This is a genomic window from Pseudomonas sp. PME37.24/025 (assembly GCF_055556615.1).
Genome location: NZ_JBVHNK010000022.1, coordinates 1 through 54701 on the forward strand (window position 1 = coordinate 1; position 54701 = coordinate 54701).

Below are 54701 nucleotides of genomic sequence, written 5' to 3' on the forward strand. Positions count from 1 at the left end.
GCTGCGCCTTTTTCCCGTGTTCATTACGTCCTCCTGAGAATGGGTCAGAAGGTGTAAACCTTATTCAGGACGGGACAGGGAACAAAAAAAGGGCGATCCACATGGATCGCCCTTTTTTGTATCAACCGAATCTACGTTAACGAACAGCCAGAATCGGACTGCCCAAACGCTCAAGCAAGGTGGCCTGGGCACTGCGCGGGTTCTGGTTGCCGGTCGGCGTGTTGCGGATGTAGCGACCGTCCGCTTGCAGGCTCCAGCTGTGGGTGTTGTCGGTGAGATAGAGCTCCAGCTCTTTCTTGACCCGCATGATCAGCTTCTTGCCTTCGACCGGGAAGCAAGTCTCGACGCGCTTGTCGAGGTTGCGCTCCATCCAGTCGGCGCTGGACAGGAACATCTGTTCTTCGCCGCCGTTGAGGAAGTAGAAGACCCGGGTGTGCTCCAGGAAGCGACCGATGATCGAGCGCACGTGAATGTTGTGGGAGACCCCGGCGATGCCCGGTCGCAAGCAGCACATGCCGCGCACCACCAGATCGATACGCACACCGGACTGACTGGCCTTGTACAACGCACGGATGACTTTCGGATCGGTCAGCGAGTTGAACTTGGCGATGATGTGCGCCGGCTTGCCGTCGATGGCGAACTGCGTCTCCCGGGCAATCATGTCGAGCATGCCCTTCTTCAACGTGAACGGCGCATGCAGCAGTTTCTTCATGCGCAGGGTTTTACCCATGCCGATCAACTGGCTGAACAGTTTGCCGACGTCTTCGCACAAGGCGTCGTCGGAGGTCAGCAGGCTGTAGTCGGTGTAAAGACGGGCGTTGGCCGCGTGGTAGTTGCCGGTACCCAAGTGGGCGTAACGGACAATCTCGCCAGCCTCGCGGCGCAAAATCAGCATCATCTTGGCGTGGGTCTTGAAGCCGACCACACCGTAAATCACCACAGCACCGGCCGCTTGCAGACGGCTGGCCAGTTGCAGGTTGGATTCTTCGTCGAACCGCGCGCGCAATTCGATCACCGCCGTCACTTCTTTGCCGTTACGCGCAGCATCTACCAGCGCATCGACGATCTCGGAGTTGGCGCCACTGCGATACAACGTCTGGCGAACCGCCAACACGTGCGGATCCTTGGCCGCCTGACGCAGCAAATCGACCACCGGGGTGAACGACTCGAACGGGTGCAGCAGCAGGATGTCCTGCTTGCTGATCACGCTGAAAATGTTCTCGCTGTTTTGCAGCAGTTTCGGGATCTGAGGGGTGAACGGGGTGTATTGCAGCTCCGGATGACTGTCCAGGCCGGTGATGCTGAACAACCGGGTCAGGTTGACCGGGCCGTTGACCTGATACAGCTCGGTCTCGTGCAGGTTGAACTGCTTGAGCAGGTAATCGGACAGGTGTTTCGGGCAGGTATCGGCCACTTCCAGCCGCACCGCGTCACCGTAGCGACGGGAGAACAACTCGCCGCGCAGGGCGCGCGCCAGGTCTTCCACGTCTTCGGTATCGACCGCGAGGTCGGCGTTTCGGGTCAGGCGGAACTGGTAGCAGCCCTTGACCTTCATGCCTTGGAACAGGTCATCGGCGTGGGCGTGGATCATCGACGACAGGAACACGTAATTGTCGCCCGGGCCACCGACTTCTTCCGGCACCTTGATGATTCGCGGCAACAGACGCGGCGCAGGGATGATCGCCAGACCGGAGTCGCGACCGAAGGCGTCGACGCCTTCGAGCTCGACGATGAAGTTCAGGCTCTTGTTCACCAGCAACGGAAACGGGTGCGTCGGGTCAAGGCCGATCGGGGTGATGATCGGCGCGATCTCGTCGCGGAAATAACGACGAACCCAGGTCTTGAGCTTGGTGGTCCAGTAGCGGCGGCGGATGAAGCGGACCTGATGTTTTTCCAGTTCCGGCAACAGAATGTCGTTGAGGATCGCGTATTGGCGATCGACGTGGCCGTGCACCAGCTCGCTGATGCGAGCCAGGGCCTGGTGCGGTTGCAAGCCATCGGCGCCAGCCTGTTCACGGGCGAAGGTGATCTGCTTCTTCAGGCCGGCAACACGAATCTCGAAGAACTCGTCCAGGTTGCTGGAGAAGATCAGCAAAAACTTCAGCCGCTCCAGCAATGGGTAGGACTCATCCAGCGCCTGCTCCAGCACGCGGATGTTGAACTGCAGTTGCGAGAGCTCACGATGGATGTACAGGCTGCTGTCATCCAGGCCGGGAATGGCAATCGCAGGCGCCGCCACAACGGGCTCGGCCACCACTGCGGGTGGAGCAGGCTCCAGTTCCGGCGGGGTTTCGGCGATTTGCTCCACCACAGGTTGAGCGTCTTTTACGGCAACTTCAGTGAGTCCTTCGGTATTCATCGAATGTTCCTGGGAGGGCTATTTTTGCTCTCGTAACAATTGAGCAGCGCGGACGGCAAAGTAAGTCAGGATGCCATCAGCGCCTGCACGTTTAAAAGCGGTCAGGGATTCGAGGATAACCCCTTCGCTCAACCAGCCATTCTGGATCGCTGCCATGTGCATGGCGTATTCGCCGCTGACCTGATACACAAAGGTCGGCACTTTGAACTCTTCCTTGACCCGATAGAGGATATCCAGATACGGCATGCCTGGCTTGACCATGACCATGTCCGCGCCTTCTGACAAGTCCGCCGCCACTTCGTGCAGGGCTTCGTTGCTGTTGGCCGGGTCCATTTGATAGGAGGCCTTGTTGGCCTTGCCCAGGTTCAGCGCCGAGCCCACCGCATCGCGGAACGGGCCGTAATAGGCGCTGGCATATTTTGCCGAGTAAGCCATGATCCGCACGTTGACGTGATCGGCCAGCTCCAGCGCCTCGCGGATCGCCTGGATGCGACCGTCCATCATGTCCGACGGGGCCACCACCTGAGCACCGGCTTCAGCGTGGGACAAAGCCTGTTTAACCAGTGCGTCGACGGTAATGTCGTTCTGCACGTAGCCTTCTTCGTCGAGGATGCCGTCCTGACCGTGGGTGGTGAACGGGTCCAGAGCGACGTCGGTGATCACACCCAACTCCGGGAACCGGTCACGCAGAGCTCGGGTAGCGCGCTGGGCGATGCCATCCGGGTTCCAGGCTTCGGCGGCGTCCAGGGATTTGAGCTCCGGTGGCGTCACCGGGAACAGTGCCAGCGCCGGAATCCCCAGCTCGACCCATTTGGCAGCTTCTTCCAGCAACAGGTCGATGGTCAGGCGTTCGACGCCCGGCATCGAGGCCACCGCTTCGCGACGGTTTTCACCGTCCAGCACGAACACCGGCAAGATCAGGTCGTCGACGGTCAACACGTTTTCACGGACCAGTCGACGCGAGAAATCATCACGACGGTTGCGACGCAGGCGGGTTGCAGGAAACAAACGGTTGGCGGGGGTAAAGCTCACGGCAGACTCCTGAGCCCGCGCTGGCGGGCGAGCGTGACAGTTATAAGCGGCCATTATGACGAACGTATTACAGTTGTGTGCACCCCTGTGACAGGTAGCCGCATTCCATTGTCCTTGTAGGAAATGTTCACGTCGAGACACATTTTGACACTTTCCTGAATGTGTCCGAGGGGTTAGGCTGCGCGTTCATTTCGCCAGCACCCAGACAATGCTCCAACAATTTCTTCAGGAATTCGGCTACTTCGCCCTCTTTCTCGGCACGTTCTTCGAAGGCGAAACCATCCTGGTGCTCGCAGGCTTCCTTGCGTTCCGCGGATACATGGACATCAAGGTGGTGATGCTCGTGGCATTCCTCGGCAGTTATGCCGGCGATCAGCTGTGGTACTTCCTGGGGCGCAAGCACGGGCGCAAATTGCTGGCGCGCAAACCGCGCTGGCAACTGATGGGTGATCGGGCGCTGGAACATATCCGCAAACACCCGGACATCTGGGTGCTGAGCTTCCGCTTTGTCTACGGCTTGCGCACCGTGATGCCGGTGGCGATCGGTCTGTCGGGCTATCCGCCTGGACGCTACCTGCTGCTCAACGGGATTGGCGCAGCGATCTGGGCCGCCGCGCTGGCAGCGGCCGCGTATCACTTCGGCGCGGTGCTCGAAGGCATGCTGGGCAGCGTCAAGAAGTATGAGCTGTGGGTGCTGGGCGCCCTGCTGGTACTGGGCTTTTGCCTGTGGCTGCGGCGGCGTTTCAAGAATGCCCGTCTGGCGAAGAAGATCTACGCCGACGAGCAAGCGTTGAAAGCCGAACAGGCCAAGTCCAGCGAACCTACGACGCCCATCGAGTGAAGCGGTTTCTACAACAGTAGAGGCCGATTCCGCTGAGCAGGCTGTAACTGAGCAGCCCCACCCAGCCCACCGCGCTGCCCGGCCATAGCCCGACCATTGGCGCCAGCCACACCAGCGGCAGGTTCGACGCCAGCCGCAACAGCTCCAGCTTCAGTGCCTGCGGGCGATTTTCCAGGGCCACGCCCAACACAAACAGCCCCCATGCCACGGCACCCCAGCCCAACACCAAGGCCGAAACCGGCAGGCTCTGTTCCAGATTCATCAAGTAACTGCCCAAGGCGATGTAGACGCAGAACTGTAGCGCCACATACCACTGCTGGCGCCCGTCCAGCGGCACCTCGAACTTGCGGAACTGGCTCAGGTCCGGTTTGTTCATCGGGTATTTGGCCGCCACATCCGCTGGCCGCCAACCGGTGCGCATGAACCAGATCCGCAGCTTGTCCCACCCGCTTTCGGCGCGCCGGGCGTCATCCCACAGCTGCGCATAGAACTGCACGTTTGCCCACAATGGATTCCAGCTCGCCAGCGGCGTGGTCACGCCGAAAATCACCGGTTCGTTGTCGTCCTCTTCCTGGAACGAGCCAAATAGACGGTCCCAAATAATGAACACCCCGCCGTAGTTGCGATCCATGTAGAGAGCGTTCTGTGCATGGTGAGCCCGATGATTGGACGGCGTGACGAAGAACCATTCGAACCAGCCAAGCTTGGGAATGTGCCGGGTATGCACCCAGAATTGGTACAGCAGATTCAGCGCCGCAACGCTGACGAACACCACCAGCGGCACGCCGAGCACGGCCATGGGCAGATAGAAAATCCAGCTCAACAGAAATCCGGTGCTGGTCTGGCGCAAGGCTGTGGAGAGGTTGTAATCCTCGCTCTGGTGATGCACCGAGTGGGCGGCCCAGAGGATGTTGCGCTCGTGGCCCATGCGGTGCAGCCAGTAGTAGCAGAAGTCGTAGAAGACGAAAGCAAACACCCAGACCCAGACGCTGTCGGCCGACAGTTCAATCACGGCCAGATGCTTCAGGGCAAAGGCATAAGTCACCAGGCCGACGCCTTTGGTCAACAGGCCCGTGGTGGTCGACAGCACGCCGGTGCTGAGGCTGTTGATTGCGTCTGCCACGCGGTAATTGTTCACCCCGCGCCAACGGTCGGCCAGCCACTCGACCGCAATCAGCACAAAGAAAAACGGCACCGCATACAGAATGAAGTCCATGACGCGCCCTGATCAGAATCGTTCAGCAGAGATTAGGTGTAGCCGCGTATTAACCCTATGGCAACGAGTGACAAATTAGTGGACATTTAACGCCATGAATCTGGAGAAAAGCCCATGAGCAAAAAAATTGCAGTGATCCTTTCCGGCTGCGGCGTGTACGACGGTGCCGAGATCCACGAAAGCGTGATCACCCTGCTGCGGCTGGACCAGCGCGGCGCCCAGGTGCAGTGTTTCGCACCCAATATCGCGCAGTTGCATGTAATCAACCACCTGACCGGCGAAGAAATGCCCGAGGCGCGCAACGTGCTGGTGGAATCGGCCCGGATCGCCCGGGGCAACATCAAGGATATCCGTGAAGCGGACGTCGAAGACTTCGATGCGCTGATCGTGCCCGGTGGTTTCGGGGCGGCCAAGAACCTGTCGAACTTTGCCGTCGAAGGTGCCGGATGCAGCGTTCAACCTGACGTCCTGGCGTTGACCGAAGCGTTCGCCGAGGCTGGCAAACCGGTGGGGCTGATCTGCATCTCGCCAGCCCTGGCGGCAAAGATCTACGGCCCAGGCGTGACCTGCACCATCGGCAACGATGCCGATACCGCCGCCGCGATGAACAAAATGGGCGCCACCCATGCCGAGTGCGCAGTGACCGACATCGTCGAAGACAAGGCGCGCAAGCTGGTGAGCACTCCGGCGTACATGCTGGCGCAATCGATCAGCGAGGCCGCTTCCGGCATCAACAAACTGGTCGACCGCGTACTGGAACTGACCCACGAAAACGATGCCTGACGCGGTTCGTATGAAGGCTTTCTGTGGCGAGGGAGCTTGCTCCCGTTGGACTGCGTAGCAGTCCCCTTTTTTGGGGCCGCTTCGCGACCCAGCGGGAGCAAGTTCCCTCGCCACAGGGTCGTGATTTGCTCAGGGGGTGCGGGTAAGCCGGGTAAGAATCCGGTCCAGCGCATTGGCAAACGCCTGCTTCTCGCGATCGCCAAACGGTGCCGGTCCGCCGCTTATCTGCCCCTGCTCGCGCAGATCGGTGAACAGGTTACGCACCGCCAGCCGATCGCCCATGTTCTGCGCATCGAACTCCTTGCCCCGTGGATCCAGCGCAGCAACGCCCTTCTTCACTAGCCGGTCCGCCAGCGGCACATCGCTGCAAATCACCAGTTCACCCGGCACCGCGTATTCCACCAGGTAATCATCGGCGGCATCCGGACCGCTGGGCACCACGATCAGCTTCACCAAGGCGAGGCCCGGTTTGATCTGCGGCTGGCCGGCCACCAGCACCACTTCGAACTGGCGCTTGAGGGCGAATTTCACCACCAGATCCTTGGCTGCCCGTGGACAGGCGTCGGCATCGATCCACACGCGCATTGTTTATACCTCTTCTAAAAAGCTTCGCGGGCAAGCCCGCTCCCACAAGGTTAGCGCTGAACCTGTGGGAGCGGGCTTGCCCGCGATTATGAGCGCAGCGAATGCGTCAGGAAACTTGTGCCCGCCGCTTCTCGGCCATCCGGCTACGGCTGTACAACACGATGATCGCAATGATCGCCACGGCCTGAGCACTCAGCGAATAGGCATCAGCGTGGATCCCCAGCCAGTCGAAGTCAAAGAACGGCACCGGCCGCGTGCCGAAGATCCCGGCTTCCTGCAACGCCTTCACGCCATGGCCGGCAAACACCACCGACAACGCGCAGAGCAAACCGGCATTGATGCCGAAGAACAACGCCAACGGCAGTTTCGCCGAGCCGCGCAGAATCACCCAGGCCAGACCGATCAGCAATACCAGCGCCGTCGCCCCGCCCGCCATTACGGCGTTGTGCCCTGCCGGCCCGGCCTGCAACCACAGGGTTTCGTAAAACAGGATCACTTCGAACAGCTCGCGATACACCGAGAAGAACGCCAGGATCGCAAACCCGAAACGCCCGCCACCGCTCACCAGGCTGCTCTTGATGTAATCCTGCCAGGCCGCTGCGTGGCGACGGTCGTGCATCCACACGCCGAGCCAGAGCACCATGACACTGGCAAACAACGCCGTCGCGCCTTCCAGCAGTTCACGCTGGGCACCGCTGACGTCAATCACATACGCCGCCACCGCCCAGGTCGCCAGCCCGGCCAGCAACGCCAGGCCCCAACCGATGTTGACGCTACGCACCGCCGATTGCTGGCCGGTATTGCGCAGAAACGCGAGGATCGCCGCGAGCACCAGAATCGCTTCCAGACCTTCTCGCAACAGAATCAACAGACCGGAAATGTAGCTCAGCGACCAGCTCAGACCATCACTGCCGAGCAGGCCGGCGGACTCTTTCAATTTGGCCTTGGCCGCCTCCAGACGCTGCTCGGCCTGGGCCACCGGCAAGCCGTCCTGCAACGATTGACGGTAAGCCATCAGGGACTTCTCGGTGTCTTTGCGCACGTTGGCGTCGACGTTGTCCAGGGAGCTTTCGACCAGCTCGAAGCCTTCCAGGTACGCGGCCACCGACAGGTCGTAAGCCTGGTCGTGTTCGCCGGCACGGTAGGCTGCGATGCTCTTGTCCAAGGTGGCCGCCGTGTAATCCAGCAACTGTCCCGGGCCACGCTTGACCTGCGGCGGTTGCGCTCGTTGCGCGCGGAAGGTCGCGGCTGCTTGCGGACCTTCGGCGGCCTGCACTTCGGCTGGCGTCTGACGTGCCAGGTCGGCGATGTTGTAGGTTTTCTCGGATTTTGCCGCAGCCGGGTCGGCGCTGAAGCTGGCGATGTAGGTCGCCAGGTCCCAACGTTGACGATCATCCAATTGATCGGCGAAGGCCGGCATGTCGGTGCCTTCAACGCCCATGCCCAGCGTGTTGTAGATCGCATAGAGGCTCAGACGGTCCAGTCGCACGGCATCGCGCAGATTGGCCGGCGGTGGCGTCATGCCGACACCCGCCGGACCGTCACCGGCGCCCGCATCGCCGTGGCACACCGAGCATTGCTGGGTATACAGCGGCGCGCCGCGAGTCGGGTCCGGGGTGATGACCGGCGCCTGGCTGACCTCATAGGTCACCGCCAGTTTTGCCCCCAGCTGCCGCGCCTGACGGGCAACATCCGCCCCGTCCTTGCGAGCGGCGATCGCAACGCCAAGGCTGCTGACACCTTGCTCCAGCTCTGCGCGTTCGGGTTTGGCCGGCAAATCGGCGATCAAGCCTTGCAGCACCTTGAGGAATTCCTGCTGTTCGCGGTATTCAGACTCATCGATGACTTTGCCCGCCTCGACCGTCGCCGGGTAATCAGCGCCAATGTAATCGAGCAAATGCAGGGCCTTGGGCGCACCTTCCGCGGTTTCGGCCAGCGCATTGAAGCTGCAGAACGCGATCACCGGCAGCACGAGCCACGCCAGAAAACGAGAGGAGGCAATCATGAATAAATCTCAAATGGAAATACGAAGTAACACATTGTTCACTCCCAATGAGTTTCACTCAAGCTTTGTTGGTATTTCCTGCGTAGCTGCGTATAAATTCAGCGGCCAATTGCCACCCTCCGTCGGTTTCGTTCAGGGAAGAATCAACGTCCATGCGTTTACACCTATTTTTCTCACTGCTGCTGAGCCTCGTCCTGCAACTGACCGGTTGCGCCGCCTACCGCGACTACGACCTGGAACTGGGGCAAACGACCGCCCAGTTGAAAGCGGGAAATCCGCAGGGCGCTCTCCAACTGCTGGAGCTGCACAATCCGTCAGAAGAACGGGATCTGCTCTACTACTTCGAAAAAGGTGCAGTCCTGAGTGCCGCTGGTGCGTTGCCGCAGAGCCAGGTTGCCTGGCGCAGCGCGGAGCAAATGGTGATCCAGCGCCAGGACACCGTCGAGTCTGCCGGCACACAGCTCTTGTCCGCGATGGGCGATCATTGGGGCAGCAGCATCAACGACAAACTGCGGCGCTACGATGGCTACGACTACGAAAAAGTCATGCTGACCACGCAAATGGCCCTGAACCAGTTGGCCGTGAATGACTTCGACGGTGCTCGCGCCGACATCAAGAAAACCCACGAACGTGAAGCACTGATTGCCCGTCAACGGGAAAAGGAATACGAGCGACTTGAAGAAGAAGCCAAAGCCCAGGGCGTTCGCGTGCACTACAAGGATCTCCAGGGCTACCCCGTGATGACCCTGGATGCGCCCGCCGTGATCGCGCTGAAAAACGGCTATCAGAGTGCATTCAGTCACTACCTGGCAGGGTTTACGTATGAAGCGCTGGGTGAGCGTGATCTTGCCGCCCCGGGTTATCGCCAAGCCATCGAGTTGCGGCCCGACCTGCCCTTCTTCGAGCAGGCATTGCGCGAACTCGACAAACCTGCGGCCAAGGCAAATGAAAGTGATGTGCTGATCATCGTGCAAAGCGGCCTGGCGCCGGCGCGCAGTTCGGTTCGTGTCCCCTACCCGGTGCGCCTGGAAGACAATCAGGTGATCGTCGCCAACGTATCGTTTCCGGTGATGGTTCCCGACACGTCGACCCCGGTGTTCACGCAGATGACGATCGACGGTCGCAAACAGCAGCTGATCCTTGTTAACAGCATCACCGACATGTCTTTGCGCACGTTGCGCGACGATATGCCAGGCATCATTCAGCGCACCGCGTATCGCGCCTACCTGGCCGCTTCTGTTCAGGGCACAGACAACCGACGCGACCCGAGCAAAGCCTCCTACGTGACGAAGCATGATGGTTTCGAGCACGCGGACACCCGAACCTGGCGCACGTTGCCCAACATCACCCTGGTGGCGCGCCTGCGCCTGAAAAAAGGCGAGCACCTGATCAGCCTGCCCAACGCGCCGGGCGCTGCGCCCCTGAAAGTCCGCATCGAGCAGAACCATCAGGTCATAGGCCTGCGAGCGCTGGGCGAGCGGGTTTACAGCAACGGAGTGGCTTTCGAACCTGCCGTTGCGCCTGAAAGCAGTGTGGTATCCGGTCTGAAATAAGTGATGGCATATTTGTGAAAGCATGTAATTAAAAAGCCATTACATAGCCAGCATCCCTGTTTATAATGCCGTGCCGTCGTTATTGCGATATGGCATTTAAGCTCCTCTTTTTATGAGGAATTGGCAGGACGCCAACAGTCCTTCCGATGGGTCCCAACAGCCCGACCAGCACGCGGCTGCTTATATTCAGGGAAGACGTACCCCTTATGGCATTCCGTGCCCCCACCTTGATCGCGCTCAGCGCTGTCACGTTGCTCTCCGGCTGCTCGGCCTTTCGTAACTACGATTCGGAACTTGCACAAACCAACCAGCAACTGGCTTCCGGCAACGTCGACGCCGCATTGACCCTGCTGGAAAAGAACAACACCAGCAAAGACAAAGACCTGCTCTATTACTTCGAGAAAGGTGAACTGCTGCGCGCCAAGGGCGACTTGTCCGGCAGCCAGAACGCCTGGACCAGCGCCGATCAGGTGGTGGGCAAGTGGGAAGACTCGGTCAAGCTCGACACCGAGAAATACCTGGCTCAGTTCGGCAGCTTCCTGGTCAACGACAAGGTTCGTCGCTACGAAGGCTACGACTACGAAAAAGTCATGCTGACCACGCAAATGGCCCTCAATCTGCTGGCGGTGAATGACTTCGACGGCGCGCGCACCGCGATCAAGAAGACTCACGAACGTGAAGCGGTGATCGCCGACCTGCGCGACAAGGAATACCTCAAGAGCGAAGAGCAAGCCGAGAAAGAAGGCGTCAAAACCCAGTACAAGGATCTTCAGGGTTACCCGGTGGCCAGCCTCGACGCGCCGGAAGTGGTCAGCCTGAAAAACAGCTACCAGAGCGCGTTCAGCCATTACCTGGCCGGCTTCGTCTATGAAGCCCTGGGCGAGAAAGATCTGGCGGCGCCAGGTTATCGCAAAGCCGCGGAGCTGCGTCCGAACACGCCATTGCTGGAACAGGCGCTGGTGAATCTCGACAAACCCGCCAAGGACGAGGACAGCGACATCCTGATCGTTGTGCAAAGCGGCCTGGCGCCGTCCCGCGACTCGATCCGCATTCCGCTGCCATTGCCTATCAGCAACAACGTGGTGATCACGCCGCTGTCATTCCCGATCATCAAACCGGATACCTCCACTGCCACCTTCGCCCAGATCGGCGTGGACGGTCAGCAGCTGAATCTGACGCAACTCAACAGCACCACCGCCATGTCCCGTCGCGCGCTGCGTGATGACATGCCGGGCATCATCCTGCGCACCACCGTGCGGGCGATCACTCGTGGTGTGGCACAGAAGCAGATCAACGAAACCAACCCGCTGGCGGGTCTTGCGGTCGGTATCACTTCAGCCGTGCTTGAAGGTGCCGATACCCGTACGTGGCGTACGTTGCCGGACAACACTCAGGTGGTGCGTCTGCGCTTGAAGAAAGGCGAGCACAGCGTCACGCTGCCAAGCGCCGTGGGCGGCTCGGTGGTCAAGGTCACCGTTGATCAGCGCTTTCAGGTCATCACCCTGCGCGCCGTGGGCAATCAGGTATTCGCCAGCGGCGTGGCTGCGCACGTGATCCCGAGCGCCAACCCGACCGCCGTGGCCAGCCTCAAACAACCTTAAGAACGGAGTCTTTGCATGCGCTTCAAATTCATCGCTGTCGTCGCCCTGGCTTTGCTGGCCGGTTGCGCCACCCCGCCACCGCCGGAGCCAGGCAGCGCTGCCAGCAAGGTCGTGGCCATGGGCAAGCTCAAGAACATCGTGGTTGGCGCCATGCGCGTGGCCCGGGAAAACGGCTTCATGACGGTCAATGCCCAGCTGAGCAACACCAGCTACAACAACAAGACCTTCTACTACCGTTTTGCCTGGCTCGGCCCTGAAGGCTTCCCGGTTGCCGAAGAAGAAACCTGGAAAAGCCAGCTGATGTACGGCGAGCAGACCAGTTTCATTCAGGCCATCGCGCCAACCGCCAAAGCCGTGGATTTCCGTCTCGAAATCAAAACGCCTTAAGCCCGACACCCTATTCGTTCAGTTCTAGAGAGCATTCCCATGTTTGCACGCTTTTCGTTCATCGCCGTCATCGCCCTTCTGGCCAGCGGTTGCGCCAACACTTCGCCAACCCTGGGCAGCAAAAACATCAGCTACGGTGACACCAAAGCCGTGGAAACCGTGACCAACGAGTTCGGCTCCACCGACCTGCAGATGATCGCCGAATCCATGACCCGCTCCCTGGCCCAGTCCGGCATCCTGCAAGGCCGTCCGGTGGTTCAGGTTTACGACGTGAAGAACAAGACCAGCGAGTACATCGACACCCGCGAAATCACCACCAGCATCAAGACCCAATTGATGAAGACCGGCGTCGCCCGCTTCGCCAGCGATAACACCGCCATGCAAAGCCAGGTTGACCAGCTCAAGTTGCAAAACCAGAGCGGCTTGTACAAGAAAAGCACCGTCGCCAAGACTGGCAACATGATCGCTGCCCAATATCGCATCGAAGGTTCGATCAGCTCGATCGTCAAGCGCAGCAGCGATTACAAGGACGTCTTCTACAAATTCAGCCTGCAATTGATCGACGTTGAAAGCGGTCTGGCCGAATGGATGGACGAAAAAGAGATTCGCAAAACCACGGAGCGTTAATCGATGCGCGCATGGATTGGCATGATGGCCCTGGCTTGCGCGTTCAGCGTGCAAGCGGCCCCGAAAGTCGCCGTAGCGGACCTGGCGTATCAGGAACGGGTGGAGCAGTACGTCCACACTATTTCAGCCCAGAGCAACCACAGCCAGAGCTATTACGGCGCCAGTGGTTCGTCCAGTTACGAAGAGTACGAAGCAACCAGCAGCTACATCGAGCAAGGTGAACTGCGGAAATTCACCGGCGACATCAAGGGCGAGATTCTGCGCACCGGCATGTTTCAGCTGGTGCAGGGCACGCCTTACACAGCATCGTCCAAAGGTGACGTGTATGACGTGATCAAGCGGATCAAGGCCGGTAGCTTCAAGGGTGCCGACTACGTGCTGTTCGGCACCGTGTCAGACATCGACTTCACCCGCGACATGAACGAGCTGGCCAACACCGACAGTTATTCGGCAGTGCTGGGGCTGACGCTGGTGGCGGACTTCAGCTTGATCAACACCAAGACCTATGAGATCACCTCGGCCTTCACGGCGATGGGTGAAGGTCAGGACACCAAACTGGTGAATGGCCGGGATATCAAGATTTCGCTGAACCGCCCACGGGTGGTACGTGATGTGTCCAAGGCGCTGGGTGAGGATGTGGCTGCGCAACTGAGCCAACAGCTTGGTGGCGGTGGCTATGAGCAGCCGGGGCAGGCGCCGCAGCGCAATAACCTGCCGCGGGATACGGCACCGGTGATTCTGCACTGAGATTTCAGTAGGTACTTTGTGGCGAGGGAGCTTGCTCCCGCTCGGCTGCGTAGCAGTCGTAAATCGATTGATGCGGTTTGCCTGACACTACCGGAGGAATGGTTTTGGGGCCGCTGCGCGACCCAACGGGAGCAAGCTCCCTCGCCACAAAAGCTCCCTCGCCACAATGAAAAAGGCGACCTGGAAAAGGTCGCCTTTTTTGTGCCTGAAGGTTTACACCGCGGCTTTGCGCAGGGTCGCCATGAACGCCGCCGCGCCGATGAACAGCCCGGCAAAGGTGCGGTTCATGCGTTTTTGCTGTTTGGGTGTGCGCAACAAACGCAGCACTTTGGCCGCCAGCCCGGTGTAGCCGGCCATGACGATCAGGTCGACACAAATCATGGTCACACCGAGGGTCAGGTACTGGGCCACCAGTGGTGCGTGGGGGTCGATGAATTGCGGCAGCACCGCGAGCATGAACACCAAGGCCTTGGGGTTGCTGACGTTCACCAGAAAACCGCGAAACACCAGCGCCATCGGCTTGCCGATCTGCCGGATGGCCGCGTCGTCGTTCATCTCATTGGGCAGCGCGCGCCATTGCTTGACCGCAAGATAGACCAGGTAGGCCACGCCGAACCATTTGATCGCATAGAAAGCCGTAGCGGAGGCCGCGAGGATCGCACCGACACCGGCAGCAACAATCGCAATCTGCAACGTCAGGCCCAGTTGCAAGCCCAAGGCATTCCAGTAACCGCGCCAGAAACCGTAGCGCAAACCGCTGGACATCGACGCAATGGCGCCGGCACCGGGAGAAAGACTGATCACCCAGCAGGCGGCAAAAAACGCCAGCCATGTTTGAAGCAACATCGCACACCTCGACTCAGACTCGTGACAGACGTCTAAGCTAATGCGCCTTTGGGCCGATGACTACCGATTTTTTGTAGGACAGAGCGACTGCCGACCAGCGTTTACGGCTTGAAGGGCCCATCGTCTGACGGACCGCCATCGCGAGCAAGCTCGCTCCCACAGGGTTTCGGGCTGATCACAAACCTGTAATCCAACCCAAAAAATGTGGGAGCGGGCTTGCCCGCGATGGCGGTGTATCAGGCAACAAAAGGCTTACTTTTCAAACCCGTTCGAAGAGAACACATCCGTGCCACGCCAGCGTCGAACCGAGCGCTGGAAGAACAGGCTATTGGGCACTTGCACCATGGCGCTGCCGGTACCGAGCTCTTCAGCTTCGATCAGCGTGGTGTAGAGCAGATTGATCGCCACCACCCGGCCTTTGACGCCGGGTTTGTCGGTGGTATCCACCAACTCGACCACATCACCGATACGGAACGGGCCGACGGTAAAGATCAGGATCGCGCACAGCAGGTTGGACAGCACGCTCCACATGGCGAAGAACGCCACGGCAGCCACCGCAACGAAACCGGACAACGCCGTCCAGAGTACCGTGGCCGACACGCCAAGGCGTTCCAGCACAAAGATCAGCGCGCTGCCCATGATGAGCCAGCGCAAACCGCCGCGCAGCGGCATGAAGAACTGCGGCGGAAACGGATAGCGCTCACCCAACCGAGTCAGGCATTTAGCGACGACGCGCTGGGCGATATAACCGGCCAGCAGGATCAGCAGAATTTGCACGACCAGCCAGAGCGGCTCGACCCACATCGCCGGCAACGGCAGCTTGAAGGCTTCCATCAGGACAGCGCCTCCAACTCCGCCTGCATGCTTTCGAGCAGTTCCAGCGCTTCCATCCAGGCTTCTTCCAGTTCGGCTTCACGCACCTTCAGCCTGGCTTGTTCAGCCAGCAGATCACGCAAATCGTTCTTGCGCATCGGCTCGTAAATGTCGCTGTCGCCAAGGCTGGTATCGATCTTTGCCAGCTTCTCGTGCAGCTTGCCCAGCTCGGCTTCAAGCTTGTCGGCCTCACGCTTGTGCGGTGCCAGTTGCTGACGCAACGCAGCAGCAGCCTGACGCTGGGCCTTCTTGTCGGTCTTGTCCGGATTGACCGGGGTATTGCTGACCGGGGCATTGCGTTGACGGTATTCAACCAACCAACGAGCGTAGTCTTCCAGGTCGCCGTCAAACTCCTCGACCTTGCCGTCTGCCACCAGATAGAAATTGTCGGTGGTGCTTTTGAGCAGATGGCGATCGTGTGAGACCACCAAAACCGCGCCACTGAACTCCTGCAGGGCCATGGTCAGCGCCAGACGCATTTCCAGATCCAGGTGGTTGGTCGGTTCGTCGAGCAGCAACAAGTTCGGTCGATCCCAGGCGATCAATGCCAAGGCCAGACGCGCCTTCTCACCGCCGGAGAAATTCAGTACCGGCTCATCGATACGCGCGCCGCGGAAGTCGAAACCACCAAGGAAGTCGCGCAGGGTCTGCTCACGCTCGGTCGGCGCCAGGCGCTGCAAGTGCAGCAACGGGCTGGCCTTGGAGTCGAGGGAATCGAGCTGATGCTGGGCGAAGTAGCCAACGACGGTGTTTTCACCGCGCGTCAGGCGACCGGCTAACGGCTCAAGTTCACCGGCGAGGTTTTTGATCAGGGTCGATTTACCCGCGCCGTTCGGACCGAGCAAGCCGATCCGCGCGCCTGGGGTCAGTTGCAGCTTGACCTTCTCCAGAATGGCTTTGTCGCCGTAACCCAGTCGAGCATCCGACAGATCGATCAACGGGCTGGAAATTTTCGTCGATTCGCGGAAGACGAAATCAAACGGAGAATCGACGTGGGCGGCGGACAGCTCTTCCATCCGCTCCAGCGCCTTGATCCGGCTCTGGGCCTGACGGGCCTTGGTGGCCTGGGCCTTGAAGCGAGCGATGTAGCTTTCCATGTGCGCACGTTGCGCCTGTTGCTTCTCGTAGGCTTGTTGTTGCTGGGCCAGACGTTCGGCACGGGCGCGTTCGAAGGCGCTGTAACCACCGCGATACAGGGTGATCTTGCGTTGATCGACGTGGGCTACGTGATCGACCACGGCATCGAGGAAGTCCCGGTCGTGGGAAATCAGCATCAAGGTGCCGGGGTAGCTTTTAAGCCACTCTTCGAGCCAGATGATGGCATCGAGGTCCAAGTGGTTGGTCGGTTCGTCGAGCAGCAACAGGTCCGAAGGGCACATCAAAGCCTGCGCCAGGTTCAGACGCATCCGCCAGCCACCGGAGAAATCTCCTACTTGCCGATCCATCTGCTCGTTGGTGAACCCAAGGCCGGCCAGCAGCTTTCGAGCCCGGGCGTCGGCGGTGTAGCCGTCGGCGCTGTCGAGTTCCGAGTGCAGGCGGGCCTGAGCGGCACCGTCATGGGCCGCTTCGGCTGCGGCGAGGTCGCGTTGCACCTCGCGCAGACGCAGGTCACCATCGAGCACGTAGTCGACCGCGATGCGTTCGAGCGTCTCGATTTCCTGGCGCATGTGGGCGATGCGCCAGTCGGCCGGCAAGAAGCAATCACCCGAGTCCGGGTGCAGTTCGCCACGAATCAAGGCGAACAGGCTCGATTTGCCGGCGCCGTTGGCACCGATGAGGCCGGCTTTGTGGCCGGCGTGCAGGGTCAGCTCGGCGTCTTCTAGCAGACGTTGCGGGCCACGCTGTAAAGTCAGGTTCTGAAGTCGAATCATAATGGCGGCGGAGTCTACCAGCTTCGCTCGCAACTGGCGCGAGTAGCACTATGTCCTCTGACCTGTGGAGTTTTTCCGTTATCACTTACTCCCGTCGCGGAGTAGAAGGTGTGTGCCTGCAATTGCAGTCGGCAGGCGTGAATGTGTGCCTGCTGCTGTGCGGGTTGTGGCTTGAAGAGCGTGGAGTTACCTGCAACAAACAACGCTTGCAACTGCTTCACGATGTAGCCGGGCCTTGGGACGCGGATGTCGTGCAACCGTTGCGCGCCTTGCGCCTGCGATGGAAAGCCGCCGCTAGCAAAGATGCCGGGCTGAATGATTTGCGCGAACAAGTAAAGTCATTGGAGATGGAAGCCGAACGACATCTGCTGTCACGGCTGGAACGAGTGGCACAGAGTTGGCCGCAGTCTGAGGAGACCGAACGAACGGCCTGGCTCGAAGGTGTGGCAGCGGACGCCGCCAACCTGGACCGCGACGCGCTGAATCAGCTGCGCGTCGCGGCAACCGGCACTTAGGAAGCGCTGGTTGGGGTGGTGCTGGTGCTCGACGACGCGGCTGGCGTTGGCGCAGAGGTGGTTGTCGAGGTGGTTGCTGCAGGCGCGGACGAAGCCGAGGAGGCCGGGGCCGGAGTTGCTGGCTTGATCGCTGGCGCAGCAGGCGGCTTGGCAGCGGTGACTGGCTTTTTCACGGCCGGTTTTGCTGCTGGCTTGGCTGCTGGTTTTGCAGCTGGTTTTGCAGCCGGTTTTGCAGCCGGTTTTGCAGCCGGTTTTGCGGCGGCTGGTTTGGCTGCAGTGGCTGGCTTGGCAGCAGCAGTTTTGGCAGCCGGTTTCGCGGCAGGTTTGGCCGCAGCTTTTGCAGCCGGTTTAGCAGCTGTTTTTGCAGCAGGCTTGGCTGCGGCGGTTTTAGCCGCGACAGGTTTGGCAGCAGGTTTCGCGGCGGCAGTTCTAACGGCTGGCTTGGCAGCTGGTTTTGCCGCTGGTTTTGCTGCTGCAGTTTTTGCCACGGCGGGTTTGGCAGCCGTGGTTTTTGCAGCCGGTTTAGCGGCGGCTGTTTTGGCAGCAGCTGGCTTGGCGGCAGGTTTGGCAGCCGTCGTTTTAGCCGCTGGTTTCGCAGCACTGGCAGCGACTGGTTTTTTAGCCGCCGGTTTTGCGGCTGGCTTGGCTGCGGCTTTTACCGGAGCTTTGGCAGCAGGCTTGGCCGGTGCTTTTGCAGCAGCTGGTTTGGCAGCGGCTTTTTTCGCAGGTGCCGCAGCTGGTTTGGCCGAACGCAGGGACAACGCCTTGCCGACAGCCTCTTGGACACGACCGACACCCTGGGCCAGTTTCAGGCTTTCTTGAGCGTCGCGTTTGAGTTGCAGGATGTAGCTGCGCGTTTCGGACTGGCGATCCTTGAGGGCATCGAGCAAGTCCTCAAGTTCTTTCACCGCCTCTTTGGCCTTGGCCTGCGCCTTGGCTTTGCCGGCCGCCGCAGCGTCCTGCAATTTGGTCCGGGATTTGTGCAGTTTTTCCTGCGCTTTTCCGCGCTGCTTTTCCAGTTTGGCGAGCAGTTTTTCAGCATCAGCCAGAGCTTGGGAACAAGCGTTTTCCAAATGCTCGAGCAAGCTGCCCGAGAGTTGTTGGAGTAAGTGCAACGGAGTGTTTACTGGCTTCTTGGTGGCCGACATGGTTTACCTCCTGGCTGACGTGAATGCGGCTCATACTAGACCTCTGCTGCAACCGCCGCTAGGGCATGTTGACAGTATCGAAAGCGCTCCGTTGCAACGGATCAAAAAAGTTCTGCGCTTAGGTAAAACCAGTTCACCTTCGAGCGCATTCACACTGGCATAATCCTGCGCATTCCAGGTCGGAGAGTGCCCATGTCGCGCTACCTTTTTTTATCGCTGTGCGTGTTTTTTTCCATGGCTCAGGCCGCCGAAAAAAACACCACAAATGACGATCACGATCTCGCTTACAGCTTGGGTGCAAGCCTTGGCGAACGCTTGCGCCAGGAGGTTCCGGACCTGCAACTTCAGGCACTGCTCGAAGGTTTGCAGCAAGCCTATCAAGGCAAGCCACTGGCACTGAAAGACGAGCGGATCGAACAGATTCTGTCCGAGCATGAAGCCCGGGTGGCCATGCAATCGTCTGTGCCGCAAAGCGAACTGGCTTTGGAAAACGAGCGACGTTTTCTTGCCGAGGAAAAAGCCAAACCCGGCGTTCGCGAACTGACCGATGGAATATTGCTGACAGAGTTGGCGCCGGGCACCGGCGCCAAGGCTGGTCCGAACGGCAAGGTCCAGGTGCTGTACATCGGACGCCTGCCTGACGGCTCAGTGTTCGACCAGAACAGCCAGCCGCAGTGGTTCAGTCTTGATAGTGTGATTACGGGCTGGCGCAGTGCGCTGCAAAACATGCCGGTCGGCGCGAAATGGCGCCTGGTGATTCCATCGGCCCAAGCCTATGGTGCCGACGGTGCCGGCGACCTGATCGCGCCGTTCACACCACTGGTATTCGAAGTCGAATTGCGTGGTGCTACAAGCTGAAAGCCGGAAACGAAAAACGGCGCGCATTTGCGCACCGTTTTGAGGGTGTTGCTGGATAAGGTTCAAGCCTGAACCGAATCCTCTTCCTTGTGAGCGGTGTGCAGCACTTCGATCAGGCAATCTTCCAGTTCGAAGCGTTCGTGTAACAAGCCACCCAGCTCCTTGAATTTCTCCGCGACACACTTACCGGCATCACACAGATCGTTGAACGCCAGCAGCTTCTCGGTAATGACGTCGATGCGCGGGTAAATCGTCTCGGCCAACTCCAGACCGCGGGTATCACCGAACGCCTTGGCTTCGCCAGTCAGTTGTTCGTAGATCTCGAAATGCCCGGCAGACACGTAGTCGACCAGCACACCGCAGAATTCCTGCAACGGTTTTCGGTTCTCGCCCAACGCTTCGGGCTTGGCGCCGAGAGCGTCATACGCCCGAACCAGTTCGTGACGCTCCTGCAACCAGCGATCGATCAGCAGATGCACTCCACCCCAGCGTTCCTGAGCATTCTGACAACTTTCGAGCATGGTGATTCTCTCTTCCCTTGTGGGTCATGCTGCTCTACACCTGTCGCACACTTGAAAATCAAGAATCGACCAGGCAGAGCGTCATTCGAGCAACATAAATCCAATGACACGTGCGGGCCAGATTATGCCCGCGCGCCTATGGCTTCAAGGTACGCAGGAGATAAAGTTCATACAAGTGTTTAATCACCCGTCAGTACCCGGTGCGACGACTCGCCGCTGAGCGGTCGCTGACACGCGATCCAGACAAGGCGCAGCAACTGATACCCCCCCAGAATCATCATCGCAACGAAGAACAGCAGACTCCACTCCGGAATGCTCAGGTCGAACAGCGTCCAGGAAATTTCCGCGCAGTCGGCGGTTCCTTTGAACATTCGCTGCACGACACACAACCAGGGTGTACTGGCGAACAGATCAGCCAGATTGGGTGAGCACGCCGAGAGCTGATGCACCGGATCGCTCTGCAACAACACCTGCCGCCACGCCGTGACGGTACCCGCCAGACTGCAGAGCAGACCCAGCAGCCAATACAGGAACGACCCGAAGCGGCCAGGCCCTTGCACTGAAGCCACCAGGCAGACACCCGTGAGCAGCGCCAGGCAAACCCGCTGCAACAGGCATAACCCGCAAGGCTTGAGGCCGACCGCATATTCCAGGTAATAGGAAACGCCCAAGGCCAGGGCACCTGCAATGAAAACCATGAAAAACAAGGAGCGTGAGCAGGCCAAAGACATGGCTTTTCCGTAACAGTAGAGACAGGCGGTTACGGTAGAGGAAAGCGCAGCAGCCTTTCAAGGCAGGCCACCACGGACACTTCACCAGAAGTGTAGGGAATTCCCGACAGTGCCGAGAGGATTTGATGTAGTCCTCTGTAGGACTTTGCCGGCGAAGGATTACAACACTGAAACAGTGGTGGATTCAAAGCGACTGCGCTCTTATAAGAAGATCAAAAGATCGCAGTCTTCGACAGCTCCTACATAAGGTCCGGCGCAGGAATCAGGCGTGAGCCGGCAATGGCAGCGGCGCTGCCAGCAAGCGCTCATCCAATAGGCTCAAGCCTTCCTGGAACAGCTGATTACTGCGTTCGGTGTCACCCAGTTGCGCCAGCAGCCGCGCCAGTTCGGCGCAGGCTTCAGGGTTGCGCTGCACACGCAGGCTGCTCTCCAGATAATCCCTGGCCTTGCCCCACAGACTGCTTTGCAGACACAAACGGCCCAACGTCAGCAACAGGCTCGGGTCGGCGGGATGATCCTTGAGCCAACCCTCGGCGGTGTGCAGTTGCCTGGCCGGATCGTTGCCGCGAACCAGCCCATACAGGCGTGCCAGATGGCTGTCGTATTTGCGCTTGAGGGCTGCACGCAGGACCTCTTCAGCCTCGACCTGCGCGCCCAGTTGCCGCAATTGCTCGGCATAGGCGAGCACCAGTTGCGATTCCTGGCGCTGAGCAGCGGTGAGTTGCTGCCAAGCGCGATTGAGCGATTGCAAGCCGACGGTTCCGTCCTCTTCCTGGTGCGCCGCCAACGAAAGATTTTCGCCCCAGGCGCGGCGCTCCAGCTCAGCCAGCTCGGCCGGTGGCAACACCTTGTCCTTGCGTAACTCCGGCAGCAAGCGAATCACGGCCGACCAGTCGCCCCGCTGCTGAAGCAGGCGCTGCAACTGGCGCAAGGTCTGGACGTTATGAGGATGACGCTCGTGCATGGCTTGCAGGGTCACCAGCGCGCCTTCAGTGTCACCGCGATCAGTCTGCAATTGGGCATGGTTCAAGGCAATTGCCAGCTCGGCCTGGGGCTGTCGCTCCAGGGCGCGCTCCAGCAGATTGTCGCTTTCCTCGTAGTGACCTTGTTCGTTCGCGGCGCGGGCAGCACCCAGGTAGTAGAGCAACGGCTGGCGCTCGGCTTCCGCTGCGCGATACAGATGACGTTGCGCGCTGGCCCAGCGGCCCTCTGCCAAATCCAGCTGACCGTGCTCGATCGCTACTTGCACCCGCCGACTGCGATTGCGCCGCGACCACGGATTGACCACTCCACCGGAAGTCGTCACCAGCTCGATCAACGCCTTGATGCCCCAGAACACCAGCCACAGCACGACCACCAGGGCCAGGGTTGCCCACAGGCTCGATTCGTAACGGAAGCTCTTGTAGGCGATTAGCACGTAGCCGGAATGCTCGGCAATCGCCAATCCCAGCGCGGCGGCAGCGGCGATGACCACGAACACGATCACATAGAGGCGCTTCATGGCGTGGCCTCCTGCATAGTGCTCGCGGCAGGTTTGGCCAGAGGTTTCACCGACTCCTCGGCATTGACGTTACGACGCTCGAGATAGGCCTGCACCGAGCTCAACGTGCCCGTCAGATCTGGCGTGACCACAGTGACCGGCTGCTTGCTCAACTCGGCCACCTGCTCGAGCATGACTTTGCTCTGGGGGTTGTCCGGGTTGAAGTTGCCCTTGAGCACGTCCCGCACCTCGGCCAGCGCCTGGGTGTAAACCGCGGCCTGGCCATTGAGCGCGGCCCACTGAGCCTGCTCCAGCGCCAGGCTCAGAGCCAGACGCACCTGGCTCAGACTCTGCCCTGCCAGCAACGGACGGACATTCTTGTCGGCGTTGAAATCGATGCGGATATAACGCGAAATCTGATCCCACCATTGTGCCCAGCGACTGGCACCGTCGCCATCGGCGGTCAGGCCCAGCAGGGATTCGCCGCGGTCCTTATATTCCGGCGCCAGCTCAGTGAGGTTGATCACCTGATCGCGCAAGGCACCCAGTCGCAGGAACAATCCGGTGCGATCCGGCTGTTCGGTACTGCGCAGGGCTACCAGGGTTTTGGCCACTTGCTCGCGAGCGGCGAAAGCCCCGGGGTCGTTCTGTTCGCGGAGAATTTCATCGGCGCCCTGCACCAGGGCCTGGGCGCTGCTGATGTCCTGCAACGCCGACAGACGCAGGCTGGCCAGACGCAGCAAGTGCTCGGCTTCGGCCAGACGCCAGTCCTTGCGGCTTGCGCCGAGGACGGTTTCCAGGCGTTGATTCAGGCGTTGCTGATCGCCTTGGAGTTGAGTGACCAGACGACTGCGAGCGTCGAGTTCCTCGGCGGCCGGCATTTGCTCGAGGCGAGCCGTCAGGCGCTGCTCGTTGAGCTTCAGGCTCTGGGCCTGATCGTTCAACGCCTGTACCTGACTCAACTGTTGTTGGTTATTGGCTTGCAGGTGACGCACCTGCCAGACTCCCCAACCACCCACGGCAACACCGGCTGCGCCCAACAGCAGCGCAACGATTGCCAACCCATTGCCTCGGCGCTGCTCAACAGCAGGTGGCGCAGTTTCAACCGATGCATCAAGCGCAGGTCGGACGTCATCTTTAGGCAAGGCTGTTTCGCTCACGTATCCATCCTTTGCATTAGAAAACGGGCACGGGGTGTTCCCGTAACGCCGCCAGCAATGCCGCGGCACTGGCGCCACGACAATCCACAACTGTTTGGGCCCCGGCGGCACGTGCCAGCTCGGCGACCCTGGGGCTTGGAACAAACAACGGCAACCGCGCCATGCTCGGCCAGGCATCGCCAGCCAATCGGTGCAGGTGCTCAAAACCCTGTCCACTGCTGACCACCAGCCCGTTCAAGCGTTCCGCCTTGATCCGGTCAGGCAGCGTTGCCGATGGGTACTGCGGCAAACCGCGTCGGTACAACTCCAGATACTCGACACTAGCACCAAGCTCGCGTAAACGCTCAGCCAGCAGCTCGCGCCCACCCTCCCCGCGCATGATCAGCACTCGCGGATCGGGTCGAGTGACAGCCTCGCGCAACGGCGCAAGCTCAAGCAAGGCTTCGCTGTCATCGCCATCGACCGGGAAGCTCACATCCAGCCCGCTATCCTCGAGGATCTGCGCCGTCGCCGCGCCCACGCTGAACCACTTCAGACCCGGTGGTTGCGGCCAGTATTGGTTGAGCAGGTCGACAGCGATTCTGGCGGCAGGCTTGCTGACCACGATCACCGCGCAATAGCTATCCAGATTCTGAAAGACTTCGCGCATTGTGTCAGAGACAGGAATCGGCTCGATATCCAAAAGCGGCAGGCTGCTGCTGAAAACCCCCGCGTCGGCCAGCACACGGGCAAGCGCCGCCGACTCATCCACAGGGCGTGTCAGCAACAGGCGCCAGCCAGTCACTCGTGCCCTGCCTCGCCATAGACTGCTTTCAGAATGTCGGCAGCGCCCTGGCTCAGCAGGTCTTCGGCCACTTGCACACCCAAAGCCTCGGCATCCGCCCGTGGCGCACGGGCCTCGGCGCTGAGTAGCAGGCCACCGCTCGGATCACCCACCAAACCGCGCAACCAGATCTGCTCGCCTTCAAGCACGGCGTAGCAAGCGATTGGCACCTGGCAGCCGCCATTCAGATGTTTGTTGAGGGCACGTTCGGCGGTAACGCGAGTGGCCGTGTCCTGATGATGCAGCGGCGCCAGCAGCGCGTGGATTTCAGTGTCGGCGCTACGGCATTCGATACCGACCGCGCCTTGGCCACCTGCCGGCAGACTGTCTTCGACACTGATAGCCGAAGTGATGCGGTCCTCGAAGCCCAGGCGAATCAAACCCGCCGCGGCGAGGATGATGGCGTCGTATTCGCCGGCATCGAGCTTGGCCAGACGAGTATTGACGTTGCCGCGCAGGAAGCGGATTTCCAGATCCGGGCGGCGGGTCAGCAACTGAGCCTGACGACGCAGGCTGGAGGTGCCGACGACGCTGCCTGGCGGCAACTCATCCAGACTGGCGTAGGTATTGGAGACAAATGCATCGCGCGGGTCTTCACGCTCGCAGATGCAGAACAGACCGAGGCCTTCGGGGAAGTCCATCGGCACGTCTTTCATGGAATGCACGGCGATATCGGCTTCATTTTCCAGCAGCGCGGTTTCCAGTTCCTTGACGAACAGGCCCTTGCCGCCGATTTTCGACAGCGGCGAATCAAGCAGCTTGTCGCCGCGACTGACCATGGGAACCAGCGTCACGAGCAGGCCCGGATGGGCCTCTTCCAGACGAGCCTTGACGTATTCGGCCTGCCACAGGGCGAGAGCACTTTTGCGGGTGGCGATGCGGATTTCGCGAGAGGACATGGATCAATCCGTACTTGAATAGATACGGCAGATAATAACAGCTCAGCCAAATCCACTTTGACTTGTATCAGAAACTGCGTGGCCTCCCTGGCCCTCAATGTCCGGTAATAGGGTAGAAATCCGCCCTGAATGGCGGATTAAAGCTGTTGCATCATTTTGCGCACGCCGGCCACATGGCGTCGGCTGACGATCAGGGCATCGCCGTTCAGGCCTTTGAGAAACAGCTGAAAATGCCCCAGGGGCGTGCGTTGCAGCCGCTCGATGCGTTCGCGAGCCACCAGTGCGTTGCGGTGGATCCGCACGAAACGGTCGCCAAATTCGTCTTCGAGGGCCTTGAGTGGTTCATCGAGCAGCACTTCACCGCCTTCATGACGCAAGGTGACGTACTTGTGGTCGGCAATGAAGTAAACCACCTGCCCCAACGGAATCAGTTCGATGCCTTTTCGGGTGCGGGCGCTGATGTGGCTGCGCGGACCGCTACCGGTTTCGGCCGCAGGGCGAGTCAAGGCCGCGAGCTGGACGCGATTGGGGCGTTCGGCTTTCTTTAATGCTTCGTGTAACTGTTCTGTGCGCACTGGCTTCACCAGATAGCCCACGGCGCTGGCCTGTAGGGCTTCCACGGCAAATTCATCGGGTCCGGTGCAAAACACCACGGCGGGCGGGGTTTCGCGTTCGCACAATCGTGCAGCCACTTGCAGGCCATCGAGGCCCGGCATGCGAATATCGAGTAGCACGATATCCGGTTTGTGACTGTCGATCAGTGCCAACGCCTCTTCGCCGTTCGTGGCGCTGGGCTCCAGGACATTGTATCCCTCGAGTTCGCCGACCATTCGGCTCAGGCGCTCGCGGGCCAGGGGTTCGTCATCAACGATCAGGACATTCATATTGCGCTGGATTCCTGCGTGAGTCTCGCACAAGGATAGCGTAGACAGGTGAAGTGACGTCCGTCACCGCGATCCACGCTAAGACTAGCGCGAGGGCCAAAAAGTGCCGCGAGACCGGCGGCTAAATTTTTATCTGCCGTCTGACTGGCGGCCCAGGCCCGCACTGGCGAGGCATCGCCGTAGGGTTTGCTGATACACAATATGAACACCCCTCTTCTCTCTATAGTCAGCTGCAGCATCGAGAAGTGCGCTGATCCTCTGTCCAACTGTAGACGGTTGCCGGGACGATATTGCTCAATTGAAAAATATCGTTGCGCAATTTCTGTATCGTTTGCTTCGAGCAGGGGTCGCACGATGAGAAAAAAACCTGTCGACCAGTGTCAGCGACAGGATTGGCAACCCTGTTATTATCCGCGTCAGCGTTCCACGCCATCTTTCTTCAAGCCGATACGAGCGAATTCATGAGCACTGACAAGACCAATCAGTCCTGGGGCGGCCGCTTCAGTGAACCCGTCGACGCCTTCGTCGCCCGCTTCACCGCCTCCGTCACCTTCGACCAGCGCCTGTATCGCCACGACATCATGGGCTCGATCGCCCACGCAAGCATGCTGGCCAAGGTCGGCGTGCTGACCGATGCCGAGCGCGACAGTATCATCGATGGCCTGAACACCATCCAGGGTGAAATCGAGGCTGGCCAGTTCGACTGGCGCATCGACCTTGAAGACGTGCACATGAACATCGAGGCGCGTCTGACCGACCGTATCGGCGTGACCGGTAAAAAGCTGCACACCGGCCGCAGCCGTAACGACCAGGTCGCCACCGACATCCGCCTGTGGCTGCGTGACGAGATCGACCTGATCCTCAGCGAAATTACCCGTCTGCAGCAAGGCTTGCTGGAGCAGGCCGAGCGCGAGGCCGCCAGTATCATGCCGGGCTTCACTCACCTGCAAACCGCGCAGCCGGTGACCTTCGGGCATCACATGCTGGCCTGGTTCGAAATGCTCAGCCGCGACTATGAGCGTCTGGTCGATTGTCGCAAGCGCACCAATCGCATGCCGCTGGGCAGCGCCGCACTGGCGGGCACCACTTACCCGATCGACCGCGAATACACCGCTCAACTGCTGGGCTTCGACGCTGTCGGCGGTAACTCCCTGGACAACGTGTCCGATCGCGACTTCGCCATCGAGTTCTGCTCGGCCGCGAGCATCGCGATGATGCACTTGTCGCGTTTCTCCGAAGAGTTGGTGTTGTGGACCAGCGCGCAGTTCCAGTTCATCGATCTGCCTGACCGTTTCTGCACCGGCAGCTCGATCATGCCGCAAAAGAAAAACCCGGACGTCCCAGAGCTGGTTCGCGGCAAGACTGGCCGGGTATTCGGCGCGCTGATGGGCCTGCTGACCCTGATGAAAGGCCAGCCACTGGCTTACAACAAGGACAACCAGGAAGACAAGGAACCGTTGTTCGACGCCGCCGATACCCTGCGCGATTCGCTGCGGGCCTTTGCCGACATGATCCCGGCGATCAAACCCAAGCACGCGATGATGCGCGAGGCAGCTCTGCGTGGTTTCTCCACGGCTACCGACCTGGCTGACTATCTGGTTCGTCGTGGCCTGCCGTTCCGTGATTGCCACGAGATCGTTGGCCATGCCGTGAAGTACGGCGTGGAAAGCGGCAAGGACCTGGCGGAAATGAGCCTGGAAGAACTGCGCAAGTTCAGCGATCAGATCGAGCAGGACGTATTTGCCGTGCTGACCCTGGAAGGCTCGGTGAATGCCCGCGACCACATCGGCGGGACTGCGCCGGCGCAGGTCAAGGCTGCCGTGGCTCGCGGTCAGGCACTACTCGCCAGCCGTTAAAAGCTTCGCGGGCAAGCCCGCTCCCACAAGGACCTCCGACTGACCAACATCCATGGCAGACAGAGAAACCTGAGGGAGCGGGCTTGCCCGCGATGTCTGACTTCAAAGCACTACAAAACTTACTTCTTCGACGCGATCATCGCCAGAAACGCGGGCATTGCTGCGTCCTTGTCTGCCGCAATTCGTTGCACGTTCGGATGTTGCCCCAGACGCTCCAGCAGCGCCCTGGCCGCTGGCATCTCGGCCAACAGATCAATATCAAACAGCTTCTGCGCCACTGCACAGGCCAACGGCACGCTATACAGAAAATACACATCCGCAATGCTCAGGCTGTCACCCGCCACATAGGGGGTGAACTTGCCGTGCCTGCCCAGCGAGGCAAACCCCAGCAGCAATTCGGCCTTGGTCTTTTCCTGGATAGCCTCCGGCACCGACATGCCGAAGAACGCCGCGGGATAACAGGCGCGCCCGGGCAGTTCGATGTACAGCTCGATTTCCTTGGCCAACGCCAGGACCTGAGCTCGCTCGAAGGGATCGCTCGGCAGCAGTGGCGTACCTTTCTGGCTCTGCTCGAGGTACTCGAGAATCACGCTGGTTTCGTTGATGAAACCTTGTTCGACACCCAGCACCGGAACCTTTCCACGTGGGCTGATGACTAGCGTCTCGGGGGTAGTGCCTGGGTAAAACGGCACCTCTTCAAACTGCAGTCCCTTCTCCAGCAATGCCAGCTTGACCATGTTGTAGTAGTTGCTGACGCAAAATCCATAAAGCTTGAGCATTACATAGCCTCCAGGCCGTGCAGGGGTTGGCAGCGCCAGTTATAGAACGCCCGGGCACTTCTTGCCAGCAGCATCACAGCGCTGAATGCGGGTAAACTGGCCGCCTTTCCTTGAGGAGCCTGCCATGAGCGAGCAAAACGACATCGACAACGACGAAGAAGAGTTCACCGAAACGACGCTGATCGAAGCGATCGAGAACCAGATCGAAAGCGATAACCCGCCAGCGGCCAAGGCGACCTTCAACAAGCTGACCCTGGTGGGTTACGAGCGTGAAGAAATCCTCAGCCTGATGGCTCACGTGCTGGCAGTGGAAATCGACGCGATCCTCGAAGAAGACCGCGCGTTCAATACCGAATGGTACGAAGCTGCGCTGCGCGCACTGCCAGAGTTGCCGCCGGAAAAGCAATAAGCCAGCCCTGTCACGGGGCTTTTGTGGCGAGGGAGCTTGCTCCCGTTCGGCTGCGTAGCAGTCGCAAAGCATTTGGGGCCGCTTCGCGATCCAACGGGAGCAAGCTCCCTCGCCACAGGCAAGCCCCCCTCGCCACAAAAGCCCGCCTCCACATAGATTGTCACCCATCAGTATCGCCTTGCCCCAGACGCTGACTAAACCGGAAACCACCCCAAGACGAAAAAACCCTGTTACGAGCACTGGACATGCCGCACCAGCGAGTTCACCTTAGGAGCGCTATCGTCCAATTCCTAGAAAGTCTGGAGTCCTTATGTCGCTTACCCCTGAGTTGGTTGCCGAACTGGAAATCCTCGCCCTCTTCAACCTGGACAGTTCCCAGGAAGGTTTGAAAATTCATCAGACCGCTGCCCCGAAAGCCATTGCCGCCGCCCAAAGACTGTTCGACAAAGAATTGATCACCCAGCCCGATGGCGGTTATCTGACCAGCCTGGGGCGTGATGCTGCACAAAATGTGCAAACCGTTCTAACCATTCTGTCCGTGCGCGAAACAGCCTGAGCCTCACCGCATCGCCCACGGAAACCTCTGTCACGGGATTTCCGCGGGCACACTTTGGTGCCCGCTGTCGCCGTGCGATAGGGACCTGACGCCAGAAATACAAAATCAGCTTAAAAGTCCCGGGGCCGAGGCGCTAAACTGCCCCTCATCCCGAGCCCTCCACGTCCGAGCCCCGCGAGCCGGATTGAGCTGACATGACCCGCACCCATGAAATCCGCCCCGATCTGGACGAGGGAATCGACCGCAAGATTCTCAGCCAGCTGCGCGCCCGTTTTCTGAAGCTCAACGAGGGCCGCATGGCACGCGCCATGGAAGGGCTGTCGACCCGCCAGCAAACGGTTCTGACCCTGCTGCCGCTGTTTTTCCATGTCAATCATCCGCTGTTGCCGGGTTACGTTTCGGGCAGCACTCCGGCCGGGCTGTCGAATTTCGAACCTGACGCCAATGCCCTCGCCGAAGCCCAGCGCCTGACTCGCTCGTTTTCCTATAAGCCGCGCCACGGCAGCAATCCGCCGCGACCGATCCACGGCCTGTTCCTGATGGGCAGCCTCGGCACCCTTGCCCAGGCCGACCAGAGCGATATGGACGTATGGGTCTGTCACGGGCCGGACTTGAGCGAAAGCGAGCTCACAGAGCTGCGCAAGAAATGCCAGTTGCTTGAAGTATGGGCCGCCAGTCAGGGTGCCGAGGCGCATTTCTTCCTGATCGACCCTGCTCGCTTCGTGCTCGGCGAGCGTGATACCCAACTGAGTTCGGAAGACTGCGGCACCACCCAGCACTACCTGCTGCTGGACGAGTTCTACCGCACCGCGATCTGGCTGGCCGGCCGTACACCCATCTGGTGGCTGGTGCCGGTTTACGAAGAGGCGGCGTACGACCGTTATACCCACACGCTGTTATCCAAGCGTTTTATCCGTGCCGACGAAACCCTGGACCTGGGGCATCTGGCGTATATCCCGCCCGGGGAATTCATCGGTGCCGGGCTCTGGCAATTGTTCAAAGGCATCGAGTCACCGTACAAATCAGTGCTCAAACTGCTGCTGACCGAGGTCTACGCCAGCGAACACCCCAAGGTCCAGTGCCTGAGCCTGCGCTTCAAGCAGGCGGTGTTTGCCAATCGACTAGACCTCGACGAACTGGATCCATACATCGTGGTTTACCGGCGCATCGAGGAATACCTCACGGCCCGGGGCGAACCGGAACGGCTGGAGCTGGTACGCCGCGCGCTGTACCTGAAGGTCAATCGCAAACTCACCGGCAGCAGCGGTCGCACCCAGAGCTGGCAGCGTTCATTGCTCGAACGCCTGGCCCAAGAATGGCATTGGGATCAGCGTCAGCTCGCTTTGCTCGACAGCCGCAGCCAGTGGAAAGTCCGCCAGGTCAGCGCCGAACGCCGAGCCCTGGTGGGCGAGCTGAATTACAGCTACCGCTTCCTGACGCAGTTTGCCCGAAACGAGCAAACCGTCAGCCTGATCAACAAGCGCGACCTCAATGTATTGGGCCGGCGGCTATACGCGGCCTTCGAGCGCAAGGCCGACAAGATCGAATTCATCAACCCGGGCATCGCCCCCGATCTGGCCGAAGACACTCTGACGCTGGTGCAGGCGCCGAACAAAAAAGAACCGGGGCAAACCCAATGGGGTTTGTACAACGGCAGCCTGACCACTCATGAGTGGGAGCATTTCGCGCCGATCAAGCGCAGTCGTCAGTTACTGGAACTGCTCACCTGGTGCCACCGCAACGGCGTGATCGACAGCAGCACCCGCCTGGCCTTGCACCCCGGCACCAGCGACTTGAGCGAGTTCGAATTGTTCAACCTGCTCGGCAGCCTGCAACAAAGCATCGCCCTGCCCCTGACCACTGTCGCCGAAGAGCCTTTGCTGCGCGCCAGTGTGCCGAGCGAAATACTGATTCTGGTGAACGTCGGCGTCGATCCGCTCAGGCACCATCGCGACCTGAACATCCTGATGACCACCGAGCGCACCGACTCCCTGAGCTACGCCGGCGTGCGGGAAAACCTGGTGCTGACCCTGGACCAAGTCACGCTCAATAGCTGGAACGAGGTGCTGGTCAGCCGTTTTGACGGTCCCCACGCCCTGCTCGACTGCCTGCGCGATTACCTCAACAACCTGCCGGACGGGCCACAACAGCCCAAGCTGCGGGTGCGCTGCTTCTGCCACAACCGCGCGCAATTCATTGCCAGGCGGGTCGAGGAAATCCTCGACACCGCGCAGAACCTGCTGCTGAGCAAACTCAATCATCGTTACCTGATTCAGGTCCAGCAGCACTACCACGTGCTGGAGCTGGTGCCGGGCCAGGTCAATCACGTCGCCCTCGCCACACTGCCGGCGCTGTTCGACTACCTCGGCGAAGAACTGGCGAGCTACAGCCCGTTTCATCTGGACCCGATGGCACTGGAAGACCACGATCTGGCGCTGATCCTGCCCATGGGGCAACCCGACTGCGTTCAGGTGTTCTACCGGATCAATGAGCACCGGGCCGATTTGTATGTGCTCGATGAGTTCAATGCCTTGTGGCAGCAGCGTTTGCCCTATCACGACGAACAGAGCCTGTTGGTGCCGCTGCAACGTTTCCTGCAATCGATCCAGTACCGGCGCGATGCCTTGCTGCCGATGGACGCCGCCCAGCCACTGAGCCTGGAGACTTTGTATTACCAGTTGTTGCCTTCAGGTCCCGCGCGGGCGCGTCGGGTCGAAGCTCGGCCGACACCGCAAATCCCGCTCAACAAACCGTTCTATGACGTGCAGGCCATCGTTGGCAAAGCCGCACCGGGGCAGGGGCAGGTCACTTTGTATTGCAATCAGCGGGAATTTTCCGAGCTGGAACATGGCGATCAATTGTTCAGCGCAGTCGCGGGGGAAATCGTCGAGCAGCGTCGCGAGACAGAACGCTACCGCTGCTACATCACCGACCTGGACCTGTCGGGCCTGCTCGGTGATGGTCAGGGTTCAAGCCATCTGTATCTGCGCTACAAGGCCGACCTGGAACGCGCACTGAACAAGGCGCTCGAGCAGGTCTGAAGGGATGTTATTCCGGGAAGTCGCCGCCATGAGCAGGCTGCGATTCGACTTCCAGCAGGGTCAGTTTCAAGGTCTTGCCGCCCGGTGCCGGCCAGTCGATGTGCTGGCCAACCTTCAGGCCGAGCAAGGCACTGCCCACCGGCGCCAGAATGGAAATCCGGCCTTCGTCGGCGTTGGCATCCTTGGGGTAAACCAGGGTCAGGTGATAGTCCTTGCCGCTGCTCTCTTCACGGCAATGCACACGGGAATTCATGGTCACGACATCGGCGGGCACTTCATCGTGACCGACCAGAGTATCGGCGCGATCCAGTTCGGTTTGCAGCGCGATAACGCCCGGCAGCGTGTCATCCAGGCTGTCGATCAGGCGCTCCAGACGTTGTACGTCCAGACGGGTAAGGGTGATGGAAGGTGCGGTCATGATCAGGGCAGACTCCTTTCTTCTGCACGAAAAAAGCAAAACCCCGCCAGAAAAAGGCGGGGTTTTCACGAGCCTCGATGGGTTGAGGCGTCTCTGGACACTATCACAGCTCAATAAATATACAAGCCAGGCCGCTGAACGCCCTCTTTAAGGTTGGCGAGTAACTTTGTGGCGAGGGAGCTTGCTCCCGCTGGGGCGCGTAGCGGCCCCGAAAAGTTCACGACTGCTGCGCAGCCGAACGGGAGCAAGCTCCCTCGCCACAGGTAAGCCTCGTTACCCCAATAGAGTGATCAGCTCGCAGATTTTCGCTGAACAGCCTGCGCACAAATCACCCGCCGCCGCTCATCATCCGCCGAGCGCCATTCGCGAATATCTTCGACATGGCGGAAACACCCCAGGCAGACCTTCTGCTCATCCAGCCGACACACACCGCTGCACGGCGAAGGCACCGCCGGGCTGACATTGCTGTAAAGCGGCTTGGGCGGACGAACGGGCGCAGGCGGGGTCACGATCTCACAGACCTTCGAAATCGAGTTCGACGTCGGCTTGTTGCTTGACGATGCGCTCAAGCATCTCACCGAGCTGCTCTTCACTCTTGTCACACATCCAGCGCTCGCTTTCTGCGTCGTAATCGAAGTGGAAACCGCCGGATACCGCCGCCAGCCACAGCTGACGCAGCGGTTCCTGACGACTGAAAATCAATTGGCTGCCGTTTTCGAACTTGACGGTGAGCACACCGGCCGAGCTCTCCAGATCTACATCCAGGCCACTCTCGTCGAAAATATCCTCCAGCGACTGCTGGGTTGCATCGACCAGATCGTGGAAACGGGCTTCGGTCAAACTCATTGCGGGAACCTCAAAAAGTGTCTACTCACGCTCAAGCGCCGCAAGATACGGGCGAGCCCCGGTGATTGCAAAGAATAACGACCCATGGCGATCACGAAACCTGTGGGAGCGAGCCTGCTCGCGAAGAGGCCATCATATTCAACATCAATGTTGACTGACACTACGCCTTCGCGAGCAGGCTCGCTCCCACAGGGATTGCGCTTGGCTGACTGACATCGTGCCAAGCCCCGCCGGACGGGAGCCGCGTCGCATAGGCAAGCTGCCGGGTGGCCGGTATACTCCGGCGCAATTAACGCATTTTCAAGGATTTCGCCATGAAGCGCCTGATCTCTTCCCTTGCTGCGCTCGTCGCGGTCGCCTGCCTTGTATCGGCCTGTGGTCAAAAAGGCCCGCTGTACCTGCCTGATGAAAATCAGGATCCTGCAGAGCAAGCCAAATCGTCGCAGCAGACTCCGTCGAAAGCACACAAGCACGACGTCTACTAAGGGAACGCTATGGACGCTTTTAACTACCGTGACGGTGAGCTGTTCGCGGAAGGTGTTGCCCTGTCCGCCATCGCCGAACGCTTTGGTACACCGACCTACGTCTACTCCCGTGCCCATATCGAAGCCCAGTACCTGGCTTACGCCGATGCGCTGGCCGGCATGCCGCACCTGGTCTGCTTTGCGGTCAAGGCCAACTCCAACCTGGGCGTGCTGAATGTCCTGGCACGTTTGGGCGCCGGTTTCGACATCGTTTCCCGTGGCGAGCTGGAGCGCGTACTGGCCGCTGGCGGTACGGCTGACAAGATCGTGTTCTCCGGTGTCGGCAAGACCCGTGACGACATGCGTCGGGCGCTGGAAGTCGGCGTGCATTGCTTTAACGTCGAGTCCACCGATGAGCTCGAACGCCTGCAAGTGGTGGCTGCCGAGCTGGGCGTTCGCGCGCCGATCTCGTTGCGCGTGAACCCGGACGTCGATGCCGGCACTCATCCGTACATCTCCACCGGTCTCAAGGAAAACAAGTTCGGCATCGCCATCGCCGACGCCGAAGACGTGTACATCCGTGCCGCGCAACTGCCTAACCTGGAAGTGGTCGGCGTCGATTGCCACATCGGCTCTCAACTGACCACCCTGGCGCCATTCATCGATGCCCTCGACCGCCTGCTGGGCCTGGTCGACCGCCTCGGCGACTGTGGCATTTACCTGCGCCACATCGATCTCGGTGGTGGTTTGGGCGTGCGTTATCGCGATGAAGAGCCGCCATTGGCTGCCGACTACATCAAAGCCGTGCGCGAGCGTCTCGACGGTCGTGACCTGGCGCTGGTGTTCGAGCCGGGCCGTTTCATCGTTGCCAACGCTGGCGTGCTGCTGACCCAGGTCGAGTACCTCAAGCACACCGAGCACAAAGACTTCGCCATCGTCGACGCGGCCATGAACGACCTGATCCGCCCGGCGCTGTATCAAGCCTGGATGGACGTCACCGCCGTGCGCCCGCGCAACAGCGCCGCTCGCGCCTACGACATCGTCGGCCCGATCTGCGAAACCGGTGACTTCCTGGCCAAGGATCGTCAACTGGCCCTGGAAGAAGGCGATCTGTTGGCCGTGCATTCGGCCGGTGCCTATGGGTTTGTCATGAGTTCCAACTACAACACCCGTGGCCGTGCCGCTGAAGTGTTGGTGGACGGTGATCAGGCATTTGAAGTGCGTCGCCGTGAGACGGTAGCCGAGTTGTTTGCTGGCGAAAGCCTGCTGCCGGAGTAAAACCATGCTGCTGCGTTTTACCAAAATGCACGGCCTGGGCAATGACTTCATGGTTCTTGACCTGGTCAGCCAGCACGCGCACATCCTGCCAAAACACGCCAAGCAATGGGGCGATCGGCACACGGGGATCGGTTTCGATCAGTTGCTGATCGTCGAAGCGCCGAGCAACCCGGACGTGGATTTCCGCTATCGGATCTTCAACGCCGACGGCTCCGAAGTGGAACAGTGCGGCAACGGTGCGCGCTGTTTCGCCCGCTTCGTGCTCGACAAGCGCCTGACCGCCAAGCGGCTGATTCGCGTCGAGACCAAAAGCGGCATCATCGAACTGGACATCCGCAACGATGGCCAGATCAGCGTCAACATGGGCGCTCCGCGCCTGGTACCGGCCGAGATTCCGTTCGAAGCCCCGAGCCAGGCCCTGAGCTATCAGGTCGACGTCGACGGCACCACGGTCGAACTGGCCGCGGTGTCCATGGGCAACCCCCATGCCGTGTTGCGGGTCAGCGACATCAACAACGCACCGGTACATGAACTGGGACCGAAAATCGAACATCACCCGCGCTTTCCGGCGCGGGTCAATGTCGGTTTTCTCCAGGTCATCGACCGGAGCCGTGCGCAGTTGCGCGTCTGGGAACGCGGGGCCGGGGAAACCCAGGCGTGCGGAACCGGCGCCTGTGCTGCCGCAGTGGCCGCGATCAGCCAGGGGTGGATGGATTCGCCGCTATTGATCGACCTGCCCGGCGGGCGTCTGTCCATTGAATGGGCAGGCCCAGGCCAACCGGTCATGATGACCGGCCCGGCAGTGCGCGTATACGAAGGACAAGTGCGTCTTTGAGTGAGCGAAATCCATGACCGACAAGCCCCAGGTTCCCGCCCTACAGCCCGACGAATCCCCTTCCGAAAGCCTTGAGGCGGCGGCGATTGCCGCGTACCTGGAGGCTCATCCGGATTTCTTCGTCGAGCATGAAGAACTGCTCGCAACCTTGCGCATTCCGCACCAGCGCGGCGACACCATTTCGCTGGTCGAACGGCAGATGACCATCCTGCGCGACCGCAATATCGAGCTGCGTCATCGCCTCTCGCATTTGATGGACGTGGCTCGCGACAACGACCGCCTCTTCGACAAGACCCGCCGCCTGATCCTCGCGCTGATGGACGCCACCAGCCTGGAAGATGTGGTGATCAGCGTTGAAGACAGCCTGCGCCAAGACTTCCAGGTGCCCTTTGTCAGCCTGATCCTGCTGGGCGACAACCCGATGCCGGTAGGTCGCTGGGTGACGCATGCCGACGCGCAAACCGCCATCGGCGGCTTGCTCTCGGAAGACAAAAGCGTCAGCGGCAGCCTGCGCGAACACGAACTGGACTTCCTGTTCGGCGAAGAACAGCGCAAGCAGATCGGCTCCACCGCCGTCGTCGCCATCAGCTATCAGGGCATCCACGGCGTTCTGGCCATCGCCAGCCGTGATCCGCAGCACTACAAGAGCTCGGTGGGTACGCTGTTCCTGAGTTACATCGCCGAAGTCATGGGCCGCGTGCTGCCACGGGTCAACAGCTCCCTGCGCTCGGTACGCTGACCATGGAACGGCAACTGGACGCTTACTGCGAACACCTGCGCAGTGAGCGGCAGGTGTCGCCGCACACGCTGTACGCCTACCGCCGCGACCTCGACAAAGTGCTGGGCTGGTGCGTCAAACAGAACATCGGCAGCTGGGCCGCGCTGGACATCCAGCGCCTGCGCAGCCTGATCGCTCGCCTGCATGCTCAAGGCCAATCGTCCCGCAGCCTGGCGCGACTGCTCTCGGCGGTGCGTGGGCTCTATCACTACCTGAACCGCGAAGGTCTGTGCGATCACGACCCGGCCAATGGTCTGGCACCGCCCAAGGGCGAACGTCGCCTGCCGAAGACCCTCGACACCGATCGCGCACTGCAACTGCTTGAGGGTGCGGTAGAGGATGATTTTCTCGCGCGTCGGGATCAGGCGATTCTGGAACTGTTCTATTCCTCCGGCTTGCGGCTTTCGGAACTGACCGGGCTCAACCTTGATCAGCTGGACCTGGCTGACGGCATGGTCCAGGTGCTCGGCAAGGGCAGCAAGACTCGACTGTTGCCAGTGGGCAAAAAGGCTCGCGAAGCGCTGGAGTTGTGGCTGCCGCTACGAGCCATGACCAACCCGGCAGACGACGCGGTGTTTGTCAGCCAGCAAGGCCGGCGCCTCGGCCCTCGGGCGATTCAGGTGCGAGTCAAGGCCGCTGGCGAGCGCGAACTGGGGCAGAACCTGCACCCGCACATGCTACGACACTCCTTCGCCAGCCATTTGCTGGAGTCCTCTCAGGACTTGCGGGCGGTGCAGGAACTGCTCGGCCACTCAGACATCAAGACCACCCAGATCTATACCCACCTGGACTTCCAGCACCTGGCGACGGTCTACGACAGTGCCCATCCACGGGCCAAACGCATTAAAGGCGATGATTCATGACCCTCCAATTGATCACCTTCGACCTCGACGACACCCTGTGGGACACCGCCCCAGTGATCGCCAGCGCCGAAGTCGTATTGCGTGAATGGCTGACCGAGCATGCACCGAACCTGGGCGCGGTGCCGGTGGAGCATCTGTGGTCGATTCGCGAGCGGGTACTGAGCAACGAACCGAGCCTCAAGCACCGCATCAGTGCTCTGCGGCGGCGGGTGCTGTTCCATGCACTTGAAGAATCCGGTTATGGACATACCGAAGCATCCGACCTGGCCGATCAGGGTTTCGAAGTGTTTCTGCATGCGCGGCATCAGTTGGAGATCTTCCCGGAGGTGCAACCGACCCTGGAAATTCTGGCCAATCACTATGCGCTTGGCGTGGTGACCAACGGCAATGCCGATGTGCGTCGGCTGGGGCTGGCGGACTACTTCAAGTTTGCCCTGTGCGCCGAAGACATCGGCATCGCCAAGCCCGATGCGCGACTGTTTCATGAAGCACTGCAGCGTGGCGGCGCAACCGCCGAAACAGCAGTGCATATCGGCGATCATCCCGGCGATGACATTGCCGGCGCCCAGCAGGCGGGGTTGCGGGCAATCTGGTTTAACCCGGCGGGCAAGGTGTGGGAAGCCGAGAAGGCGCCGGATGCCGAGATTCGTAGCCTGACCGAGCTGCCGGGGTTGTTGGCGCGGTGGAATTCGGCTTCCGCCTGACACATAACCTGTGGGAGCGGCGGTGCGACGATTCGACTTGCCCGCGATAGCGGCGTGTCAGACGACATCAATTTCGAATGTGACGCCCCAATCGCGGGCAAGCCCGCTCCCACAGGGATCACCGTAAACTTTGATTTCTTATCCTCATCCATGAAAAAGCCCGCAGCGACGGCGGGCTTTTTCAGCAAGCAAGAAGCAGGCGCTTAGATAGGCCGGCTGCCGTACTTGTTATCAGGTTTCTTGGGAGGATCGGCGACCACATTGGCCTCCACTTCCTGCACCTTGCCGCCCCGTGCAAGAAACTCTTCCATGGCCTTGGCCAGGGCGTCGCGTTCCTTGTTCTTGGCTTCGACGCTCGGCAGCTCATCAACCGACACCGCAGCCTTGGCCTTGCCTTTGACAGTCGGAACGGGCGTATCACCGCCGTCATCTTCAGCAACGTCTTCTGCCGCCGCTTCAAGGCCTTCTTCGGTTTCGTCTTCGTCGCCTACTTCGAGGTCGTCGTTTTCCAGATCATCGTCGCTCATGTTCTACCTCATGACTTGCGAAAAGCAGATTAGTTATAGCCCAGCTTTGCCGTCTGTCGACGGCTGCCGGAAAAAAATCAACCACCACTGGTAACCAGCGGTTTATGCCCCTTCACCGTGCACGGTGGCGAGGACTTTGCGGGCACCGCCATGATCACGGTGCTCGCCCAGATAAACACCTTGCCAGGTCCCCAACGCCAGTCGGCCTGCCGAGATCGGCAAACTGAGCTGACAGCCAAGTACGCTGGCCTTGAAGTGCGCCGGGAGGTCGTCCAGGCCTTCGTCGTTATGCTCATAGCCGTCTGTTCCTTGTGGGATCAGACGATTGAAAAATCGTTCGAAGTCGCGACGTACCGCCGGATCGGCGTTTTCGTTGATGGTCAACGACGCCGAGGTATGTTGTAGCCACAAATGCAACAGACCGACCCGACACGCCTTGAGTTCAGGCAAGCCTGCGAGTAATTCATCCGTTACCAGATGAAAGCCCCGGGGCCGTGCCCGCAGGGTAATCAGAGTCTGTTGCCACATACAGTTCTCCGCACGTTCGGGGCGCATTCTAGCGCGCTCTGTGAAAAAACAAAGGCCCTAATATTCCTTCAATCGTGTAAGCCATTGGCCGCAGAAAAACGCCCGTCATAAACGCGACTGAACGTGTATGAAAAAACCTTTCAGCCCTTCCTCCACTGACAAATCCCAGACAAAAAAATGCCCGGCAAGCCGGGCAAATTTTTTATGCGCGTGCTTACAAGTTGTAGCCGCGTTCGTTGTGAAGCGCCAGATCGATGCCGACCGCCTCTTCTTCATCAGTGACACGCAGCCCCATGACGGCGTCCAGGACCTTGAGGATGACAAAGGTAACGATCGCGGTGTAGATCACCGTGAAGCCCACGCCTTTGCACTGAATCCAGACTTGAGCAGCGATGTCGGTAACGGTGCCGAAACCGCCCAGCGACGGTGCCGCGAACACACCGGTCAGGATTGCGCCGAGGATACCGCCGATACCATGCACGCCGAAGGCATCCAGGGAATCGTCATAACCGAGCTTGCGTTTCAGGGTGGTGGCGCAGAAGAAGCACACCACGCCCGCCGCCAGACCGATCACCAGAGCGCCCATCGGGCCCACGGTGCCTGCCGCTGGAGTGATTGCAACCAGACCGGCCACTACACCCGAAGCGATACCCAGTGCGCTTGGTTTGCCGTGGGTGATCCACTCGGCAAACATCCAGCCCAGCGCCGCAGCAGCGGTGGCGATCTGGGTGACCAGCATCGCCATGCCGGCGGTGCCGTTGGCGGCGGCAGCGGAACCGGCGTTGAAGCCGAACCAGCCGAACCACAGCATCGCGGCGCCCATCAGGGTGTAGCCGAGGTTGTGCGGAGCCATCGGGGTGGTCGGGAAGCCTTTGCGCTTGCCCAATACCAGGCAGCAAATCAGACCGGCCACACCGGCGTTGATGTGCACGACAGTGCCGCCCGCGAAGTCGAGCACGCCCCAGTCCCACAACAGGCCGCCGTTACCGGACCAGACCATGTGCGCAATCGGTGCGTAAACCAGAGTGAACCAGATCCCCATGAAGACCAGCATGGCGGAGAACTTCATCCGCTCGGCGAAGGCACCGACGATCAGTGCTGGGGTAATGATGGCGAAGGTCATCTGGAAGGTGACGAACACCGCCTCAGGGAACAGCGCCGCAGGCCCGGTCAGACTCGCAGGCGTGATGCCGGCGAGGAAGGCCTTGTTCAGACTCCCGAAGAACGAGTTGAAATTGATGACGCCCTGTTCCATGCCGGTGGTGTCGAACGCAACGCTGTAGCCATAAATGACCCACAGAATGCTGATCAGACCGGTAATGGCGAAGCACTGCATCATCACGGAAAGAATGTTTTTCGAGCGAACCATGCCGCCGTAGAACAGCGCGAGGCCGGGAATGGTCATGAACAGCACAAGGGCTGTCGAGGTCATCATCCAGGCGGTATCGCCGGAATTGAGGACTGGGGCCGCCACTTCGTCTGCCGCCATGGCCAGGCCGGGCATTACGAGGGACAACAGGGCTCCTAGCCCTGCGAATTTACGCAGAGTCATATTGTTTTCTCCTGGGGCGTTGGGTTTGTGGCGGCTTAGATTGCGTCGGTATCGGTTTCGCCGGTACGGATGCGAATCGCCTGTTCCAGATTGACCACGAAGATCTTGCCGTCACCGATCTTGCCGGTGTTGGCGGCCTTGGTTATCGCCTCGATAACCCGGTCCAGATCCTTGTCGTCAATGGCGACATCGATCTTCACCTTTGGCAGGAAATCGACCACGTACTCCGCGCCGCGATACAGCTCGGTGTGACCCTTCTGCCGACCGAAGCCTTTGACCTCAGTAACGGTAATGCCCTGCACGCCGATCTCGGACAGTGACTCGCGCACGTCGTCCAGTTTGAACGGCTTGATGATGGCAGTGACTAGCTTCATGAAAACTCTCTCCCGAATTGGTGGACTTGCCCCAGGAAAACAAACCCGACTCAAGTCTAAGCGCAGTGCCTGGCTTTGTAACGCATCGTCGGCCTTACCTGCCCGTCCGACGCCAGCGAACCACTCCGCACGAAACTCCCCCGTTCCGCTTGGCGCACTGCATTCGTCACAGCGACTGCATCAGTGCATGGGTCACCAGCGACTAAGCAGAAAGCTTGCCATCTATCCAAAACCCATTGATTTCAAGTGCTTGGCCGCTGCCGAAGACCCTTTCGCCCAATTGACGCGACGGTTACGCACAACAACAGTGCGCGACCGCCCACTCGACTGCGCGAAAAGCGTGCATCGCAGCTGCCGAGATTGACTATAGACACTGCGTGATACACTGCCCGCCATTGTTGACAGGACATTTCCCATGCTCGCGCCCAAAGACTTCCTCGACGCCCTGAGCGGCACCGCCTCCCGCCTCTTCAGCGGCGACACCCCACTGCCAAAAAGCGAAATCGAAAGCCAGTTCAAGGCTTTGTTGCAGAGCGGCTTCAGCAAGCTGGACCTGGTGAGCCGGGAAGAGTTTGATAGCCAGATGGTCGTGCTTGCACGGACCCGGGCTCGGTTGGAAAGTCTTGAGGCGAAGGTGGCGGAGCTGGAAGCGAAGCTGAATCCACCAGTCGAGTAACACCGCAGATCCCACGGTGAAACCCAATCCACTGTGGGAGCGAGCCTGCTCGCGATAAGGTCGGAACGACCTTCAGATTCAACTGTAGGAGCTGCCGAAGGCTGCGATCTTTTGATCTTTAAGCACTCAAAAATCCAAGCACCTTCCTACAACAAAACCACCGCCGTCCGATTGCGCCGCAATGCCTCCGGTTTCTATGCTCATCCCAGCTGAATAATCAGCTCTGGGTTTGGCGACCCGGAAGACCCCGACGCACCGCGACCACATTCGACCGAGGAATTTATTCCCATCTCGAATTATGGCGGCTATGCGTGGGAGACCTTCGAGTCTGCCGGTTCTCGGGCGTCACCGGTTCGCCAACCCGCGCATGGCTGCCACCCTTTTCGTTTGGCGACGATCAGAGGCAGTTTTCTTCATTTGATCCCGAGAACTGCTCGATGGACGAAAACTATCTGATTCCTCACGTCTTCACCCGCCACAAACTCCACCTCCACGCTCTCCTTCTACAAAACCAACCTTGGTTCAGCGCCCGCGACCTCGGCCGCCTCCTACGCCTCTATCTCGACGAACGCGCCGTCCGAAAACTCGACACCGACCAACACCAGTCATTGCGGATGCTCATCCACGGCAGCATCGAAAACACCCTGCTGATCAGCGAATCCGGCGTCTACGCACTACTCGTCTACCACTACTGCCCCCGAATATCGGGCGCTGCGCGAATGGCTAACCCACGACGTCGTCCCCGCCCTCAGAGACGCCCAACAACCCACCTCAACCGAACGCCCAATACTGAGCCTGCTGAACTGGCCGGAAATGTCGCTGAGTTTGCTGCACTGGAATAACCAGCCGTGGATTCGGTTGCAGGATGTTCCGCAGATGTTACCGAATGAGGAACGACCGCGAAGTACTGTCAATGCGCCGTGGTGGAAGCGTGCTTCGCGGGTACTGCAATCTTTTTAAGTAGCCGAAGATCAACCACGCTCGATTTCGGCTCTGCGCTGATCGTAGGTCGATTGCAGGTTTAGCCAGAACTCAGGCGTGGTTTTCAGGTAGCGCGAGAGCTTCTTTGCGAGCTCAGGACTGATACCTCTCTCCTGCATCACAAGGGCTCTCACGTCATCCCCGACCTCATCCAACGAACTAGCAAAACCATCCACTGTAATACCCAGCGGCTCAAGAAACTCCTTTTTCAGGATTTCGCCAGGATGAATCAGCCGCATTCCAGAATTGCTCATTTCCCCTCCTGAGGGCTCGATCAGCTGTGATCATAAGCAGCCACCTCGATCCGACAAGTGCGTCCGTGAGTTTTCACCGAAGTCCTTCATTTGTCCAAGATCGGTCCTACAAAAAGCAGCTCTCGCGGCTGATTACGCCTAAATACCAGCCGCGACATAACCTTTGCGTTACGACTTAACTGACTGGAGTCATCTCACCGCCCCAGCAACATCCTGCGAAAGTTTGGCTACTCCGATGCCACGCTAAATCACCCGCCCACGACTACCCTTCAAAAACCGCAGGAAGCGGTCCCTGTACAGTTCAAGGAACGACCATGTCTCTCTCCATCGTCCACAGCCGCGCCCAGGTCGGCGTGGAAGCGCCCGCCGTCACCGTCGAAGTGCATCTGGCCAACGGTTTGCCGTCGCTGACCATGGTCGGTTTGCCCGAAGCCGCCGTAAAGGAAAGCAAGGACCGGGTACGCAGCGCGATCATCAATTCAGGTCTGCAGTTTCCGGCGCGGCGTATCACGTTGAATCTCGCCCCGGCCGATTTACCGAAGGACGGCGGACGGTTCGATCTGGCGATTGCCCTGGGGATTCTGTCGGCCAGCGTGCAGGTGCCGACGTTGACGCTGGATGATGTGGAGTGTCTTGGGGAGTTGGCACTGTCGGGGGCGGTGCGGGCGGTTCGGGGTGTGTTACCAGCGGCGCTGGCAGCGCGCAAGGCCGGGCGTATGCTGGTGGTGCCGCGGGCGAATGCCGAGGAGGCATGCCTGGCGTCGGGGTTGAAAGTGATTGCGGTGGATCATTTGCTGGAGGCAGTCGCACATTTCAATGGCCACACGCCTATCGCGCCCTATGCTTCCAATGGTTTGCTGTACGCCAGCAAACCCTACCCCGACTTGAATGAAGTGCAGGGTCAGCTTGCAGCCAAACGCGCATTGCTGATCGCTGCCGCGGGAGGTCATAACCTGCTGTTTAGTGGTCCACCCGGCACGGGAAAAACGTTGCTGGCGAGTCGTCTGCCGGGGCTGTTACCACCATTGTCCGAGAGCGAAGCATTGGAAGTGGCGGCGATTCAATCCGTCGCCAGCTGTGTGCCGCTGAGCCATTGGCCGCAGCGCCCCTTCCGACAGCCACACCATTCCGCTTCAGGCCCGGCACTGGTGGGCGGCGGTTCGAAACCGCAACCCGGCGAAATAACCCTCGCACACCATGGCGTGCTGTTCCTCGACGAACTCCCGGAATTTGATCGCAAGGTATTGGAGGTGTTGAGAGAGCCACTGGAGTCTGGCCACATCGTGATTTCCCGCGCCAAGGACCGCATACGCTTCCCGGCGCGCTTTCAACTGGTCGCAGCTTTTGTGAGGGGAGTGCAGAGCAAGGGAAATAGGTGCTGGTAGCCCCCGGAGGGAGGGCGTCGCGATCTCCGTGTCCGTCCAATCGATACAGCCAAGGTATGCCTACCAAAACCAGACGCTCACTCAAGGGCGCTTAGGACTCATAGCGGCCCGTGTTTCTTGGTTCTCACGACTACTTTTTATCTAGCCCTACGATTCACGTACAGCTTTGCACCATTAATTCCTACTTATAAGCTATCCACGGGCTCCTCCTCCCAAATCAATCCGGAATCTCATCCGCGTAAGCTAGGGTGCATGTAGATGAAGGCTATCGTCGGTCAACGCATCAGCTCAGCCGCAAACTGTAGACATGGTAAATTGCCGTCCCACAAGCTAAAGTCCAGCAAGACTGTTGACGCCGATGCCGAATTGACCCACGTGCCGATGTAAGACTAACCCACCTCAAAATCAGCACTAATCTAGAACAGGCTACGGTGCGAGGAATCAGGCTGGGTCAGTGAATCTCGGTAACTGGGTCAATTTGGCGTCGGCGCCAACAGTATAACCATTGAACAGATAGACCGAAGGTCGTCAGGTCTGGGTACAACAAGGGTGCAACTTGAGTGCTGCCAGGAAGCAAACAGGCAACACAACGGGTGCACATAGAGTGCAATCCCAGAAAACATCTGGTACGCCACTCGACCACGGCCCATACCATCTCTCCATGGCCTTTTATTTAATTGTCATACTTAAATTCAATATTTATCTTTATATTTTCTACATCCAAAGTAACTACACATCCAGACCAGGCTTTTTCGCCTGCGCACAAGCCATTCATAACAAAATGGCTCCTCAACTGCACTAGTAGGTCGGTTAAATCACCAACTGCGCGACCGTCGGGATCAAACCAATTTAAATCACCAGCTTTATTAAAGTAATCAAACTCATAGCTGCCGCCGTCGCCTTCAGGGAAAAGCTCCGCTCTGGCTATTATTTTTTTAGCGTCTGAGGGACCAGCATCAATTAGAAGCTGCCCAATTTTTTCGTAAAACAGCTGTTCATCCATCAACCCCCACCTCCAGGTGCATTTTTAAAGTCAACATTCACAGGGCGGCCACCGTCAATTGAATACTTAACATTGAACCTGTCAGGCCGCACACTAGAGTCCGAGTAGATAGGCTCAATTTTGACATTTACAGGCTTCCCATCCTTAAGTGCATTTGCCCAAGTATTTTCCATCGACTTCCAGGCGCCCTTGTTTAAATTCCCATTCATGGGAAGCAAGTTCAACTTTTCACCTGGCCCGTTAAAAACACTTGCAATTAAATGCCCGCCCTCGTCACCAGATACTCCACACTTTCCTGCCACACATTGCTGATAGGTATTCCGGTCATTTTTTGCGTAAGAAAGGTTGGATTCAACTCTTTCAACACGACCCAAACCGTCTGTTTGATAGGTCTTGTTTCCATCCACTTTATAAATCGTGTTTGGCTCAGGCTTATTGAGATCTTTGGACCATGCTCCCTTGCCACCAGAGCTTACTTCGACCTCTCGTAAAGTCTGGCCTGCGCCTTTTGCACCGTTCGGATTAATCCCATACTCATCCGCATCCGGCGAGGATCCTATCCCTTTATTTACACCTTTGTCCCCAGAATTTCCACCCCGAACCTTGGCACCCCACCCCTCGGTCACCAGCGTGTTGCCCAAATTGGCGATCATCGCTGCCTTATCAGCGACACTCAGCGCATGGCCCACCGCCCTATCGAGCCAGTCAGTGTCCTTGCTCCACTTATCCAGATGGGCCTGTTCCTGGGGAGTCAGCCAACCTTCTTTGATGTATTTGGCGAGAAGGATCTGATCGTCCGTAACGTACGTTGCGCCCCAGTTGTCGATACCTTGGGGCGGCGTCGCGATCTGACCCGGATTGCCTGCGAGCATGCCATACATGTCATATGTCACTTTATGCTTGAAGGTACCCATTAGCTCTTTGGCTACAGGGTCATCCATCGAAACGGTATTGGCCTTAATACCTTCCGCACATTCTCGCGTCGAACAAGCAAGAATGGCTTCTGAACGAGCCGTCGATAGGTGCTCATACTTGTCGATCACGCCTCGGATTTTTTGCTCGCTGCAGGTGCCGCTGGCTTTGCAGTCCTTCAGTTCCTTAAGTAGCTTCTCAGCGGTTGGGTGATCAAGGCTGTTGAATTTGGTCGCCTGCTGAGCGACCCATCCGGCTACTTCTTGATCTTTTTCAGAACCACCTGCCGCAGCGGTGACGGTTACACCGATCAACTGCGAAGTCATCGCCAGCAGTTGATCGTGCATGCTGCCGGCAAATACTGAATCACCCACTGCGGCGACAAACGCCTCATTCGCTCCTGCCGCCAGGGCACCAGTCCTGAAACTGCCACCCGCGGCTTCCGCAATCAGGCCACCGACAATCGCATGAGCCCCCACTTTGGCAGGGATCCCGGTGAACTCCAGCTGGGTGCCAAGCTTGTTATAGACAGAAGCGCTCAATACATCGGCGACGGCGCTGATGCTTGCTTGTGCCAGGCTGTCCTTGAAGCTGCCTCCATTAATAGCGGTATCGGCTACCGCACCAAAGCCCTTTTCAGCGAGGGTGTAACCAGCAAATTTCGTGAAGCCATCCAGATCCCCAAGACTGAAACCATGAGTGGCCGTTCCGGCATTCTCTGGAGATACAGAAAACGCCTTGTCGAGAACTCCGGCGGCAAAGCCAGCGGCTAGGCCAGTGGTTACATAGCCTTTGATACTATCGCTGGAAGTAACGTCTTTGAGTGTCGCTCCCAGATTCCCTTTGTTATTAATCGAGCTGATTACAGTCTGCGTTATTACTGCGGTGTAACTTGCAGCTGCGGCAGCCCCGGCAGCAGCCGCAATAGATGCAGCCATGGAAGCTGAGGCTCCCGCCGCTACAGCTGCGCTGGAGGCGGCAGCACCTGCGGAGGCACCTACGGCCGCCGCCGTACCGGTCCCCGCCGTCAACACCGTGACGATAATAATGATCGCCAGCATCGCACCTTGGCCCAGCCCGGAATGGCTGTACTTGAAAGAGTCATGCATCTCCTTCACTTGCCGCCAATCCACATCGCCGCGCTTTTCAGCTTCTTTGAGCCAAGCCAGTTGCGGATCGGCCTGGACCATCGCGTCGATGGTCTGGCTGACGGTGTTCTGATTGATCTGTTTGATGTCGATGTGCAGGCCGTCAACGGCTTTGATCACCAGATCGCCTTGGGCAACCAGCTGGGTTTGGCGCAGGGTTTCATCGGTGTTGCCTTTGCCTTTCATGGAGTTCCAGGCGAGGCTGGTATTGCTCTTTTCGTGGCTCTCTTGATGCAGATCCTTCACCCCTTCAAAGGTGATGGCGCCACCACTTTGCAGTGTCAGGTCCTTGCCACTCTCCAGCTTCGCCACCTGATACCGCTGATCTCCACCGCTGATGAGCAAGAGATCGCTCCCGGTCTTGATTTCGCTACCGATGTGGGTGACTTGAGTCACTTCATCACGCTGCGTTTGTTTGCTGCCCCACCCCCCTTTCTTCTTCATGTCGTACAGCGAATAGTGGCTGTCTTGCGCAGCCAGCAGCTCAAGCTTGCCACCCGCCACGAAATAGGCCTCATTTGCAGCGTTGACCTTGCTGGAGATCAGCGCCAGATCCTGCCCTGCGCTCAGGGCAACGTTGCGCCCCGCCTTGACCGTCGAAGCTACCTGACTGACATGATCCTCTTGGCTGGTGACCTTCTTGCTCTTGCCGTAGGAGTGCTGCTCATCCGCAGCCGAGGCGAGGGTCAAGTTTTCTTTGGCGGCCATGACGACGTCGCGCTTGGCAGCGATCTGGCTGGCGACGACTGAGAGGTTGCGGCCGGCGTTGGCGGTCAGGTCGCGGCCGCTGTCGAGGCTGGAGCCGTATTGCTTGATATCTTGGTCACGATGCCGGCCGCGAGTGCCACTGGTGATGCGTTCGGCGGCGACGAGATTGACATCGCGCGAGGCATTGAGGGTGGTGTCAGCGCCGCTTTTCAGCGCACCGCCGACATTGTTGATGTCACGCCCGGCACTGATGGTCAGGTTGTTGCCAGCTTCGATACGGGCCGCGCTGTCGATGAAGTCGGTGCGTTCGGTGCGGTAGCCGCTGCTGCTTTCGTGGGTGGTAACGGTACGTTCGTTGGTCACGTCGCCGCTAAGGGCAACAACACTGACATCCCGCCCGGCGATGATGCCGCCGGCCCGGTTAGTGAGGTTATTACTCGCCAGCGCCTCAAGCCGATTGCCCGCTTCCAGCAAGCCGCTGTTGACCAGACTGTCGCCAGCCGTGGCCCTCAGGTTGCTGGAGGCGCGCAGGGTGCCGGCGTTGTTCAGGTTTTTACCGGCGATCAGGCTGACATCAGCGCCCTGGATCAACGCACCATTGGCCGCCAGGCGGTGATTGGCGTTGGCCAGGTAGAGCACCGGCGCCAACACCTGTTCGTTGTTCACGGTCCGGGTTTCCATCCAGACGATATCGTGGGTCAGGGCCGCGACCTGTTCGGCGGTCAGAGTGACACCCAGGGACAGGTGGAGGGCGTCCTTGCTGGCGATGGCGTTGTTCATCAGGTACTTGAACATGCCGTCGTCAGAGGTCTGGCCGTCGAGGAAACGTTGACCGGTGCGGGCGATCACCGCCTGTTGGATCAGGCGTTGTTCGTAGAAGCCATCCCCCAGGCGCTTGGCGGCGAGGTCCGGATCGTAGCCCAGGTTTTTCAGCAGGTAGTCCGAGCTCATGAACTGGCGCATATCGGTCAGCGCCGGATTGGTCTCGATCAGGTACTTGTGCGGATTGGACCTGATCGAACGGTCAGCCAGCCCGCGCACCTGCAGCAGGCCGGCGCCCTGGGTCGGCGTGGTCGAGCTGTTGCCGCTCATGCGGAACAGGCCGTTTTGCCCGGTTGGCAAGTCAAAACCCGGCAAGGCCAGCGGATCGACCTGCTGTTGGGTCAGGTTCGGGGCTAGCTGCCGATTGACACTGATGCGGGTCGAGAAGGCATTGTCGGCCTGGGTGTCGGTACGCGGCCCGGCGCCGACGTAGTTGTAGCCGCCACGCACGACGCGGTTGTCGGCGTTGCCCTGGGTGCGGATATCGACCGCGCCGCCAGCCTGGATAATGGCCGCGTAGGTCTGGCTATCGGTGGAGGCCGTTTGAGTGCGAAGCAAAGGCATTTCGCGCTCGGTCCTGCCGATGAAGCGGCTCATCGCCGCTTCGAGGCCTCCCAGATCGTTGGGGGTGTAACCCGGGCTCTGCAACCAGTATTTGTTGGTGAAGTCATTCGCGGCGGTGCGCCAGCTACGCGGGTGGCGCGTGCGTTCGGACCTGAAGGTTCGCGAGGTTTCGGTCTCGCCGGTTTCGATGCCGATGTTGTTCAGGCTGCCCAGATTGGCGGTCAATGCACCGCCGACGCCGATGCTGCTGCTCCGGTTGGTCAGGGTGTCGCCCTGGATATCCAGGTTGCCGCCGGTGGTGATGCTGGAGGCGGCGCTGGCTGCGGTGACTTCGAACTTATCGCGCTGGATGATCTGCCAGACGTGGTTTACCTTGGGACCGTCGCAATCACCTGGGATGCAGGCCACTTCCCTGATCGAGGCGGTGTAGATGCCTGCATCGTTGGTGGTCAAGACCTCGCGGACGTTGTCGATCGTGCTGGCCGCCAGGCGCATGTTGCCGTTGCTCTGCAGCGAGCCGGAGCTGTTGAGGATGCGGCTGGCGCGGGTGCCGAGGCCGTCGCGATCGATGCTCAGATCACCCAGGCTGTAGATATCGGCATAGCGGTTGGTCAGGCTATTGACGCGCAGGCTGGTATTGCCGCCGCTGAAGATCAATCCGTGTTCGTTGAGCAGGTCGCCGGTCGATACACCGAGCGCCCCGGCACTGCCCAGCGTGCCGTAGTTGTTGATCGTGGCGGCAGTGACGCTCATGTCCGCCGCCGAGGTCAGCCGACCATAATTGTTGAGAACGCCATCGACCACGACGGTTGTGCTGCCGCCGCCAGCGATACTGCCGCTTGCCTCCAGATTGATCAGCGCGGTCTTGAGGCCCAGGATACCGAGACTGCTCAAGCGGCCGCTGCCTGCATATTCGCCGGTCAGTTGCAGGTCGATGGCTCCATCGCTGCCGATCAGGCCATCAACACGCCAATTGATGCCACGGCCTTCCATGCCATTGGTACTGAGCAACTGGCCAGTGGCGGTCTGGGTCAACTGGTTGACATGAACGACCAGATGCCCAGCCTGGATCGCCGTGCTGTTGGTCCAGCGGTCAGCCGTCACAGTCAGGTTGCCGTAGGTCACCAGCTGTCCACCCGCCTGCCCCAGGTTGGCCTGGCTGATGCCAAACAATCCCAGGCCAGTGTGCAACAGCTTGCCGCCCACGTTCTGGATGCTGCCGGTGTCGAAACCAACATCATTACTGGCGGTTTCCAGGGTGCCGTCGCTGTTATCGAACAGACCTCCGATGTTGAACGTCGTAGTGCTGTTCTTGCCCAGGGTGCGCAGTTGGCCTTTCTGGTTGCTCAGGCTGGCGGCGAGAATATCCAGGCTGTCCTGGCTTTCGATAATGCCCGCGTTGTTGTTCAGTGCGCCCGAAAGGTCAAAGTCGATGCGACTGGCACTGACCTGCCCGCCGCTGCTGTTGTCCATATCCCGGCCAATGACCCGGACCTGACCCGTGGCATACATCCCGCCGCTGCGATTGTTGATACTCGCACCCGCGTTGCTGATCACGATATCGCCGGCTTGTGCGGCCAGGCGCCCGCCGTCGTTGAACAACCCACCCAAGGCTTTGATGTTCAGTCCTTGAGCCTGGATCGTGCCGCCCTGACGGTTTACGTCATAGCCGTTTTTCAGCACACCCGTGGCCCGCGCCACCAGCGCGGCCTTGACGCTGGACAGCACGCCGCCACGGTTGTCCAGGTTGGTCGCGAAGACATTCAGGTTGGCGTCCTGGGCGATGATGCTGCCGCTCTGGTTATCGATATCACCCGTGACATCCACGGTTACCAGACCCTTGCCTTGCAGCGTGCCCTTGATGTTGTTCAGGCTGGCGGCATCGAACTCGACGCCGGCACCGCGGCTGGCGATCAGGCCCTTGTCGGCGTTGTTGACCGCGCCGGTAGCGCTTATCCGCAATTGGCCATTGGCAGCGACGGTGCCTTTGTTGCGGTTGTCCAGGCTGCCTGTGCGCACGCTCATGACGCCTTGGCTAGACAACTCGCCGCCCTGGTTATTGATCGCGCCAATATTGGTGATGTCGAGGTTTTTGCCGGCCATGACCAAACCAGTCAGGTTGTCCAGGCTGCCGAGGATCAGGGTCGCGCTGTTCAGGCTGGATAATTCGCCTGCACTGTTTTCCAGATGGCCCAGGTTGGCGTTCAGCATGCCCTGGCTATTGATCAGGCCACCCTGAGCGTTCAGTACCTGGTTGGCGTTCAGATGCAGTTCGGTGTTACCCAGGATTCGACCTTTATTGCGGTTATCCACAACATTGGCCGTGACCGTGGTCTTGCGCTGCCCACTGAGCGTACCGCCCTGGTTGTTCAGCGCAGCGGTGGTCGTGACATTCAGGTCGCGACTAGCAACCACCGTTCTGCCGCCGTTATTCAGCTGCTTTGCAATAAGGGTGATATCACCGGTGGTGTTGCGGCTGTTATCGGCATTGACCCCGGATTCAATAATTCCGTTGTTGCTTAGGGTGCCACCGCTATCCAAGTGGATGTTGTCGCGCGCCACCAGGTTGTTGTGGCTGGTCAGGTCGCCTTGGGTCTGGACGTGCAGGGTGGTGCCGGCATAGACCGGTCCCCGGGCGTCGAGGCTAGCGGCTTTGACGTTAATGGCACCGGCAGTAGTAGCAGTCTCGGCCAAACTCAAATGACCGTTGGCATCCAGCTGGATATCACCGCCACTGGCGACCATCTTGCCATCGAGTTTTACGCCGACCCCCGCCTCCGTGCCCACCAGTTTGATCGACCCGGCGTACATGCCACCGAGAGTCGAGGAGTCGATGGCCAACCCCGGTTTGGCGCTGCCGTCATCGGCGCGCGCGGTCGTGTTAAGGGTGTCGGCGTTGACGTCGTTGCGACCGGCGATGATGGTCAGATTCCTGGCCTGGATCTCGGCGTTGATCCTGGCGCTGCGGGTGATGATTTCGAAGCGGTCGACGTTGGTAACGTTCAGCCCGGCGCCTTCGATGGCGATGCTACCCTGATCGACCTGAAAGCGATCCAGCCGACCGTTATCCAGCACCGGTTTGCCGGTGGTCAACGTGACGCGCGGGGTGTTGATGAAGCCGCAACCGTTGCAGCTGATGCCGTACGGGTTGGCAACGATCACTCGCGCCGATTGCCCCGCGACTTCGGTATAACCGCGCAACTGGCTGGGATTGCCGCCATTGACTTCGTTGAGGATGGTTTGCGCGGCGGTGCCGTTGAGGTTCCGGTTACCGAGGATGATCCCGCCCAGTTGTGTGGGCTGGGCGGCGTTGGTGGCGTTGTTGAGGATCACGCCGTTGCTGCCAACGTTGTAGTCCTTGAATTGGTTGTGAGACAGGCCGCTGCCGTTGGGCTTGGCGATGTTGACGATGGGCACGCCATTGCCGGCCTGGCCAAGGCTGGTGCCCGGCGCACTGATCACGATGCCGTCCGCCTGGGCCCACATCGGTTGCCAGAACATGACATTGGCCAACAGGAACGCCAGGCCGCGCTTGGGCATGCCCCAGAAGTGCTCGCGTTTTTTGACCGCAGCAGAGGGCTGGCCAGCGAGGAAGGCGTAGGGGCGAACGTCCATGATCGAATCTCGTTAAAGCAGAATTTAGAGGGAGAAATCCACGCGGAAATAGATCGGCGCTTCGCGCTCGCTCAGGGCATCCGGGCGTTCCAGGGAATGGGCGAAGGTGACGCTGGCGCTCAGGTGCTCACCACGGGCAAACAACTCCAGCGAGTTGCTCGACATGCGCCCGTGCTGATCGCCGTTGTAGCGATCGCCACGAATCACGCCCTGGTCGTAACCGAGGCTGGTGCCGTATTCGGCGAACACCGGGCGCAGCCACTCCAGCGTCACCGGGCGACTCCAACGCAGGTCATTGCGCCAGTAGCCGCCGCTGTCGCCGGACAAGGACTGGTCCTTGTAACCACGGATCGACGATTGTCCGCCCAAGCTCATGCGCTGCGGGCTGAACAGCACGTCTTCGCTGCGCTGGCCGGTCATCAGGCTGCTGAAACTGAAGGACTCGCCACCCAGCACAAAGGGCTGCAGATAGCTGAGGGT

Annotated in this window: 48 protein-coding genes and 2 pseudogenes; 22 read left to right on the forward strand and 28 right to left on the reverse strand. The window is 59.6% G+C overall.

Annotation, left to right across the window (positions count from 1 at the left end; translation table 11 throughout):
• Positions 1–136 precede the first annotated feature (136 nt).
• Together ppk1 and hemB are read right to left on the reverse strand one after the other, a co-directional pair.
• Positions 137–2359, reverse strand: a complete 2223-nt coding sequence (gene ppk1 / locus ACZ3HH_RS28310; protein WP_465809673.1) for a polyphosphate kinase 1 — start codon at positions 2357–2359, stop codon at positions 137–139.
• A gap of 18 nt (positions 2360–2377) precedes the next feature.
• The gene (gene hemB / locus ACZ3HH_RS28315; RefSeq protein ID WP_008076082.1) at positions 2378–3391 is read right to left on the reverse strand and encodes a porphobilinogen synthase; all 1014 of its coding nucleotides are present in this window, start codon (positions 3389–3391) and stop codon (positions 2378–2380) included.
• 208 nt (positions 3392–3599) lie between these two features.
• On the opposite strand from hemB, the gene ACZ3HH_RS28320 reads away from it, so the two are divergent.
• A complete protein-coding gene (locus ACZ3HH_RS28320) occupies positions 3600–4232 on the forward strand; it encodes a DedA family protein (RefSeq protein WP_465809675.1) in 633 nt (210 codons plus the stop codon).
• On the opposite strand, the gene ACZ3HH_RS28325 is transcribed toward ACZ3HH_RS28320, so the two are convergent.
• Positions 4213–5448, reverse strand: a complete 1236-nt coding sequence (locus tag ACZ3HH_RS28325) for a sterol desaturase family protein (RefSeq protein ID WP_465809677.1) — start codon at positions 5446–5448, stop codon at positions 4213–4215. The two genes, ACZ3HH_RS28320 and ACZ3HH_RS28325, sit on opposite strands and share 20 nt — an antisense overlap.
• A gap of 114 nt (positions 5449–5562) precedes the next feature.
• Between ACZ3HH_RS28325 and elbB the strand changes: the two genes are divergently transcribed.
• Positions 5563–6231 (forward strand): isoprenoid biosynthesis glyoxalase ElbB, encoded by a 669-nt coding sequence (elbB, locus tag ACZ3HH_RS28330; protein WP_465809679.1) that lies wholly within the window; start codon positions 5563–5565, stop codon positions 6229–6231.
• Positions 6232–6360: 129 nt separating this feature from the next.
• Here elbB and ACZ3HH_RS28335 read toward each other — a convergent pair whose 3' ends face one another.
• Positions 6361–6816 carry a YaiI/YqxD family protein gene (locus tag ACZ3HH_RS28335; RefSeq protein WP_465809680.1) on the reverse strand — a complete coding sequence of 152 codons (456 nt, stop codon included), beginning with the start codon at positions 6814–6816 and terminating at the stop codon, positions 6361–6363.
• Positions 6817–6922: 106 nt separating this feature from the next.
• The gene (locus tag ACZ3HH_RS28340; protein WP_465809682.1) at positions 6923–8821 is read right to left on the reverse strand and encodes an FTR1 family protein; all 1899 of its coding nucleotides are present in this window, start codon (positions 8819–8821) and stop codon (positions 6923–6925) included.
• A 152-nt stretch (positions 8822–8973) separates the two neighbouring features.
• Here ACZ3HH_RS28340 and ACZ3HH_RS28345 point away from each other — a divergent pair, with 152 nt between their 5' ends.
• The 5 genes from ACZ3HH_RS28345 to ACZ3HH_RS28365 all read left to right on the forward strand — a co-directional run bounded on the left by ACZ3HH_RS28345 (position 8974) and on the right by ACZ3HH_RS28365 (position 13736).
• The gene (locus tag ACZ3HH_RS28345) at positions 8974–10374 is read left to right on the forward strand and encodes a COG3014 family protein (protein WP_465809684.1); all 1401 of its coding nucleotides are present in this window, start codon (positions 8974–8976) and stop codon (positions 10372–10374) included.
• Between the two features lie 206 nt (positions 10375–10580).
• Positions 10581–11975: a COG3014 family protein gene (locus ACZ3HH_RS28350; protein WP_465809686.1), complete on the forward strand. Its 1395-nt coding sequence runs from the start codon at positions 10581–10583 to the stop codon at positions 11973–11975.
• A gap of 15 nt (positions 11976–11990) precedes the next feature.
• Positions 11991–12362 carry a YcfL family putative periplasmic lipoprotein gene (locus ACZ3HH_RS28355; protein ID WP_038980807.1) on the forward strand — a complete coding sequence of 124 codons (372 nt, stop codon included), beginning with the start codon at positions 11991–11993 and terminating at the stop codon, positions 12360–12362.
• Positions 12363–12401: 39 nt separating this feature from the next.
• Positions 12402–12989, forward strand: coding sequence for a penicillin-binding protein activator LpoB (gene lpoB / locus ACZ3HH_RS28360; RefSeq protein ID WP_007899345.1), 588 nt, complete (start codon positions 12402–12404; stop codon positions 12987–12989).
• Between the two features lie 3 nt (positions 12990–12992).
• Positions 12993–13736, forward strand: a complete 744-nt coding sequence (locus ACZ3HH_RS28365) for a penicillin-binding protein activator LpoB (protein WP_465809689.1) — start codon at positions 12993–12995, stop codon at positions 13734–13736.
• 213 nt (positions 13737–13949) lie between these two features.
• Here ACZ3HH_RS28365 and ACZ3HH_RS28370 read toward each other — a convergent pair whose 3' ends face one another.
• The 3 genes from ACZ3HH_RS28370 to ACZ3HH_RS28380 all read right to left on the reverse strand — a co-directional run bounded on the left by ACZ3HH_RS28370 (position 13950) and on the right by ACZ3HH_RS28380 (position 17326).
• Complete coding sequence (locus ACZ3HH_RS28370; protein ID WP_465809691.1) at positions 13950–14582, reverse strand: LysE family transporter; 633 nt, start codon at positions 14580–14582, stop codon at positions 13950–13952.
• Between the two features lie 252 nt (positions 14583–14834).
• Positions 14835–15416: a mechanosensitive ion channel domain-containing protein gene (locus tag ACZ3HH_RS28375; protein ID WP_465809693.1), complete on the reverse strand. Its 582-nt coding sequence runs from the start codon at positions 15414–15416 to the stop codon at positions 14835–14837.
• Complete coding sequence (locus tag ACZ3HH_RS28380; protein ID WP_465809695.1) at positions 15416–17326, reverse strand: ATP-binding cassette domain-containing protein; 1911 nt, start codon at positions 17324–17326, stop codon at positions 15416–15418. Before ACZ3HH_RS28380 ends, ACZ3HH_RS28375 begins: the two co-directional genes overlap by 1 nt.
• A gap of 50 nt (positions 17327–17376) precedes the next feature.
• Here ACZ3HH_RS28380 and ACZ3HH_RS28385 point away from each other — a divergent pair, with 50 nt between their 5' ends.
• Positions 17377–17841, forward strand: coding sequence for a TIGR02444 family protein (locus tag ACZ3HH_RS28385; RefSeq protein ID WP_465809698.1), 465 nt, complete (start codon positions 17377–17379; stop codon positions 17839–17841).
• Here ACZ3HH_RS28385 and ACZ3HH_RS28390 read toward each other — a convergent pair.
• The gene (locus ACZ3HH_RS28390) at positions 17838–18989 is read right to left on the reverse strand and encodes an AlgP family protein (protein ID WP_465809700.1); all 1152 of its coding nucleotides are present in this window, start codon (positions 18987–18989) and stop codon (positions 17838–17840) included. The genes ACZ3HH_RS28385 and ACZ3HH_RS28390 overlap by 4 nt on opposite strands.
• Before the next feature lie 192 nt (positions 18990–19181).
• Here ACZ3HH_RS28390 and ACZ3HH_RS28395 point away from each other — a divergent pair, with 192 nt between their 5' ends.
• The gene (locus ACZ3HH_RS28395) at positions 19182–19847 is read left to right on the forward strand and encodes an FKBP-type peptidyl-prolyl cis-trans isomerase (protein WP_465809702.1); all 666 of its coding nucleotides are present in this window, start codon (positions 19182–19184) and stop codon (positions 19845–19847) included.
• A 62-nt stretch (positions 19848–19909) separates the two neighbouring features.
• Here ACZ3HH_RS28395 and ACZ3HH_RS28400 read toward each other — a convergent pair whose 3' ends face one another.
• From ACZ3HH_RS28400 to ACZ3HH_RS28430, 7 genes are all read right to left on the reverse strand, one after another.
• Positions 19910–20368, reverse strand: coding sequence for an Rsd/AlgQ family anti-sigma factor (locus tag ACZ3HH_RS28400; protein WP_007899333.1), 459 nt, complete (start codon positions 20366–20368; stop codon positions 19910–19912).
• Between the two features lie 179 nt (positions 20369–20547).
• Positions 20548–21099 (reverse strand): disulfide bond formation protein B, encoded by a 552-nt coding sequence (locus ACZ3HH_RS28405; RefSeq protein WP_465809705.1) that lies wholly within the window; start codon positions 21097–21099, stop codon positions 20548–20550.
• Positions 21100–21361: 262 nt separating this feature from the next.
• Positions 21362–22600, reverse strand: coding sequence for a heme biosynthesis HemY N-terminal domain-containing protein (locus ACZ3HH_RS28410; RefSeq protein WP_465809707.1), 1239 nt, complete (start codon positions 22598–22600; stop codon positions 21362–21364).
• A complete protein-coding gene (locus ACZ3HH_RS28415) occupies positions 22597–23739 on the reverse strand; it encodes a uroporphyrinogen-III C-methyltransferase (RefSeq protein WP_465809709.1) in 1143 nt (380 codons plus the stop codon). Before ACZ3HH_RS28415 ends, ACZ3HH_RS28410 begins: the two co-directional genes overlap by 4 nt.
• A 16-nt stretch (positions 23740–23755) precedes the next feature.
• Positions 23756–24523 carry a uroporphyrinogen-III synthase gene (locus ACZ3HH_RS28420; RefSeq protein WP_465809711.1) on the reverse strand — a complete coding sequence of 256 codons (768 nt, stop codon included), beginning with the start codon at positions 24521–24523 and terminating at the stop codon, positions 23756–23758.
• A complete protein-coding gene (gene hemC / locus ACZ3HH_RS28425; protein WP_465809713.1) occupies positions 24520–25461 on the reverse strand; it encodes a hydroxymethylbilane synthase in 942 nt (313 codons plus the stop codon). The genes ACZ3HH_RS28420 and hemC overlap by 4 nt, the downstream gene beginning before the upstream one ends.
• Before the next feature lie 137 nt (positions 25462–25598).
• Complete coding sequence (locus ACZ3HH_RS28430) at positions 25599–26345, reverse strand: LytR/AlgR family response regulator transcription factor (protein ID WP_007899317.1); 747 nt, start codon at positions 26343–26345, stop codon at positions 25599–25601.
• Between the two features lie 461 nt (positions 26346–26806).
• Between ACZ3HH_RS28430 and argH the strand changes: the two genes are divergently transcribed.
• Entirely contained in the window at positions 26807–28201 is a 1395-nt protein-coding gene (argH, locus tag ACZ3HH_RS28435) for an argininosuccinate lyase (protein ID WP_465809715.1), read from the forward strand.
• Positions 28202–28320: 119 nt separating this feature from the next.
• On the opposite strand, the gene ACZ3HH_RS28440 is transcribed toward argH, so the two are convergent.
• Positions 28321–28980 carry a glutathione S-transferase family protein gene (locus ACZ3HH_RS28440; protein ID WP_465809717.1) on the reverse strand — a complete coding sequence of 220 codons (660 nt, stop codon included), beginning with the start codon at positions 28978–28980 and terminating at the stop codon, positions 28321–28323.
• 124 nt (positions 28981–29104) lie between these two features.
• On the opposite strand from ACZ3HH_RS28440, the gene ACZ3HH_RS28445 reads away from it, so the two are divergent.
• From ACZ3HH_RS28445 to ACZ3HH_RS28455, 3 genes are all read left to right on the forward strand, one after another.
• Positions 29105–29389, forward strand: a complete 285-nt coding sequence (locus tag ACZ3HH_RS28445; protein ID WP_465809719.1) for a hypothetical protein — start codon at positions 29105–29107, stop codon at positions 29387–29389.
• Between the two features lie 310 nt (positions 29390–29699).
• On the forward strand, positions 29700–29945 hold the full coding sequence (locus ACZ3HH_RS28450) for a TIGR02647 family protein (RefSeq protein WP_007894898.1): 246 nt from the start codon (positions 29700–29702) through the stop codon (positions 29943–29945).
• 194 nt (positions 29946–30139) lie between these two features.
• Positions 30140–32986: a class I adenylate cyclase gene (locus tag ACZ3HH_RS28455; protein ID WP_465809722.1), complete on the forward strand. Its 2847-nt coding sequence runs from the start codon at positions 30140–30142 to the stop codon at positions 32984–32986.
• 7 nt (positions 32987–32993) lie between these two features.
• On the opposite strand, the gene rnk is transcribed toward ACZ3HH_RS28455, so the two are convergent.
• The 3 genes from rnk to cyaY form a co-directional block, all read right to left on the reverse strand.
• Positions 32994–33404 carry a nucleoside diphosphate kinase regulator gene (rnk, locus tag ACZ3HH_RS28460; RefSeq protein WP_034147684.1) on the reverse strand — a complete coding sequence of 137 codons (411 nt, stop codon included), beginning with the start codon at positions 33402–33404 and terminating at the stop codon, positions 32994–32996.
• Between the two features lie 290 nt (positions 33405–33694).
• Positions 33695–33913, reverse strand: coding sequence for a DUF1289 domain-containing protein (locus ACZ3HH_RS28465; protein WP_465809724.1), 219 nt, complete (start codon positions 33911–33913; stop codon positions 33695–33697).
• A gap of 4 nt (positions 33914–33917) precedes the next feature.
• On the reverse strand, positions 33918–34250 hold the full coding sequence (cyaY, locus tag ACZ3HH_RS28470) for an iron donor protein CyaY (RefSeq protein WP_460144140.1): 333 nt from the start codon (positions 34248–34250) through the stop codon (positions 33918–33920).
• 314 nt (positions 34251–34564) lie between these two features.
• On the opposite strand from cyaY, the gene lptM reads away from it, so the two are divergent.
• The 6 genes from lptM to ACZ3HH_RS28500 are packed head-to-tail and all read left to right on the forward strand — an operon-like array spanning position 34565 to position 39172.
• Positions 34565–34735 carry an LPS translocon maturation chaperone LptM gene (lptM, locus tag ACZ3HH_RS28475; RefSeq protein ID WP_074871901.1) on the forward strand — a complete coding sequence of 57 codons (171 nt, stop codon included), beginning with the start codon at positions 34565–34567 and terminating at the stop codon, positions 34733–34735.
• A 9-nt stretch (positions 34736–34744) separates the two neighbouring features.
• Positions 34745–35992 carry a diaminopimelate decarboxylase gene (lysA, locus tag ACZ3HH_RS28480; protein ID WP_465809727.1) on the forward strand — a complete coding sequence of 416 codons (1248 nt, stop codon included), beginning with the start codon at positions 34745–34747 and terminating at the stop codon, positions 35990–35992.
• Positions 35993–35996: 4 nt separating this feature from the next.
• On the forward strand, positions 35997–36827 hold the full coding sequence (gene dapF / locus ACZ3HH_RS28485) for a diaminopimelate epimerase (protein ID WP_038980780.1): 831 nt from the start codon (positions 35997–35999) through the stop codon (positions 36825–36827).
• A 13-nt stretch (positions 36828–36840) separates the two neighbouring features.
• Positions 36841–37566 (forward strand): DUF484 family protein, encoded by a 726-nt coding sequence (locus ACZ3HH_RS28490; protein ID WP_462036859.1) that lies wholly within the window; start codon positions 36841–36843, stop codon positions 37564–37566.
• Positions 37567–37568: 2 nt separating this feature from the next.
• Positions 37569–38468 carry a tyrosine recombinase XerC gene (xerC, locus tag ACZ3HH_RS28495; RefSeq protein ID WP_018927532.1) on the forward strand — a complete coding sequence of 300 codons (900 nt, stop codon included), beginning with the start codon at positions 37569–37571 and terminating at the stop codon, positions 38466–38468.
• A complete protein-coding gene (locus ACZ3HH_RS28500; RefSeq protein WP_465809730.1) occupies positions 38465–39172 on the forward strand; it encodes an HAD family hydrolase in 708 nt (235 codons plus the stop codon). The genes xerC and ACZ3HH_RS28500 overlap by 4 nt, the downstream gene beginning before the upstream one ends.
• Before the next feature lie 203 nt (positions 39173–39375).
• Here ACZ3HH_RS28500 and sutA read toward each other — a convergent pair whose 3' ends face one another.
• The 4 genes from sutA to glnK form a co-directional block, all read right to left on the reverse strand.
• A complete protein-coding gene (gene sutA, locus ACZ3HH_RS28505; RefSeq protein ID WP_465809732.1) occupies positions 39376–39699 on the reverse strand; it encodes a transcriptional regulator SutA in 324 nt (107 codons plus the stop codon).
• A gap of 102 nt (positions 39700–39801) precedes the next feature.
• Complete coding sequence (locus ACZ3HH_RS28510) at positions 39802–40227, reverse strand: secondary thiamine-phosphate synthase enzyme YjbQ (protein ID WP_007989493.1); 426 nt, start codon at positions 40225–40227, stop codon at positions 39802–39804.
• 214 nt (positions 40228–40441) lie between these two features.
• On the reverse strand, positions 40442–41779 hold the full coding sequence (locus tag ACZ3HH_RS28515) for an ammonium transporter (protein WP_465809735.1): 1338 nt from the start codon (positions 41777–41779) through the stop codon (positions 40442–40444).
• Positions 41780–41814: 35 nt separating this feature from the next.
• Positions 41815–42153 carry a P-II family nitrogen regulator gene (glnK, locus tag ACZ3HH_RS28520; RefSeq protein WP_002555808.1) on the reverse strand — a complete coding sequence of 113 codons (339 nt, stop codon included), beginning with the start codon at positions 42151–42153 and terminating at the stop codon, positions 41815–41817.
• 415 nt (positions 42154–42568) lie between these two features.
• Between glnK and ACZ3HH_RS28525 the strand changes: the two genes are divergently transcribed.
• Positions 42569–42829 carry an accessory factor UbiK family protein gene (locus ACZ3HH_RS28525; protein WP_283182164.1) on the forward strand — a complete coding sequence of 87 codons (261 nt, stop codon included), beginning with the start codon at positions 42569–42571 and terminating at the stop codon, positions 42827–42829.
• Between the two features lie 437 nt (positions 42830–43266).
• Positions 43267–43789: pseudogene (locus ACZ3HH_RS28530) on the forward strand (BRO-N domain-containing protein).
• An 11-nt stretch (positions 43790–43800) separates the two neighbouring features.
• Here ACZ3HH_RS28530 and ACZ3HH_RS28535 read toward each other — a convergent pair.
• The gene (locus ACZ3HH_RS28535) at positions 43801–44064 is read right to left on the reverse strand and encodes a HigA family addiction module antitoxin (protein WP_465809737.1); all 264 of its coding nucleotides are present in this window, start codon (positions 44062–44064) and stop codon (positions 43801–43803) included.
• Positions 44065–44378: 314 nt separating this feature from the next.
• Between ACZ3HH_RS28535 and ACZ3HH_RS28540 the strand changes: the two are divergent.
• Positions 44379–45407, forward strand: a pseudogene (locus ACZ3HH_RS28540) (YifB family Mg chelatase-like AAA ATPase); the annotation flags it as partial.
• Between the two features lie 715 nt (positions 45408–46122).
• Here the strand turns inward: ACZ3HH_RS28540 and ACZ3HH_RS28545 are convergent.
• From ACZ3HH_RS28545 to ACZ3HH_RS28555, 3 genes are all read right to left on the reverse strand, one after another.
• The gene (locus ACZ3HH_RS28545) at positions 46123–46452 is read right to left on the reverse strand and encodes an antitoxin YezG family protein (RefSeq protein WP_465809739.1); all 330 of its coding nucleotides are present in this window, start codon (positions 46450–46452) and stop codon (positions 46123–46125) included.
• A complete protein-coding gene (locus ACZ3HH_RS28550; protein WP_465809741.1) occupies positions 46452–54221 on the reverse strand; it encodes a two-partner secretion domain-containing protein in 7770 nt (2589 codons plus the stop codon). Before ACZ3HH_RS28550 ends, ACZ3HH_RS28545 begins: the two co-directional genes overlap by 1 nt.
• 24 nt (positions 54222–54245) lie before the next feature.
• Positions 54246–54701, reverse strand: a 456-nt coding sequence (locus tag ACZ3HH_RS28555; RefSeq protein WP_465809742.1) for a ShlB/FhaC/HecB family hemolysin secretion/activation protein, incomplete at its 5' end; no start/stop codon positions are given.

Bases quoted from the DNA above. Each gene is read 5' to 3' on its own strand.
- ppk1 (WP_465809673.1), bottom strand. From the start codon at position 2,359: ATGAATACCGAAGGACTCACTGAAGTTGCCGTAAAAGACGCTCAACCT.
- ACZ3HH_RS28320 (WP_465809675.1), top strand. From the start codon at position 3,600: ATGCTCCAACAATTTCTTCAGGAATTCGGCTACTTCGCCCTCTTTCTC.
- ACZ3HH_RS28325 (WP_465809677.1), bottom strand. From the start codon at position 5,448: ATGGACTTCATTCTGTATGCGGTGCCGTTTTTCTTTGTGCTGATTGCG.
- elbB (WP_465809679.1), top strand. From the start codon at position 5,563: ATGAGCAAAAAAATTGCAGTGATCCTTTCCGGCTGCGGCGTGTACGAC.
- ACZ3HH_RS28335 (WP_465809680.1), bottom strand. From the start codon at position 6,816: ATGCGCGTGTGGATCGATGCCGACGCCTGTCCACGGGCAGCCAAGGAT.
- ACZ3HH_RS28340 (WP_465809682.1), bottom strand. From the start codon at position 8,821: ATGATTGCCTCCTCTCGTTTTCTGGCGTGGCTCGTGCTGCCGGTGATC.
- ACZ3HH_RS28345 (WP_465809684.1), top strand. From the start codon at position 8,974: ATGCGTTTACACCTATTTTTCTCACTGCTGCTGAGCCTCGTCCTGCAA.
- ACZ3HH_RS28350 (WP_465809686.1), top strand. From the start codon at position 10,581: ATGGCATTCCGTGCCCCCACCTTGATCGCGCTCAGCGCTGTCACGTTG.
- ACZ3HH_RS28355 (WP_038980807.1), top strand. From the start codon at position 11,991: ATGCGCTTCAAATTCATCGCTGTCGTCGCCCTGGCTTTGCTGGCCGGT.
- lpoB (WP_007899345.1), top strand. From the start codon at position 12,402: ATGTTTGCACGCTTTTCGTTCATCGCCGTCATCGCCCTTCTGGCCAGC.
- ACZ3HH_RS28365 (WP_465809689.1), top strand. From the start codon at position 12,993: ATGCGCGCATGGATTGGCATGATGGCCCTGGCTTGCGCGTTCAGCGTG.
- ACZ3HH_RS28370 (WP_465809691.1), bottom strand. From the start codon at position 14,582: ATGTTGCTTCAAACATGGCTGGCGTTTTTTGCCGCCTGCTGGGTGATC.
- ACZ3HH_RS28375 (WP_465809693.1), bottom strand. From the start codon at position 15,416: ATGGAAGCCTTCAAGCTGCCGTTGCCGGCGATGTGGGTCGAGCCGCTC.
- ACZ3HH_RS28380 (WP_465809695.1), bottom strand. From the start codon at position 17,326: ATGATTCGACTTCAGAACCTGACTTTACAGCGTGGCCCGCAACGTCTG.
- ACZ3HH_RS28385 (WP_465809698.1), top strand. From the start codon at position 17,377: ATGTCCTCTGACCTGTGGAGTTTTTCCGTTATCACTTACTCCCGTCGC.
- ACZ3HH_RS28390 (WP_465809700.1), bottom strand. From the start codon at position 18,989: ATGTCGGCCACCAAGAAGCCAGTAAACACTCCGTTGCACTTACTCCAA.
- ACZ3HH_RS28395 (WP_465809702.1), top strand. From the start codon at position 19,182: ATGTCGCGCTACCTTTTTTTATCGCTGTGCGTGTTTTTTTCCATGGCT.
- ACZ3HH_RS28400 (WP_007899333.1), bottom strand. From the start codon at position 20,368: ATGCTCGAAAGTTGTCAGAATGCTCAGGAACGCTGGGGTGGAGTGCAT.
- ACZ3HH_RS28405 (WP_465809705.1), bottom strand. From the start codon at position 21,099: ATGTCTTTGGCCTGCTCACGCTCCTTGTTTTTCATGGTTTTCATTGCA.
- ACZ3HH_RS28410 (WP_465809707.1), bottom strand. From the start codon at position 22,600: ATGAAGCGCCTCTATGTGATCGTGTTCGTGGTCATCGCCGCTGCCGCC.
- hemC (WP_465809713.1), bottom strand. From the start codon at position 25,461: ATGTCCTCTCGCGAAATCCGCATCGCCACCCGCAAAAGTGCTCTCGCC.
- ACZ3HH_RS28430 (WP_007899317.1), bottom strand. From the start codon at position 26,345: ATGAATGTCCTGATCGTTGATGACGAACCCCTGGCCCGCGAGCGCCTG.
- argH (WP_465809715.1), top strand. From the start codon at position 26,807: ATGAGCACTGACAAGACCAATCAGTCCTGGGGCGGCCGCTTCAGTGAA.
- ACZ3HH_RS28440 (WP_465809717.1), bottom strand. From the start codon at position 28,980: ATGCTCAAGCTTTATGGATTTTGCGTCAGCAACTACTACAACATGGTC.
- ACZ3HH_RS28445 (WP_465809719.1), top strand. From the start codon at position 29,105: ATGAGCGAGCAAAACGACATCGACAACGACGAAGAAGAGTTCACCGAA.
- ACZ3HH_RS28450 (WP_007894898.1), top strand. From the start codon at position 29,700: ATGTCGCTTACCCCTGAGTTGGTTGCCGAACTGGAAATCCTCGCCCTC.
- ACZ3HH_RS28455 (WP_465809722.1), top strand. From the start codon at position 30,140: ATGACCCGCACCCATGAAATCCGCCCCGATCTGGACGAGGGAATCGAC.
- rnk (WP_034147684.1), bottom strand. From the start codon at position 33,404: ATGACCGCACCTTCCATCACCCTTACCCGTCTGGACGTACAACGTCTG.
- cyaY (WP_460144140.1), bottom strand. From the start codon at position 34,250: ATGAGTTTGACCGAAGCCCGTTTCCACGATCTGGTCGATGCAACCCAG.
- lptM (WP_074871901.1), top strand. From the start codon at position 34,565: ATGAAGCGCCTGATCTCTTCCCTTGCTGCGCTCGTCGCGGTCGCCTGC.
- lysA (WP_465809727.1), top strand. From the start codon at position 34,745: ATGGACGCTTTTAACTACCGTGACGGTGAGCTGTTCGCGGAAGGTGTT.
- dapF (WP_038980780.1), top strand. From the start codon at position 35,997: ATGCTGCTGCGTTTTACCAAAATGCACGGCCTGGGCAATGACTTCATG.
- ACZ3HH_RS28490 (WP_462036859.1), top strand. From the start codon at position 36,841: ATGACCGACAAGCCCCAGGTTCCCGCCCTACAGCCCGACGAATCCCCT.
- xerC (WP_018927532.1), top strand. From the start codon at position 37,569: ATGGAACGGCAACTGGACGCTTACTGCGAACACCTGCGCAGTGAGCGG.
- ACZ3HH_RS28500 (WP_465809730.1), top strand. From the start codon at position 38,465: ATGACCCTCCAATTGATCACCTTCGACCTCGACGACACCCTGTGGGAC.
- sutA (WP_465809732.1), bottom strand. From the start codon at position 39,699: ATGAGCGACGATGATCTGGAAAACGACGACCTCGAAGTAGGCGACGAA.
- ACZ3HH_RS28510 (WP_007989493.1), bottom strand. From the start codon at position 40,227: ATGTGGCAACAGACTCTGATTACCCTGCGGGCACGGCCCCGGGGCTTT.
- ACZ3HH_RS28515 (WP_465809735.1), bottom strand. From the start codon at position 41,779: ATGACTCTGCGTAAATTCGCAGGGCTAGGAGCCCTGTTGTCCCTCGTA.
- glnK (WP_002555808.1), bottom strand. From the start codon at position 42,153: ATGAAGCTAGTCACTGCCATCATCAAGCCGTTCAAACTGGACGACGTG.
- ACZ3HH_RS28525 (WP_283182164.1), top strand. From the start codon at position 42,569: ATGCTCGCGCCCAAAGACTTCCTCGACGCCCTGAGCGGCACCGCCTCC.
- ACZ3HH_RS28535 (WP_465809737.1), bottom strand. From the start codon at position 44,064: ATGAGCAATTCTGGAATGCGGCTGATTCATCCTGGCGAAATCCTGAAA.
- ACZ3HH_RS28545 (WP_465809739.1), bottom strand. From the start codon at position 46,452: ATGGATGAACAGCTGTTTTACGAAAAAATTGGGCAGCTTCTAATTGAT.
- ACZ3HH_RS28550 (WP_465809741.1), bottom strand. From the start codon at position 54,221: ATGGACGTTCGCCCCTACGCCTTCCTCGCTGGCCAGCCCTCTGCTGCG.